Raw genomic sequence first — 57,671 nt, forward strand, 5'->3', positions numbered from 1 at the left:
TCGGTGTATGAGACGGATCCGGCCACCGGGAACGCCTGGTCGACCGCTGCCGTGAATGCGCTCGAAGTCGGCGTTGAAGTTGCGCAATAAAGCGTCGGTCCAATGACGACGATCTTTATCGCCGACAGCTTCAGCGAAGCGGCAGATACGGCGCTGGCGGCCCACACGGCGGAGACCGGCGGGGCTTGGGCAGCCTACGGCTCGCCCTACAGTGGGACGGCCTCGGTCATCGCCGCCGAGGGGCGCGTGGCGGGATCGTCGAGTTCGGCCTCGGCGCTCTATACCCAAACCGTTATGCCGCCGTCGGCCGATTATTTGATCGAAGCAGTAGTGCGCTTTACGAGTTCCACCGGCAAGCGGGTGGGGATTGCCGCCCGCTATTCGGCCAGCGACACCGAGAACGGCTATCTCGTCTTCTTCGACGGGAATTACTGGGTGCTGCGCAGGGTGGTGGCGGGCGTATCCACCGATCTGGGCAGTTACTACGGCAGTTCGTCGCTCAACACCGACTATGTGCTCCGGTTCGAGGTCTATGCGACGAAGTTGACCGTGTCGATCGACGGTGTTCTGCGTTTCGCCGTCACGGACGACACGTTTACCGCGCCTGGTCGTGTCGGCGTGCTGCTGCGCTCCGGTGGTCGCCTCGACAGCCTGACGGTCATAACGCTCGATGCGCAACCGGCGCGACTGGCGCAGATAGCCTTCGAGGCGGCGATCTCTCCCGGGCCCCCGGCGCGCCTGACGCAGTCGCTGGCCGAGGTGTTGAGTCAGGCGCTTGTGCCGAGCCGTCTGGCTCAGGTCGCGGTGGAAACACTGGTGCTGCCGTTCGCCCCGGCGCGGCTCGATCAGGTTGCTACGGAAGTATTGTGGCGTGATCCGCGGCTGGCCGCCGACATGGCGCCGCGCCTGTCTGGCATCGCCCAACTCGATCTCGGGCTCGCACTGTGCAGCGAGATCAGCGGAGAAATGCACGGCACCGCGCGGCTGGAATTGGGCTTGGAGTTGGGATCGGCGTCGGCACCTGCGCCCGGACCGGTGACGGCCTGCCTTGCCGCCCATCTCAAAACGGACGCTCGGCTACGCGCCGACGTTGCCATTTTGCTGACCGGTCGCGCCGATTTGCGGCTGGGCGAGGAATTGCGCGCGTCGGGGCGGCTCGTTCTGATCGCGCGTGGGCGTCTGGCCGGCGATACGCCAACTTCGTCGGCGTTCTGGCTACTCTTCTAAAGGAATCCTGTGATGAGTCTATCGAATCTGCTCGAGGAAGCCGTGGGCGCCCATCTGCTGCGCAGTGCCGCCTGGGCGAAACCGGTCGCGCTCTATTTGGCGCTCCTCAAAACCGATCCCGGCGAGAACGGCGTAATGGATGAGGTCAACGGCGGCGGTTATGTGCGATTGGCCGCTGGGCCGGACGATGCGCTGTGGTCGTCGCCAGTGGGTGGCAACAAGCAGTTCGCCAATGCCGTCGATTTGACGTTTGCCGCGCCGACTGCGGATTGGGGGCGCGTCTCGCATTTCGCGCTGATGGACGCGGCGGCCGGCGGAGCGATGCTGGCCTACGCGCCGCTGACCGTCCCGCGCGAAATCTACGGTAACGATCCGGCTCCACTCTTTGCCGCCGGGGACCTGAAACTCACCTTCGCCGGGCACCTGTCGGATTTACTCGCCGAGTGCATCGGCACGCACCTCCTGCGTTCCGGGTCTTGGGAAAAACCTACAGCGCTGACTGTCGGGCTGGAAACCGACGCCGGTGCCGAGGTGGCGGGCGGCGGCTATAGCCGGCTTGTGGCCGGGCCGTCGGATGCCGCCTGGACCGGACCGACAGAAGGAAACGGACAGCACACCAATGCCACGACGCTGGCCTGGCCCAGCCCGACCGCTGATTGGGGAACGGTTGCCACCGTGGTGCTGTGGGATGCGGCGGCGGGTGGCAACGCGCTCGTCGCCATTCCGCTGACGACACCCCGCCCGATCGCGGCGGGCGCGCTGGCGCCGAATTTCCAGGCCGGGGGCATCAGTCTCGCCTTTGACTAAACCTCTCAACCAATTCAACCCGAGGCCGTCCCTCCGACGGCCTTTTTTATATCTGGAGATCCGCCATGACCGATCCGGAAAAACCTGCCGCCCTGACCGAAAACATGATGCTGTTGCGCAAGGAAGATTTCGAGGAACTGCTCAACCATGCCGCCGAACGCGGCGCCGAGCGCGTCCTCTCGCACCTCGGTCTGGAAAATGGCCATGCCGCGCGCGACATCCGCGATCTGCGCGACCTGATCGAAGCGTGGCGCGAGGCGCGCCATACGGCGTGGCAGACCTTCATCCGGGTGCTGACGACTGGCCTTCTGGCCGCACTGCTGGTCGGTGCTGCCATCAAGTTGAAACTGATGGGAGGTACGCAATGATCGAGACCTTGCTGGGTGGTCTCCTCGGAGGGGCCTTCCGTCTCGCGCCCGAAATCCTCAAGTGGCTCGACCGCAAGGGCGAGCGTGGCCACGAACTGGCGATGCAGGACAAAGCGCTGGAGTTCGAGAAGATTCGCGGTGCGCAACGAATGTCGGAAATCGGCGCGGGAGCCGACGCCGCGTGGAACGTCGGAGCCATCGAAACCCTGCGCGAAGCCGTTCGCAGTCAGGGCGAGAAAACCGGCGTGCGCTGGGCCGATGCCTTGTCTTGCAGCGTGCGCCCCGTCATCACCTACTGGTTCATGGCGCTGTACTGCGCTGCCAAGACCGCCGCATTCGCGGCTGCTGTCACTGCTGGCGCGGGCTGGGGAACGGCCATCCTGCACGCTTGGACGGAAGCCGATCAGGCGCTATGGGCCGGGGTGCTGAACTTCTGGTTCCTCGGGCGCGTGTTTGACCGGGTGCGGCCGTGATCGAGGTGCCGAGTGCGGCCATCGAGCTAGCCAAGCGCTTCGAGGGGTTCGAGCGCAAGGTGAAGCGCGGAATCGAGATCGCCGCCGTCCCCTACATCTGCCCCGCAGGTTTCTGGACGATTGGTTACGGCCACCTCTGTGATCCCAAGCACCCGCCGATCACCGAGGCCGAAGCCGAGGTCTATCTGGCCCGCGACCTCCAATCGGCACTCGCCGCCACGCTGCGCTACTGCCCGGTGCTGGCCACTGAACCCGAGAGCAGGCTCGCGGCCATCGTGGATTTCACGTTCAACCTTGGCGCAGGGCGATTGCAGACATCGACGCTACGACGACGCATCAACCAGCGGGACTGGGCTGCCGCAGCAACGGAGCTGCGACGGTGGGTCTATGGCGGCGGGAAAGTGTTACCGGGACTCGTTACGCGACGAGAGGCTGAGGCCGCTTGGCTGCTACGCAACGGGTGATTTCGAACCGCGCAGAAGAGCTTGGCTTCGCCGCCGAACAGCGCGTTCATGTCATCCATGCCAACACGGAGTATCAACCATGAGTAACCGATTCAAGCACGCCGTCATTGACGACGTGACCTCGCGCAACATCGACGCCAGCCTGCAAGACAACCTGCTCGATCTGTTCGAGTCGGCCATGAAGTCGGTGGCCACGACGCTGGCGCGTGAGGCCAAATTCAACACCGCCGACTTCGCCACAGCCAAGGGGCGCGGCTGCGAGGGGTTCACTCTGCTGGTGAGCCGCACGCGCGCTGACTCGCGCGACGGCTGGTTCGGTGCGTTTCAACGTGGCGATGAACGCCTCGACGTGATCGGCCATCTCGAATAGGCATCAGTCTTCTGTCTTTGGTACGTCCCAATCTGCGGGCCGTGCCTCGCCGGTCTGATAGAACTGCTTGACCAGCTTCACGTACTCCAAAAAGTCCTTGTTCTCCGTCGCCAGCCGGTTGGCGGTATCCCAATCGATTTCCCCGCGCTCCCTGGCGGGAATCAGAACCTGACTCTCAGATGGATTCTCAACATCCAGTTTGATCAGGCCAATGCCGTGAGCCGCAAACAGCATGCGCAGCTCTTTCAATGTGTCCTGGCCCTCGATCTCGGCAGCCACCAGGTAACCGAAGTTGGACCACGAGGAATTCGAAACAGACTGGAAGAAGCACTCACGGACATTCGACCGGTTGATCAGCAGCTTCACTTCGAATGACCACAGCTTGGTGCGCTTGTCCGAATACTGATTGACGCAATCCTTGACCTCTTGGTGCCAGTCGGCCCCCAGGTCCTCCATGCCGACCAGATCCGGATAGAGCCAGCGGTTGCCGTTGGGCCCACGCTTGTTCGACGAGCGCTTCTCATCGATGCGTTTCGAGTACACGCCGAACTCGGCCCAGAGATAGTTGCTCAGCAAAGGGTACAGGCCGTGCTCCCCGAGCTTTGCGTCGTCCTTGCCAACCGGAGCCGCGACGCCAACGCTCTCCACCGCCGCAACTTCAGCGCTGTCCGATTTCTCGGAGAAGTAGTATTTACGAGGACGGCCTTCCGTCGTCTTCAGGTTGGGGTGCTTCTTCTGCAGACGTGGGCGCTGCGAGCCGATCTCCGCCACCAACTGCTGTAACAGGTCTGCGTCGGTTTCCAACGCCTGACTGCTGGCCTTCTTGGCGTTGCACTCGTGCGGGAAGGTCGCGAAGACCCACTCGGCGATCTGCCGCGCGGAGAATTTCTCATCCGGGTGGGCGGTTAGGTAGTCAACGACTGCTTTGCCAAGGTTAAGCGCCATGTTCTTCTTCCTTTTGTGTCACTCGGCCATGGCCTTCAACAACGCATCTCGGGCGTCGGAGTAGAACTGGATGTCGATCTTGGTCGCCATGTCGTCGGACAAGTCGACCAACTGGCGCCGACAAGCTACCGGCATCAGCAGCGATGTCGCACCTTTCTCAACCGCGATCTCGGCAATCGTGACCGCGTTGTGGACAGGTTCGATCGATCCTCCGAGGTTTATCTCGCCAACGATGATCAAGCCGCCCCGCACGCTTCGCTTCAAGAGCGACGTGCACAAGGCAACCAGAGATGCCACGCCCAGCTTCGCCCCGGACTTTGCTGCATCAAAAGCCCGCAGCTGGACTGTGAACTCGTGCTGTCTTGGATCTTTGTCGCCGACCAACTGCATGGATCTGGCGTACAGGTTCTGCTCGGCAAAACCAATGCTCTCGCGGAACGCAGGTGGGATGGGCTTGTTGAGCACCTTCACACCGGACCCAGGACCTTCGTTGACCTCGATGCGGTAGAGGCCGGAGCCTTCCTCACCGCCGCCCGGGCTGATGGTCCAGACCTGACCTGGCTCCAGCGGATCGCCGCCGATGCTGTTTTCGCTTTGCAGCTCCGGCGTAGAGACGAACTTTTCGACCCCGTCTGCGCCCATGATGTAGCTGAAGTGGGTATTGCGAAACTCGGCAGCGCCCACACGCTTTTGCTGCTCTTTTACGCGGCGCCGAACCTCCATCGCGATGCGAACGGCCCACTCCAGATCTTCCTCGGGTACCGGGACATCTGCGCTCGGGTACAGCAGTTTGAGCAAACCGCTGACAGTCTTGTTGATCGCATTCGTATCGCGGCCAGACAAGGCACCGCCAAAGAATACGCGGTTTTGCAATTCGCTCACGCGGCTCTGATTGCGAAGCTGGCTCCAGCACTCGGACAGAAAGTCGCTGACCAAGCCGAAGTGGTTGGTCACCAAGTCCTTGTTGATCTTGGGCACGTCCCAACCCGGTAGGAATGCGTGGATGCGGTCCATGAAGGCGGTGTCGTCCCGCATTTCTGGCGGCATCGGCCCAAAGAGGTGGCCGATGCGCTGCTGGTGCTCTACATCGACGTCGAAATTGCCTACCATCACGATGCTGCCATCGGCGCGAATGCTCTCTTTGCCTCGACTGAACTCACCGGACTCCATGTAGCCCTTCATGATGTTCACGCCATCCTTCTGGTCGAAGGAGATGCCCGACACCTCATCGAAGCAGACCACGTCGTATTGGCAAACCAAGCCCCTACGACCTCTGGCCGTGTTCTCCACGAACATCTTGGCAACGGTAGCTTTGCCGCCTGATACAAGGTGAGCGTAGGGCGAGACCTGCTGGAACAGATGGCTCTTACCGGTGCCGCGAGGCCCGAGTTCAACCAGGTTGTAGTTGCGCTCGACGAACGGCACCATGCGCAGCAGCAGCGCATTCTTCTGCCGCTCGTTCAAACCAGCGGGTTCAATCCCAATGGACCGGAGCAGCAACGACTTCCACTCCTCGCTCGTGAATTCGGCGCGTGCCTTGGACAGTGTCTCCAGCACGTCGCGTTTCGATAGCTGAATCTCCCGCAGGGAGGTGATCCCAAACGGACGCCCCTTGGCTTCCTGCGCGATTGCCACATCAAACGTCACGCCCAGCTCGGCATAGAAGCCCCCCGTCAGCATGCGTTCGTGTTGGTTCACCAGCTCGCTGCTGATCCTCACATCCGTCAGCCGCAGGCTCGGCAAACTTGCAACGTACTCGCCCTTGTTGTCGACGCGCGCCGTCACGAGGTCAATGATCTTTACCTCGCCAGTCTCCAGAGCCTTGGCCTTGAACAGTTCCTCCTCGCCGGCCCGCACCGTGCGGGACTTGAGCTGGCGTTGAACAATCTCTAGCCCTTCGTCAATCTCTTCCTGATCCGTACTGGCGCAATACCTCCCGAGCATGAACTCGACCACGTATGTGGGTACCGGAAATTGCCGACTAAAGGTGCGGACCAAGTCTTTCCGGACCAGATACCCGTCGAGTAGCGAGGCGGCTTTCTTGTCTATCTGATCCAATTCAATCATTCATCATCCTCCGCCAATCACGGTGTTTGCCTCGGCCACCAGCTCGCCCGATGCGCTGAGCAGGACCAAAAACGCCGCGCGGCCTTGCAGTTCTTCGTTCTCAACAACCACCGATGCGGTGCCGTTGTCCTTGAGCGACTTCACGCTCACGACCACGCTGGACGCCGGGTCGCCAGCCTGGGTGCGAATATCCAGGGACAAATTCGCGTACTGGCCATCCACAGCTACCGTGCAGCGCAAACCCTTCCAGGCGATGTCGGTGACCTCGACTACCTGTTTGCCTGAAGCGCTCCCGCTTCGGGTCACCATCAACTCCAGCGTCAGACACTCCTGCAAACTCAATCCGCCGTGGTTGTAATCCACCGATTTGCCATAGCAGCTCACACCGTCCGCCAGGGCGAACTGCTGATTGGGGTTCCAAAACCAAGGGTACAAACGCTCACTGGTGGAAGCGCCAGGTTTGATTGAGGCGCAGCGTCCCCATTTGTTGTCAGTGAGGTCCTTGGACATTTGGATCGTGGGTAACTTGCCCGGCATAAGTAGCCAGCCGTGGTCAGTCACCACCCTAACGCTGTTCCAGCCTGCAGCCAACAAGGTGGCGATGCGTTCTGCAATCTCTGCGAGAAGCGCGTCTATGTGCTTGGCAAGTTTCCAGCCCCGCGCATGTCCCTCGTTGTCGATGTCGCCAAATTCGCACCACGCGTTACCCTGGCCGTCACCATTCTCAGTGCGGTCCAGCACTTTCCAGTGGTTATCGTTCAGCAGCTTCTTCAAGTGGTAGCCGCCCTTGAGCGACTGGCCAGTGGCGGCGACGCATGGCTCAAAGTCGTCGCAGTCGTCGGTGCCGCTGATCTTGGTCCTTACTGGTGAAGCAGCCGCTTTGCCTGTCGCGGTCACGCTGGGCAATGCCGTCCAGCCGATGTTCTCTGCCACCAGGCAGCCGCGCGCCTCCAGGGTCGCCGAGAGACGGCGGGCCGCGTCAAATCGCAGGCCATCCACGAAAAGCACGCATTCACCCTTGGCGGCGGCGAAGACCTTGGCACTTGCGATCGTTCCTCCGGGGTAGCTCGATCCATCGACCTGTTTCTGCAGGTAGCGTGCGGACTCCTCCAGCCAGGGCAGATAGATCGCCCGCACTGCAGCCGTCACCGCATCAACGTCCGCCACTTTGTCTACGCACGCCAGCGCCAACAGAATCGCATCGTCGGCGCGCCAGCCCTGCGTGGCATAACCGGCCTGCAAGTCCGCAACTGAGCCGGCCGCCAACGCCGTCTTGGTCACTTCCGCAACCAATGCTAGGTGCTTGGCGGCCAGCGCCAGCGGCGATTCACCCAACTCAGCCCACACCAGCTCACGGCGCGGCGAATGGGTCTTCTCCAATTCCAGCACCCGCTTCCTCGCATCGTGCGCCGGCATATGGCTGAAGGCGAGCAAGTCACGCTGGAGCGCTTGTTCCTGTTCCTCGTTCCATTGTGGCCAGCCACCAGCAGACTCAGTCGTGACGAAGAGATCAAAAATCGGAGGCTTGCACTGGCGGATTCGACTCGGGATGTTGGGGTAACGCTTTGGCGCTTCGCTGTAGCGTTCCCACACCGAATGCCAAGGCCCCTCGCGTGTCGCCAGCTTGCTGGCACCCGCCAGAACGCCGTCGGCCTGGGGGTTGAACGCCAGCTGTGACTTGCAGACCTCGACAAAGGCCTTCCACTCGTTGGCGCCGCGCGTGGTCTGGAACGCGTCGCCCAGGTCCAGCCACTGCAGCAGGTCGCGCACCGGGTCGCCGCCAGTCAGCAGGGTGTTGAAGTAGTCTTTGTCCAGCCGCTTGCCCTTCAACAGCTCCAGTTCTTCATCCAGAAGCCGGTACAGAGCCAGTTGCATGGCGTTCTTGGCGTCGTTGTCCTGGGCCACGTCCAGACCCATGCCGCCTTGGTCGGACTTCAGGAAGGCCATGATGGTCCAGTCCTTGGCGTTCGCCTGCGACCAGATCACGCCCCGATACTGCAGCTCGGCCAAGGGCTTCAAGAGGTCCGGGCAATCTTCGATCGCCCGCAGATCCTGGCGGCTCACGCCAGGAAGGTAGAACACCGGCACGCGGTCGGCTGGCAAAGTGACATCGGGCGCCTTGCCCGCAATCACGCAGCGCAGCCAGATGGCCGGTCCCGTACGGCTCTCGGGCGCGTAGTCGCCCAGCACCAACAGTTCCGCCAGCTCGCTCTGCAGGCGAGGGATCACTGCCTCCCACTGGCGGTCCTTGTCGGGCCACAAGATGCACGATGGCGCAACTTGGACTTCAGGGTTGAAGATCGCCGAGTCGCGCAGGGTCTTGACCAGATGTTCGATCACGCGCATTGCTGGCCCTCCGTCATGGCGAAGAGCCCCATCACCTGATCCACCAGCGTCGTGGTCCGCACATCGATCTGCTCGATGCTCCATGCCTCGGCCGTCGCCAATTCGGCGTTCAGCTTGAGCCCGTTCTTGTAGCCGACCTCACGGCCCTTGCTGTCGGTGCGGTCGCGCTTATCCTTGAAGCTCTTGTTGCCCAGCGCGCTGTTGAAGCCGGAAATCGTCAGGTTGCCCAGCTTGTGGACATGCGTTTCCTGAATGGCTTTCGCCTTCTTCTCGTCTCCGCCCGCGATCATCTTCACCCACGACGCGGGGATGTTGTCGCCCTGTGGGAAGATGTGTTCGATGGTCCACACGAACAGCTTGCCTTCGTACTTCCACAGATCGACCCAGGTCTCCTTGGTCATGCTCTGCTCGGCCAAGGCGCACAGCACGAACCGCGTAACCCCGGCGTTCTCCTCGTAGATGGCGCCTTCCAGCTTGCTGCGGAAAGTCTCGTCGCTGGCCGATACCGCCAGTAGCTCGTCGCGGATATTGGTTACCACGGCATCGCCTGACAGTGCAGCCACCTTGTCGATGATGGCCATGAACAGGCGCGTCAGATCGCGGGTGGGCGGTGTGTCGGTGAGATTGCGTCGAACGAAGAAGCAGACCAGCAGCCGCGCAATCTCTTCCAGTTGCGCTACGTCGATGCCCAGTGCTTCACGACGCACCAGCAGGTACAGCATCAACAGATACGACGGAGCGCCCTGAATTCGGTCCAAGTCCTTCAGCGGCTTATCCAGCGGAGCCCAGGCTTCGTCAGTGTTACGCGCCAGCATCAGCGCATACAGCTGGCCTGCGGAGCGAATGGCCTGCAGATGGTGCTTGGCGTCCTGGTTGATCAGCTTCTCGTAGATCTGGATCAGGTTGGACCTTGTGGCCACTGGGCCCAGGGGGTCCTTCTTCTTGTCCTCGTCCTTGCGGAACGGAACGTTCAGTGGGTCCTTGAACGCGTTGTAATAGTGCCGGAAGAAGCGCTCCTGGACGCTATAGTCGTCGCCCAGATACCCCAGCAGCTTGTTCCAAACGTCGAAGTAGTGGTCCACCTTGCCGGGCTCGGTGGTCTCCAGCCGCGCCAGCAGCTTGTTCTTGATCAGGTCGATGGCCGTGAGCGGCATGCCCCGGTTATTGAGCGACTCGAACAGCGTGTAGGCATCGGCGTGGCTGGCGACCTCGATCTTCACCAGGCATGCCTGGCTCACCTTGTCGAGGAAGGCCATGATCGACGCCAGGCGATCGTTCTCGCCGTCCACCATCTCTTCGATACGCCCCTGGAAGTAGCGAAAGGCGCGGAACATCTTGCGGTTGCCCGCATAGGCTGGCGTATCGAAGGGGCTGATCACGCCCACGTCGGACAAGACGGCACGGTAGTCGTTCTGGTTGTTGTTCTGAATTTGCGGGATGACGCGCAACTGGTCGTCTCCCTTCTTCAGCACGAGCTTGCGCTTGAGGTTGATCAGCTCCACGCGCTGGTCGTCATCCAAGTCTTTTTCGTGCAGTTTCAGCGACTGGTATAACGCAGCGAAGAGCAGCGACAGCGTCGTCAGCCGCTGCTGGCCGTCTACCACTTCCAGCCGCTGCACCGCCAAGGTGTCAGTAGTCTGGTTGATGCAGATGATCGAGCCCAGGAAGTACCCGGGGTCGTTCTCTTCGACGTCATCAAACAGCGACTCCCACTGAGCCTTGCTCCAGGTGTACTCACGCTGGTAGCGCGGAATCGCATAAACCACGCCTGCTTCGATGTCGAAGAGCTGCGAAACTGGATAGTTATTGACCGACTTGATCACTTGGCCTTCTCCCGCGCCTTCTGTTTTTCCTCAAGGCTCAAGTGGTGGTCATTGATGCGGTCACCAACCTTGCCGCCGTATTGCAGGCCGAGCTCATACCAAGGCGCAGAGGGCACGTCGCTGCCACGGTCCTTTTCCCAATGCAGACTCTTTGGCTTGTCTCGCAGAACACCGGCACCTTTTTTTCCGACATCCGGAACAGAGAGGAAGGGGCGGATGTTGAGGCGCACACCATCGTTGAGATCGGGGTCCCAGCCAATGGGCTGCTGCTCGATGGGCTTCCAGCGCACAAAGATGTCGTAGGGCGCCTCACCGGCCAGGATTAACTCCAGGCGCTTCTTCAGTGCCTCAGCCGCCGCCAACTTTTCCTGAGCTCCGTCGACGCCGCTCCCAGCATCGCGCTTCTGGCGGCTGATCCAATCACCCAGGTAGGTGTAGATCAGGGCTTCAAGCGTCTTATAGTCAAGCTTGTGGTAGTTGACCAAGGCGGCAAAGCCATCGCGCAGGCCGTCCCAGATGTGCCACACAAACGGGCGATTGCCAAACAGTGCGCAGTGCTGGGTGAAGAACTTGTCGCGCAGCCAGGTTTCGAGCGACTTGCCGGCGTGGTCGGCGGCAGTCAGCAGCTGTGCCAGCACGTCGTTGCTCCAGTCAGTGCCGTAGGCATCGGCCAGCAGATTCAGTAGTCGATCACTTGCTGATGCTTCGTGACCTACTGGCGGAATGCAGACGATGCCGTCCTTATCTGCATGACTCGTAAGTGATTTGCTGCCAGCAATCCACGTACGCGCCTCATCTGACAACTCCATCTTTGCATCAATTTCAGATGGCCATTGATAACCGAGCAATCGGGCAACAGCCACTTGCAGTGGATCGGTTGCTGACTTCGGGTGACCGTGAAAAATCCACTGCGTCGGATTGTTCGAATAAGGCTTTGGCGCCCCGCTCCTAAATTGATCTCTCGCAATGGATTGCCAATGCTTCAGGTCAAATGGGATCTTCTCAAAAGAGCCATTAGTTGGCTTTAAGGATGCATCGATCTTGCGAACTTCCTTGGAGAGTTCGCCAGAAAGTCCGTATGCAAGCAGAGGAAGAAAATGATCCTCATTGATCGGCACGATTGCGGTCATATTGCTATCAAACTTCTCGCCTAAGTAGATGGCACTCGGCAGAGATGCCATCTGACTTACAGCCAGCCCTTTGATGCCCCAGGCTCTATTGCCTTGCCGCCTAGCGAGACCTTGACCGTCGTCACCCCAGAAGATCACACCTTCAAGGCCACCGAATTGTTCAGAATTTGGCACAGTGCTCTGATAGTAGGTCCAGTCCGGCTTTAGCTTAGCCATTTCCCAGAAGAGCCTGCTTACGCGCCCGTCATCCCCAGATTTAATTCCTTGTACAGATTTGGCGAACTTGCCTAGCAATGTTCCAGCCGCCAGCGTCTGAAGTGACACGCGAGTATCTGGATTCTTTAATTGCTCAGTCTGCGATACGCGCTGAACTTCCTGGGTTTGCACTCGCAGAGACTTTTCTTCTGAACTCCTAAATGAGCTAACGTCAATGCCGCATATTTGATTTGATGCGATATTCGCCGCGCCCCCATCCTTGGAAGGGTTGCTTACGATCAGCATCTGGACATTGAAGTCCCACATTGGCGTCTGGAAAGCTTTTGGCCCCAGGAGAGCAATGAATCCCCAAACCTTTTCAGTGAGCAACCCCTTTCGCATTTCCTCATAGGAGGTCTTGAATAGCCAATCTTGTGGCAGGACGAGACAGGATGTTCCCCCATCGGTGCACAGCTCCAGGCATCTGAGCAGAAATACGGTCTCAATCGCGGTTCGTGCTTCTGGGTAATTCTTGATGAAATACTCGTTGATTGCCGGGTCGAGATCATTGCTACTTCTGTAGGGAACGTTTGTAGCTACGAGGTGATATTTGGCGCTCAATAACCGAGCTGATTCCAGAAGGCCTTGTGCGCCAAGAGCCAACTCCCAACGTTCGTGAAGGTCACTGGTCGAGCCGGTCGGTCGTTCGGTCGCCAACGCTCTATCCAACAGCGAAGTGAGAGTCTCATGGCTTGAGGTCGCCAAGTCGTTCTTCAGACTGCGCGAGGGATCAAGCAAACTACCCAGCAGTGGCGCCCGGGCGAAGCTCGCGTGGAGCTGTCGCAACTCCTGCCTGACGTACTCCGCATTGGGTGCTTCATCTGGCACCAGCGCCTCCCAGTCCTGCGCCTTTGCCGCGACCTTAAGGCCGCAACAAGCGATCTTGGGCGGCGGAATCTCCCGCACTCCAAGCGGCTTGCCGGATGCATCCGGATAGCGCCAGGCTTCCAGTGCCACCGCGAACACGGCGATCTCCACACAGCGCGGGTCCAGTTCCAAGCCATGGATGTTCTCGGCCAGCACGCGATTGACCGCCTCCTTGGCGCTAAGGTCCTCCGCCGCCATGCGCATCGGCACCAGCATCAGGAAGGCGGCCACGAGGAAGTGACCCGAACCACAGCACGGGTCGAGCAGCTTGAAGTCGGCCAGCGAGTCGGGCCAGCCCTCGAACTTGCCTGCGGCCGGGGTGCCGTCTTCCAGGGTGCGGAAGTAGTCGAGGTTCACCGGACATGGCTTGCCAGGGTGGCGGGTGGCCCACCAAGCGCCGAGCGAGTTGTGCAGCAAGAAGGACACCATGTATGGCTCGGTGAAGAGCTGGGTGACGGCGGGTAACTCGTCGGCGCCGATCTTCACTTCCGACTTGTTGATGCGCTCCTTATTGTCGGCCTGCCAGAACTGGTACACCCAGCCCAGGCTGTCGCTGGCCTTGAATAAAGCATCGGGCAGGTCCTTGAGCAAACGCTCCAGCTCGCTTTGGTGCTCGGGCGCAAAGGTCAACTCGAACACCGGCGAGCCGGGCTTGAACACCTGCGGCAGCATGCGGGCGGCCAGCTTGCCGGCCAGCTCCCAGCCGCTCTTGGCGCCTTCGTCCGGAGCCAGCTCATCGCACTCTTCGATGGTGACGGCCACGCCGTCGTACATCAGCAGGTTGTTGTCTGCGAGGAAGCGCGCAAACAGCATGCGGTGCCAGTGCTGGTAGGCTACTTCTTGTACCAGGTGCCGCAGCTCTTGCTTGCCATAAGTCGGGTTGGTGCTCTTCGAGTCGCGGGCGTCACCAAGCTGCTTACCGTGGGTGCGCAGGCGGTTGCGCAACGCCTTCTCGTCATCGCTTAGAAACGTTTCCGGCTTGTCGTGGCCGACGCCCAGTTGGTCCACCGCCGCGTGCGCAGCAGCTTCAGCGACCGTGCGGGCTGCTTTAACCGTTTTTTCCAGCGCGCTGCGCAGGTCTTTATCCAGAGCTTGCATCATGCGTATTCAGACCTCAATGAAGAACGACCGGGCCGTTTTTCAGGGCCTGCGCTATGGTTTGTCGGGCATCGTTCAGCCAGGCGTCGATCTCCGCCTCTGACTTGATGGTGCGGCTGGGCAGCTTGACGAACTGCGCCTTGGGCTCCATCAGCTCGGCGGCTGCCACTAGCACGGCGTCGAAGCGCGAATCGATGGCGGCGACACGGTCGGCGAACGACGACAGCGACAGTCGATCCACCGTGGCCAGCACTTCGTCGGTGTTGGCCACCTGCACCTTGGGGGCGTCGGTGAGAGTGAGCTTCTGGGCTGCCAACAGGCTGTTGCGCTGCTCAGGCTCCAGCTGCTTCCAGTTGGTGTCGGCGTCCAGGCGCGCCATGCCGTTCTTGTGGCGAGTCTGGTATTCGCCGTGCAGGCGATTCAACTCATTGCGCAGTAGCTGGGTGAGGCTGGCCACCAGCGGCGTGACGGGATCGGGTTCTTCCAGCAACTGACGTTGCTGCTCGATGTGCGTGACTTGCGCCACCAATACGTCTGCGCCCGACAACCCATTAGCGTGGGCGAGCAGGCGCTTGAGGGTATTCCAGGCGGGCAGGCGTTTCTCGATGCGCTCGGCCAGATCCGTCCAAGCATCAATCGCGTCGCTGAGTTCGTCGCGCTGGTTGTAGAGGGCCAACAGCTGCTCGTTGCCGGCGGTGAGGCGGATTTCTTCCAGCGCCTTCGTTTCAGGGCGTACCGGACGCGGGGCCTCGCCCCCGGCGCGGTTGGCCAGTTCTTGTGCGCTGACCAAAAACTGCGGCACGTAGGCCAGCTCTTCGCCTTGCTTAGCGCTGAGACCAACCTTCTGTAGCACCTTACGAATCTGGATGCGCTGAGCTGCCGAAACGGTGGCCGATTCGACCTTAAACATGGTCTTGCCGATGATCTTGCGTTCCAGGTCTTTCGGGTCGATGGTCTGACCCTTTTCGTCCTGGGCGCGGATCAGACCGGCCACCAGCAGCACCTGCAAGCCACCGTCGACGGCGTCGCCCGGCCAGCCGTAGGTGGCACCTTCGAAGTTCTTGCGAATATCGATGCCTTTCTTGCCGCCGGCAATGAAAGCCAGGATGGCTTTGCACACCGGGTTCTTGGCGGGCTCACCGTCATCGCCCACGCTCTTTAGGGCGTCTGGCGCGCCGTTTTGGGCTTTCTTCAAAACGTTTTCCCAACCAGCATGGTCGGCAATATGGAATTGCGGGTAGAGGCGTTGCAGCGCGTTGGTAGCGGCTTCCAGCGTCATGTTCTGCAGGTCGGTACCCAGGATTTCGTTGCCGCCGCCTTGGAACACACGGGCGCCGGAGAAAGCCTCTTGCAGCAGTTCGCGAATCTTGCCTTCAGCGGTTTGCTTCGTGGTCTCCATCGCCGAGCGGGCCTCGGTGCCCTCGGCGGTGTTAGGCACGCCGCGTTTGTCCAGCGTGGCGCTGGCGGCCTTGAAGTCGATCAGGTAGTGGCGTAGGTCATCGGCCGAGCGCTTGGGGATGAACACGAACACGGTGGGCGACTGGTTGCCCGCCTGACGTGCGTCGGCACGCACCGAATTCTCGTCAATGCTCCAGCCGTCACGCACCCAAACGCAAACCTTCTCGTTGGCGTCGGCAGGCAACTGCGCATCGAACACTGGGAAGATGTCGCGCGTGACTTTGGACGTGCCCTGGGTCAGCGAGAGTTTGCGTACCATCTCGCCGAACTTCTTGCGGATGCGATCGTCGCGCTCTGCATCCACCCGGTGGGCTTCGTTGGCCAGGCTGTTGCGCTGGCTAAGGAATTCGTCGTTCCAGGCGGCGCTTTCCTCGGTCTGGATGCGGTACTCGTCACCCACCTTCATCAGCAGCTCGCACTTGTCGAGCAGCCCGGGGAGCTTGCTGCGCAGCGCGCTGGAGCCTTGGGTGAGATCTTCCACTAGCAGATCGGCCAGCGTGTCGACCGTGGCGCGGATACCGATCTCGTTGTTACTACTGGCCAGCTTGTTGATGAGGAAGACCAGGCCGCAGGACCGTGCCATCAGGCGCTGGTCATCGGTTCCCTTGGACCAGACCATGGTCTTCTCATGAACCTTGCGCGGCAGGATGCGGGACTGCAGCAGCTTGTCGGCTGCGTCGAAGTAGAGGTAGTCCGCTGGCACAACGCTTCCGACCGGCGCCTCCACATTGGTCTGAATGACCTTGTGAATCATCGAGAGCTGATTACGCAGCTGGCTGTCGGTGCCGGTTTGGTCCAGCACGCGCAAGGTGTTTTCCCAGAAACGACGGCGCACCGGCAGGATTGGGTAATCCTGCGGGAAGAACTGGATGTCGTCGGGGCGGTGGCCGATGGTGGTGCCGGCCAGGTGACGTGAAATCTCGCCCAGGTTGGTTTGCATGACCTTTTCGACCGGCGCCTTGGCCTCGGGCTTCTTGGCCAGAATGACCTGACGGATAACGGCATCGACGTCGGCGTCGGACAGCTCAACGCGCACGGTGAAACGGCCTTCGAGCTTCTTGAGGTTGGATGTGCCGGTGACTGCGGTTTGACCGGTGCCGATGAAGAGCATCTTGGCGCCGATGTTCTTGCAGCAAGCCTCGACCACCTCCTGCACGTCGATAGAGCGTTGGCTGTCCTCGCCGATGTACTGCTGTACCTCGTCGAGTACCACCAGGGTGAGGGGGAACTTGCCGTCGCGGGTTAGCGCCTGGCGAATAGCTTTGAGCATGTCACCGCTGGAGACGTCCTGCACATAGGGGTAAAGGTTGTTCAAGGTCTCGACGCAGGATGCTGGCGACGTGAACAGGTTAGGCTTTGCCTTGACCAGGGCTTCGTGCAGCCCCTCGGCCACGTAAAAGTTGTCGAGTTCTTCGTTCCAGTCGAAGCCGCTCTTTTCAACATGGCTGCGAACGGCTTCGTAGATGCCTTCATGCTGAAGCCACATGACAAAGCGCGCCACCGGGTACTGCTCGGGCAGGCCAACAGACTTGAAGAGGATGCCAAGTAGAGCCATGCGGACGGACTTGTCGCGCGAGCTGGAGCCCAAGGTGCCAGACGCCGCGTGCAGCCCACCGTGTCGCTTGGCCTGGGTGCTGAGTTCTTTCAGGTAGTCGCTGACGCCCTGAGGCAGGTTGGCAATACCGCGCGCGGTGGCACCATCGTCAAACTGGCTATCCACCCAAAGGGACCGCAGCATCTTGACCAAATGCGATTTACCTGAGCCATAGAAGCCGCTGACCCACACGGCTGGCTGCTCGGCCTGTTCGATGTTCTTCAGGTAGACGTCAAGGATGTGCTCCAGACCCTTTTCGTACTGGCCATCGCAGACGAAGGTCTCGAGCTCGTACCGCAGTACGGACAGCGCCTGGTTGGTCTTTTCGTCGTTGACGCTGGCAACGCCCTCGTTGACCAATTTGCGGGTCGACGGGTCCTTTTGGTAGATGTCGCGATTTAGCATGGCTGTTGTCATGAATTGGTCCCTTAATCAGAATTCTTTGTCGGCGGTAATCGGCACGGCGAGGTAGTTCCAGCCGTCGTACCCATCCAGCAAGCGGTAGTTGTTGTCTTCGTAGCTGCCGGGAAAAAACACCAGCAAGCGGCCCTTTACCTTGGGGGCGAGCTTGTCCACAACTTCCTTGACCTTCAGGAAACCGAACAGTGAACCGACACCCTGCAGCGCCACGACGAAGTCGTCGCTGACATTTTTGTCTTGTAAGAAGGCATCGAACTCGGCCTCGATGTAGCCGAGGTACTTGGGCAACAGCGTCGACAGAAGATTGGGCTTTTGGAAATAGCTCTTGGCGTAGCGCTGGGACGCAAGCCAGTTCGGGAAGGAGTCGGTCAGGTCGAACACAACCCAGTCATGGCCCGCCGCGCGAGTCGCGATCTCAAACTCATCGACCTTGGCACGCAAGCGCAGCTCTTCCGTTTCGTGGTACACGCAGAAAATCACCCGCTGGGCGGCGGCGGCGTCATCGCGCCATGGCACAGCCACATACTTGCTGTAAGACTGGGTCAATCGCTTAATTCTGCTCACGGAGCCACTCCATTTCCTGCGCAGTGATCAAGTTCGGGAAAAGCACTTCGACCACCTGGCCGACGCGCTTGAGTGAGATCCAGCCCCGGCGTGATGCGTCCTCGGCCAACTCGATCGTTTTTTCAAATGAACAGTCGAGCATTCGAGTGAAGTCACTCTTGAGCAGCGACTCGCCGCGCAGACCGCTGACGTAGCCTAGAAGCAGCGCCAACGAGACCGAGCCTGGCGTCGCCACAGCACGGGCCCGCACTTTGCGAACGCGGCCAGCCAGGTGACCCGCCTGAGTCCAGGACGAATTGATGTTCTGTGCTGTGGACTTGAGCGTGGCCTTGCTGAAGCGCCCCGGCTCTTGCGCATCGATGAACTCTTCCATCGCCTCACGGGTGACGGTGGCTCCTTCCTGGAAGCCCAAGACAAAGGAAGCCGTGGCCCGAAGCAGGGGGTCACGCGAGTAGGCGCACAGCGCTGCCAATAACGGCTGTCCATCCACATCGCGTTGCCAGAAGAAACGCAGGGCACGGAACACCAACAAGCTCGGATCGAGCGCGTAGAGGTCAGCCAGGTGCCGGAAGGTCAGCGTCCGCGTTTTGCCCGAGCGCTTGCCCAGGCAATTGGCAGTCTGGATGGCCTCCAGGTAGTCGGCCCTGGCCGCGTCGGCTACGTCCACAAAAGACAGCAGGGCGCGCAGCTCGGCGAGCATCATTGTCCGGGCGGTATGGACGCCGCCGCGCTCATAACTGAACCCGAGTCGCTCCAGCTTTTTGTTGTGTTTGTTCTCTTCGTTCACGTTGAAGTCAGTCCTGTTATTCAGTCGGCATCAGCTTCGATCCGTTGTTGATCAGGGGAGCGGTAACCCGGCGCCAAAACAGCATTGCGCACACCGTAAATGGCAAGGTGGTCTTTCAACCAAAGTCGGTACTCATGGCCGCGCAGACTGTGATCTGGGGAACAGTCCACACTCCACTTGCGCAAGATGTATCCAGCGGTGGCAGCGCGCAGCTTCATCCGTAGCACGCCGTCGCGCATGTCGTAATCCATTTCGGTGATCTCCGGCCGGGGCTGGTCTGGGTGCGGCACCAACTCCAGTTCGACGATCCGAGTCCACTGAATGTCTTGGTCGCTCATCTCATGGGCTGCAACTGGCAGCCCCTTTAGCACGACAGGGTTCTTGATCCGGGTGATGACGAAATCCCGGAACTCCTGGGACTTCCGGTCGAAGGCGCGGACATGCCAGCGCAGGCCGTTGTCGATCAATGCGAACGGAACAATCTCTCTCTCGGACTTGCCACTTGAGATCGAGTAATAGTCGACAGCGAGAGCGCATTCCTGGTGGATCGCTCGAGTCACACTCGCCAACACATCCATATCTGGGTGCGTAAGTCGTGAGGGGCTTTCGCTGGCCACCCACGCCTTGAGTCGCACCGGCTCGCCGTCACCAAAGCCTTGTGTCAGCCACGACATCACCCGCTCGGGGGGATAGTCGAACACGGGCCGGAAGTCTGGCCCCAAGACGTAGGCCTTGCCTTTGGGGTCATAGTCGATATTGCCCGGAGACAACTCCTTATAGAGCGCCAAATCCCGGGTTGCCGCTGCGGACTGGATGCCAAACCGCGCAACCAAGTCCTGCCGACGGATATCCCCCACGAAGCGCACACGCAGCTCAATGAACGCGAGCCGGTCGCGCTGAGGCTGGGTTAGTTCTGCAAGTTGGTCTTTGGGCATTCCTGAGTGCTCTATCGGGTTAACGAATGCTTGTGCGGGTTATTGCGTGAAGTATATAAGCTGCTCTAGAATGTGGCAATGCAATGTTTTTGATTCTTGTATGCGTTGCATTGTGATGACCACATGACGGGCGATGCCCGCACTTTGGAGCATGGGAGTGAAAGCAGACAAAGCCATCGCGACCTACCGGCGCATGCGGGCGCAGCCGCTATGGCGTCTGCTTGCCTCGACTACCGGGCCTACCGTCATTGGCCTGCTTCAGTCCCATCTGTATGAGGGCGAGCGAAGCCTCCCTGCCTCCATTTTTCACGAACGCATCGCAAGGGATCTGGAAGAGCTGCGCGCCCAAGGCGAAGACTTTCCCCAAACGGCACAGGCGTATGTCGCCAGCTGGCTCGCCGACGGGTACCTGGAGCGACGCTTCCCGGCTGGCGCTTCCGAAGAGGAATATGAACTCTCCACGGCAGCCGTCGAAGCCATTCGGTTTGTCTCTGGCCTGGCGCAACCGCATTCCGCCGCGACCGAAAGTCGTCTGACGCTCGTCATCGAGGCCTTGGCCCGACTTGCCGAGGACACCGACACCGACAAGTTCCGCCGCATCGACCAGCTGATGGCCGAGCAAGCCCGTATAGATAAAGAGATTGACGCCATCCAGAAGGGGCAGATGCGCGTGCTGCCCCATACAACGGCGCTCGAGCGAACGCGGGAGATCATCACGCTGGCCGACGATCTGGCCGGTGATTTCCGCCGTGTCCGCGATCAGTTCGACCAGCTCAATCGAGATCTCCGTGAACGCATCATGGACAACGATGGCAATCGTGGAGATGTGCTGGATTCGCTGTTCGCCGGAATCGACCTGATTTCAGAGAGCGACGCCGGAAGGACTTTCTCCGCTTTCTGGCGATTGCTTACGGACCCGGAGCAGGCGGCCACGCTTGATCAGGCGCTTGATAGCGTGATGTCGCGGGAATTCGTGGGGCAGCTCGAAGCCAAGGAGCGACGATTCCTTCTGCGGCTGACGCGCACCCTTCTTGAGCAGGGCGGCATGGTTCACGAGGTGCTCCAGACCTTCGCGCGCAGTCTGAAGCACTTCGTCCAGAGTCGTGAATACCTCGAGCAACGCCGACTCAATCACCTGCTGAAAGACGCTCAGCGCGCAGCACTGAGCCTGAAGGATGAAGTCAGGGCCACTGACGCCCTCCAGTACACGCTGGAACTCACGAGCAGTCGGTTGCGCTCCTTGTCTCAATGGGTGCTGCACGACCCATCCCTGCAAGCATTGCCTGGGCAGATGGCAGAAGGAGACGCGCCGCCCATCGATCTTGAGTCTGTGAGCGAACTGGTCGCACAGTCGGAAATCGACTTCCGAACCCTGAAGGCCAACGTGCTGGTAGTCCTGGATCAACGCTCCCAGGCATCGATTGCCGACGTGCTGGAGCAGTTCCCTGCTGCACAGGGGCTGGGCAGCGTCGTCGGCCTGCTGGCGTTGGGCAGTCGGCATGGGTTCAAGGCCGACCACAGTGAAACCGTAGGCTGGGTTGGAGGCGACGACGAGCGTCGTAGCGCCCGAATTCCAAAGATCTTCTTTTTGAGGGAGCGGGCCAATGAACTGGTCTGAGAACGACGAAGCGGCAATGCCAGCCGAGGCACAAGCACCCGATGCTGCTCCAGCACCCGCCAACACCCTGTTCCTGGGCGACAGCGGCGAGTTGCCACTGGATACCCGGCGCGCCCTGGTGCAGCTGCTGGCAGGGCCATCGCTCGACGGACGTCGGCATCCAAAACTCTGGCCGATCTTGGTACGAGACGAAGCGGTGATCCGTCGGCGTCTTGCCGAGCTGTTTCTCGAACTGGTTATCGACCGAGACGTACAAGTGGCGTTCACGCGCCAGGCAGATACCGGCGATCTTGAGGTGCCTCTCCTGTTGCGCCGCGCCCAGCTGACGTTCATTGACTCCATTCTGCTGCTACACCTTCGCCAGCGATTGACCCAGGCGGACTCGCAGGGCGACCGTGCCGTGGTGTCGACAGACGAGATCACGGAGTTTCTCTCCCTCTATGAGCGCGCCGCCAACACCGACCGTGCAGGGTTCGTGAAACGGGTTCACGCCTCCATTGAGAAGATCAAGAAGCACAGCATCCTGCAGAAAATTCGCTCGAGCGAGGATCGCTTCGAGATTTCGCCGACGCTGAAACTCCTGTTCTCGGCAGAGGAAATACAAGCACTGACGCAGCTGTATCAGCGCATGGCGGCCGGAGAGGCGCCAGCGCAGCTGGTTCAGACTGATGCTGATGAGGAGGCCGACCAATGATCTCGGAACCCCAAACCGCCTCCTTGTTTGCCCGCGAGCAGTTCCGAATGACTCGCCTGCAGGTTTACAACTGGGGTACTTTCTCCGGCCTGCACGACGTGCCGATCAGCGAACGAGGCTTTCTGTTTGTGGGTCGATCCGGCGCTGGGAAGTCGACGCTGCTCGATGCATTTTCGGCGTTGCTGACACCACCTCGATGGATCGATTTCAACGCGGCTGCGCGCGAGGCGGACCGCAGTGGCCGTGACCGCAACCTCGTCACCTACATACGTGGCGCGTGGGCTGAACAGAAGGATGGGGAGTCGGGAGAGATCGCAACCCGCTACCTGCGCGCGGGGACGACCTGGTCTGCCTTGGCGCTGACCTACCAAAATGCGTTGGGTCAGTCTGTGGTGCTGGTTCAGGTGTTCTGGCTGCGGGGCAATGCGAACGGCAGCGCCGACGTCAAACGCCACTACCTTGTCATGGAACGGGCCTTTGACCTGCGCGAACTGGAGGACTTCGGCCAATCCAACTTCGACATCCGAAAGCTCAAACAGTCTTTCCCCGAGGCGTTTGCCCGCGACGAATTTCGTCCCTATTGCGAACGGTTTTGTCGTCTGCTCGGCATCGAGAGCGAAATGGCGCTGCGTTTGCTGCACAAAACCCAGTCGGCCAAAAACCTCGGCGACCTCAATACCTTCCTGCGCGACTTCATGCTCGACAAGCCCGAGACCTTCGAGGTGGCGGATCGCTTGGTCAGTGAATTTGGCGAACTCAATGCGGCCCACCAGGCGGTCGTCACGGCTCGCGAGCAGGTTCAAACGCTCGCGCCAGCGCGGGAGCAATATCAGCGCAGGGATTCGTTGATGCTGCAGCGCAATGGCTTGGATGAGCTTCGGCTTGGCGTTGATGGCTATCGGGAAACCCGACGCATTGAGCTCCTCAAGGAGCACGTGGCATCCCTAGAGGTGCAAGCCAATGGCTCAGAGGGTGAAGTGGGGCGGCGTCAAAGCACCCTGGATAACCACGCCGCAATCTTGCGCGATCTGGAGCGTCAGCACCGTGAGGCAGGCGGTGATCAGATCGAGCAATGGGAGGCCGAGAAATCAGGGCTGGAAGGCCAGCGCACAGATCGTCTGCGCAAACGCGGTCAGGCCGAAGATGCATGCAAGAAGCTGGAGTGGAGTCTCCCGGATTCGCCTCAAGCCTTCGCAGAACTTTTGGGCAACGCGCGGCAGGAAGTCGAAAACTGGGAGCAGCGCAGCAACGCGAACCGCGAAGAACAGTTCCGCCTGGCCGGTGAAAAAAGGGACGCTGAGGCAGCATTTTCGCAAGCACTGAAGGAGGTACAGGCACTTCAGCGCCAGCCATCGAACATTCCAGCCGACATGCTGGAAATGCGCCGAAACATTGCCGCTGCCATCGGGATCTCTGAGTCCGCGCTGCCATTCGTTGGGGAACTCATCGAGGTGAAGCCCGACGAGGCTGAATGGCAGGGGGCCATAGAGCGCGTATTGCACGGGTTTGCGCTCTCGCTCCTGGTAGACGAACGCCAGTATTCGGCATTGGCCAATCACATCAACACCACCCATCTTGGGCAGCGCTTGGTGTATTACCGGACTGGCCGCCCGGAGACCTGGCAGGCCAAGCCCATCGGGGCCAATTCGCTCGTCCTCAAGCTGAACGTCAAGGAGGGGACGTATGCCGATTGGCTCCAGGCCGAGCTGCGGCAACGCTTTGATTACGCGTGCGTCGATTCCATTCAGTCGTTCAGGAGTGCTGATCGCGCCATTACCCGTGAGGGTCAGGTCAAGCACAGCAAAACCCGGCATGAGAAAGACGACCGCAGAAGTGTCGGCGACCGACGAAACTGGGTGCTCGGATTCGATAACCGCGAGAAGCTCGGACTCTTTCAAGCTCAGGCGCAGGAGCTGGGTGCCACCATTTCGCGCCTCGGCGGGGAGATCGACAAGCTCTCCGACCAGGACAAGAATCGTGCGGCCCGAGCGATGCAGTGCCAGACTCTGGTGAATCTCCAGTGGCAGGAAATAGATGTGATCCCATTGCTGGATCGCATCTCCACCATCGAGCGGCAGATCCGCGAAGCGCGCGAGGGGAACACCACCCTGCTGCAAATCAGTGAGCAGATCGAGAAGCAGAAGAAGCTCGTCGACGATGCTGACAAGGATCTTCGCCAGGCAACGCGTGCGCACGACTCGATTGTTGACCAGATCAAGACCAGCACCCATAAACTGGAATCCCTCTTGCAGGACGCGTCTATCGTTCCATTGACGCCCCATCAGGTTTCGGGTCTCGACGAGCGCTTCGCCAAGCAGTCAGATGCAGTCCGACTCGACAACCTCGACAAGGTGACAACGTCTGTAGAACGCGCACTCAATGCGGAGGTCGAAGAGGTCAACCGTGGGATTGGTGCATGCGAGAAGGAAGTAGAAGCGCGCTTTGCCGACTTCAAACGGCAATGGCCGATGGACGCGGGCGACATGGACACGAGCCTTGCCAGCGCTCCAGACTTCTTCGCCAAACTGGTTCGACTGGAGACGGATGGGCTGCCCGCCTATGAGCAGCGATTCTTTGAATTGCTGCAGAACCAAAGCCACCAGAATCTGGCGGCGCTTTCCACCTACCTGAACGATGCGCGTAAGGCGATCCTGGAACGGATGGATCTGGTCAACGACAGTCTTGGTCAGGTGCCCTTCAACCAGAGCGCCAATCAACGTACCTATCTCCACATCGACGCCAGTGACCGGCAGCTTGTCGACGTCAAGGAATTCAAGCAGGAGATCCAGCAGGCACTGAGCCATGCATGGACGGAGGATCGCGAGTTTGCCGAGGCGCGGTTCCTGGCCTTGCGACGACTTGTTGATCGACTCGCCAGTCAGGACCCCGAGCAAAAGCGCTGGCGTGAGACTGTGCTCGATGTTCGACAGCATGTTGAGTTCATCGGACGGGAAATCGATGAAAGCGGTGTCGAAATCGAGATCTATCGCAGCGGAGCAGGCAAGTCCGGCGGCCAACGGCAGAAGCTGGCCACCACGTGCTTGGCCGCAGCCCTGCGATATCAACTGGGCGGGAACGACCACGGCGTGCCGATGTATGCGCCTGTCGTGCTGGATGAAGCTTTCGACAAGGCAGATAACGAGTTCACCGCTTTGGCGATGAATATCTTTACCAATTTCGGATTCCAGATGGTGGTCGCTACACCGCTGAAGTCGGTCATGACCCTTGAGCCATTCATCGGTGGCGCCTGCTTCGTGGATATCAGCGATCGGCGCGTGTCAGGCGTCCTGCTGATTGAGTACGACGGTGATCGTCAGCGGCTGAAACTGCCAGAGCATGCACGAGAGGAGGCTAGCGTTGAAGCTTCCTGAAGATGTTCGGCAGTTTCTTGCCCGTCGCTTTCAAAGCAAGCACCGCGAGTGGTTGATTGGTGATGCGGGCGAGGATCAATGGCCGCTGGAAGTTCCGCTCGGCATACCGACGGAACAGGCTGCGCTAAGGCAGGTCGACGGCGTTCGTGCTTGGGTGAGCGCATGGCAAGGTTGGCAAGGAGTCGGCTCCTTGTCCTGGTGTGAGCGCAGGTGGAAAGCGCTTGGCGTTCAGCGACTACCGGAGAAGCTAGCGTTGGGCGGCCCAGAGGATGTTGCCATGTGGATTGGTGATTCCGCGCGATGGGAGCGTGCTCAATCTCGCTACCGGACACTCACCGCTCGCTGGCCGGTACTGGCGCAGCCGTTGCCAAGGTACTTTGATGTCCTGGCGGACTACGGCGATGCCGATTTTCGTCGGCTTGCAGAGATGCTGGACTGGATAGCGAACCATCCACAATCCGACCTCTACCCCCGCCAGCTGCCGGTGTCCGGGCTGGATAGCAAATGGCTCGATGGGCGCAAAGGACTGCTGACGGATCTGGTGGCCGCAATACAAGAGGATTCATCCAGCGACCTGGATTTCTACCAGCGCTGCGGACTGAAAGCACCTCCACTCCTTGTGCGAATGCGGGTACTGGATCAGGCGTTGCGAGCCAGGGTCGGTGGCGTGGGTGACATCACTGCACCAGTGGAAGACCTGGCGGGTCTCAATTTACCGGTCTCACATGTGTTTATTGTCGAGAACCTTCAAACGGGACTGGCAATGTCCGACATGCCGGGCGCTGTCGTGTTCATGCGTCTTGGCTATAACGTCGACGTGTTGGCCCGTTTCCCTTGGCTTGCCCGCGCAAAGTGCATCTATTGGGGTGATTTGGACACCCATGGATTTGCCATCCTGCATCGCGCCCGTACATACATTCCAGCGTTGCAGTCCGTGCTCATGGACGAAGACACCTTGCTGCAACACAAGACGCTGTGGGTGGATGAATCGGCGCAGCATCCGGCAACGGAACTGACACTCCTGACAGAGCAAGAGCAGCAACTCTATCGGGATCTCAAGCAGCAGCGCTGGGGGCAAAACGTTCGTTTGGAGCAGGAGCGGATCGACTGGGCTACCGCATGGAGCGTGTTGCAGCGGGCATTGGCCTAAAGCCACTGGCCCGCAATGGTTGTATGCCGATGGCAAACCTGATCAACGCAGCGCGTTCAGTACTTTTTCGGCTTCCGGCCAGGGCAGCCGTCGCTTGCCAGACTTCATTCGGTCAAGTGCCTTGAAGGCGTCGTCGACTGACAGCAGCTGGTTCTCGATCATGGCGCACAGCAGCCCGATGGTGCCCATGACATTGACCTGCTCCTTGTTGGCAACAATCCGCAAATTGGCGTCGCCGGTCAGCAAGGTACAGGTCTCCTGCTTCGCAAGCGCCAGTGCCAAGTAGTCGTTGTGACTGGGCTTGGGACCGTTTTTCGCGGGAAGCAGATGGTTGTGCTGGCCTGGCAACTGCTCGGCATACGCCACGAAATCGCCGTTGACCTCCATGACCTGCAAGCCCAGGTCTTCAAGGCCAGGGCTGCCCGGTTCAATTTCTTCGTAGTACAGCAGATCAGGGATGCCGAACTGCATCGGAAGCTGGAAGAGCGTCTCCATCAACGCTCCCGCTTCCATATCGATCAAGATGTTCGCATCACTGATGAGCAACCGCATCCGATGACTCCAGCTGGCGTTCTTTGTGGAAGCGCATCATCGGGATGCCCAGCATTTCCGCCGCCTTGCCTTCGGAAATGTATTGCTCGGCCAAGGCGCGGTACACCAATTGATCAAACAGTCGGGGATGCTCTTGCGGCAGTGGCTGGCCAGGCTCGGTCTTGCGCCAGCCCTTGGCCGAAAACCGCTTGAACATGGAGAGATGAGCCGCCTCGGTGATCACGCCACACTGTTTGGCGCGCTGCAGCCATCCGGTCATCGACAGACCGAACTCGTGCTTGAGCACATACAGCTCTTGCCATTCCAGCGCATGGCGTTGTGCCCCAAGCAACTGCAACACCGCGACACGCGGAGCCAGGAAGGCACCGGCGAACCGGTCGCAGGCTTTCTCCTCGTTGATGCCGTCAGCCAGTCGCCCTTCGAGCAGCAGGTGCCCCAGCTCATGCGCCAGCGTGAACCGCTGCCGATCACCAGGCCAGCGTTTGGAAACAGCCACGACCGGATACTCCCGGTCATCTTCGGTTCGTGCCTTGGCCGTCAAGCCAGAGAAGCCTGGGTTCTCTTCATCGACCACGATGACCAGCAAGCCAAGGCCTTCGAGGGTGTCGGTGAGGTCAGCAATCGGATTCAGCCCCAACTGCCAAGCGTTGCGGACCGAATCCGAGAACGCATCGATCTCATCCAGCGAGGTGATGTGCTCGGGCAGATTCGCGGGCGGTGCAAAAGCCGGGAACGGCAGTTCGGGAAATGCGCCGAGCAACTCCACGCGCTTCTCCACCAACTCGACGACCTTGATCTTCAGCGCATCCTGCGCCGTCTTGCCAAAGGTCGAGAGCTTGCGGAACTCGGGCTGTAGCAGTTCAACCGTATGCGTGCGAAAGAAGTATTCGGTCCGAATGCCGCAGGCGCGGGCCAGCTTGAGCAGCTGAGTCGACGACGGCGTCAGCAGACCCTTCTCGTACTTCTGGATGGCGGTGTGAGAAACACCCACCTGTTCGCCCAACGCACCAAGGGTCAGACCTGCCGCCAATCGTGCTTGACGAATGCGATCTGCAATCATGACGCCTCCTTGGGTTGGGTTTAAAACAACCTTAATCCTACCAAATTTTTAAACCAAAGAGAAGCCCGCCCGTCTCGGCGGCCGTGGCGTCAATCGTGGGCGACTGCTTCCATGTAGGGGCGCATCACGGTGGCGACGCGGCAATCCTGAGCGTAGCGCCACAGGTCGTCTGCGGACGCCTTACGCGTCCTCCATGCGTCTTTCAAGGCCTCCAGCGCCACATCCAGACCGATCTTGTTGCGATGCTTGAAGCAATCGACCACGGTCTTGGCCGGGCTGTAGATCCGCACCTTCACCCCGTTGCATAAGTGTTCTTCGACGCCTGCCAGATGAGCGCTACCGGCCATCTGAACCATCCGGATCGGCGGATAGTCGATCCGGGGTGAGTGGCTGCCGCGTGGCATGGCGATCCATATTTGACGCGGTAGTTGGGTGGTCAGCCCGTGAAACTGGAGTGCGGTGAGCAGGCAGAACACGGCTTGTGGCACCCTGGTGGCGACAAGGGCAAGACTCTCAAATTCCGTCACCCGTGCGCCTGGCAGACGGTAAAGACCACGCCCGACCCGTTCCAGCAGTCCTGCTGCAGTCATGCGCGTCAGGATGACCCGGGGCGAGCTGATGGCGTCCAGATCGCTGGCACGTAGCAGCCCTCTCCGGCTGGCCAGATCAAGGATGCGCTGGGTGTGGGTCTCGGAGAGCATTGATGGAGTGTGTTCCATTTGTTCTCCAATTTCAATTAATCAACGAAATATCGGAACGCATGACAACACACTTCGCCACGGCCCACCCCAACTACGGGGCATCAGCATTCCCTTTCATCGGGTACCGGCATGGGCGCAGGTGATGCATCTCCCAGAGGAAGAGTTCCTCGATGCTGAAGCGGATGACGTCACCGTTTGCGATCCGGTAGAACGGAATGCCGAGCCGCAGGCGTTCCTGATTCTGGTGAATCCAGTAACCGGGCAAGCCAGTGATGTCGACCACATCTTTGGCGGAGTAAAAAACCCGATCACGGCGTTCAGGCCGCTTCAGCATCATCTGCTCGATGGCATCTTCACGTGCTGTGGGAGATGATTCGGACAACGGGCGTCCGGCAGGGGATTTCCAAGTGACCCGAGCCTTGCGCTCGAAGGCTTCAACCTCCATCAGAAGGTAACGGACAGATCTGTTGAGGTGCCAGGCGGGCGGGCCGATTCCTTCCGAGCGCCACTTTTGCAGCGTCTTGGGTGAGAGATTCCACCTCGAGGACAACTGGTTTTCATCGAGGACCGGATACGTGATGACTGGCTCATCCGGGCTGGGCGCAACGCCCTGCTTGTTGGCATCAACCTTGGGCTTCATCGCGCGCCTCCGTCAGCGCGGCCTCGGCCGCTTCAAGACTGCCGTACTGCGCGATGAGTGCGAAGGCCTCGCTCAAGTAGTACCGCTTTGGTTCGGGGGCGGCGGGCGCGGGAGATTCGACAACGAGCTGCGCGTCGTTCAAGGATGGCAGCGGCACTTCGTTGGACATGCCCTGGCGGATCGCCTGCTCATAGGTGACGATCTCATCGACTGGATAGCGGATGGCCTTTGACAGCTTGATGTACGGCGGGCCGCGTTCTTCGCTACGCCAGCGCTGCAGGGTCTTGATGCTGACGTTCCACCGACGTGCGAGCTCCGTTTCGGTGAAGGCGGGTTCGGTTTGCATGGCATTTCCTTTCGTCGTTCGTGCCGGGCATTACGGCGACAAACGAGAGGAAAGCCAAGTTGCGGCCCCGAGATTCCCCGGCAGTCGTGGCAACTGCGAGTGCCAATCGGCCTCTCTGAACTTACAATCATGGGCATGTGCGGTTGCGCGAAATCCTTCCCCGGAATCGCGCGAGGGTCTCAAGGCTTCCGACCGGGGCTGAGAGACTGCTGATATGTGGGTTTGGTTTTCTGTTAAACTACACCACCAGGTTCTAAAAGGGTTTAGTCTTCGGACTAAACCCTTTTTGTTTTCTGGTTAACTCATATTAGCTGGTTTACCAAGGCACCGCTTTTCCATCGTAAGCGAAGAAGCTGCCTGAGTCGTCAGCATGCAAGTTGGCGATGATGCCGCGCATGCCGGTGACACTTTGCTCGGGCGTGATCAGTGCGTTCGGGCCACCCATGTCGGTCAGCACCCAGCCCGGGTGCAGTAGCACCGCTTTGATGCCGTCGTTTGCCAGGTCCAGCGCCAGGCTTTTCACCACCATGTTCACTGCTGTCTTGCTGGAGCGGTACAGATAATTGCCGCCGCTACCGTTATCCGCGATGCTGCCCATTTTGCTGGTGATGGTGGCGATGGTTCTGGCCTTGCCACGCAGCAGATGGTGGTGGAACGCCTCGGCCATTTTCAGAGGTGCCATGCTGTTGATGCGGAATGCATCTGCCCAAGCTGCATAATCGGTGTGGCCGAAGCGGCGGTCATGGGTGTCGGCATAGATGCCAGCGTTGTTGATCAGCACATCCACAGCCTGTGTGGAAAGTGTGCTGGCAAGCCGGTCTATCTGTGCATGATCGGCCACATCGACTGCGTGCAGTTTAATGAGGTCAGGATGCTGGCCGACCAGTTCGCTCAGCGCGTGGGCCTGCGCTGGCTGCCGGCAACAGGCGTGGACCAGCCAGCCATCTGCTGTGTATTGCCGTACGAATTCCAGTCCCAGGCCGCGATTCGCGCCGGTGATCAATACTGTTTGCATGTGTACACTCCTGTTCCAGTCCAAGCCGGTCAGCGCAGCATGTGGGGCTTGGGGTTATAATCAAGCGATTAAAATACGATAAAAACCTTACTCATGTATGAGCCGTCGATCCGGTGCAGGTTCCGATCGACGCGCCTAGTCTAGAGTATCAAATGAAGGTAGCAAGTTAATGAGTGCTTATCAGGAAATCGAAGCCGAGCAGTTGCATCAATTGCTCGCCGTGCAAAAGATCCAGCTGGTGGATGTACGTAATGACGACGAAGTCGCGCGTGGCATCATCCCCGGCGCGCAGCACATCACGCTCGCCAACATCCCCATGAAACATGAAGCGCTGCTGTCAGAGCATGTGCCGCTGGTGTTCTATTGTCATAGTGGTATCCGCTCCGCACATGCGGCCAGCTTTCTGGCCAGCAAGGGCCGTGAACAGGTATATAACCTGCGCGGTGGCGTGCTGGCCTGGGGTAAAGCCGGTTATGCGTTTGGCAGCAAGTAGGAAACGGTATGGAGTTTGATAAGGAACTGGATGCGCGTGGGCTCAACTGCCCGCTGCCCATCCTGCGCTGCAAGAAGGGGCTGGCCGAGATCACGGCGGGTCAGGTACTCAAAGTGCTGGCTACCGACCCTGGCTCGGTGAAAGATTTTCAGGCTTTCTGCAAGCAGACCGGCCACGAGATGCTGTCCATGCAAGAGAATGAAGCGGTGCCCAAGAAGGAATTCATCTTCCATATCCGCAAGCGTGTTGCGTGAGCCATCCGCCCGCCTGTTTGTAAGGTGGTGCTGCGAGTCGGTGGTCAGGCCGACCATGCTGGCGTGCCATCGAATCCGGTTTGACTGGTTTATCTAGAAGGGTGTGATGCCATGAGCAAAGGCCTGCGCTTGTCAGAAAAGTGGTTCAACCGTGGCCTGTGGACCATCGCCATCGTGTTCGCCAGCTTCCTGATCGGCCTGGGTGGCACCATCATCGGTGATTTGCCGCACGTCACGCGTGATTATCGTCTGGACGATTTCATCCAACAGCCTGCTGCCGGGGAGCTGCGTGATGCACTCAAGCAGGCGCAGCAATCACGCACTGATCTCAACGAACAAGCCCATCAGGCGCAGATCCGTCTGGATACTGCCAATAATGACTACAACACCGCCTATGCCAGTTTCAATAACTGGTTGGCGACACGCAGTGCCACCGAACAAGCTTCCCAGGATGAGGCGCTGATCCAGCGCACCCAGGCACTGGATAGCCTCAAGCAGCAGCAACGTCAGCGTCTGGCCGAGGTGGATGCGCTGAGCCAGCAGCAGGATCAAGCTGAACAAGCGCAGCAGGCCTTGCAGGACAAGTTGGCGGTGCTGGAGCAGGCTGCACAGAAAAAGCTGGACCAGCAGTGGCGCCATCAGGAGATCCAGGTATTCCTGTACCGGCTGATGCTGACCTTGCCTTTGCTGATGATCGCCGCCTGGTTGTTCGCCAAAAAGCGCAAAACGGCCTATTGGCCGTTTGTCTGGGGCTTCATCCTGTTCGCGCTGTTCGCCTTTTTCGTCGAGCTGGTGCCTTATCTGCCCAGTTACGGCGGCTACGTGCGCTATCTGGTGGGGATCGTGTTGACCGTGGTGATCGGGCGTCAGGCCATCATCGCCTTGAATGCGTATCTGGAGAAGCAGAAGCTGGCCGAGCAATTGCCGGATGCGCAGCGCCGCGTGGAGCTGAGTTACGACATCGCCCTGGCACGGCTGGCCAAACAGCTGTGTCCTGGTTGTGAGCGTCAGGTGGATCTGAAAGACGCCAGCATCGACTTTTGTCCGCATTGCGGCATTGGCCTGCATGATCATTGCACACAGTGCCAGGCGCGTAAAAGCGCCTTTGCCAAGTTCTGCCACCGCTGCGGCTGTGCGGCGCCTCAAGCCAGCGCGTCATAAGCACTGACGCCGCTTGACGTTGAACGCAAAATTAACCCGCAGAGTTCATAGTGTGAACGCGCAGAGTTACTCATAGCAAAACGGGGTGCCGCATTGCAGCCCCCCGTTTTTGTCAGCAGCGTCCGTTTATTTCAGTTTGGCCAGCTGCGCCTGCAACTTTTCCAGCGTGGTGCTGAACTCGGCCAGGCGCGCCTTCTCCTGTTCCACCACTGCTGCTGGAGCACGTGCGACAAAGCCTTCGTTGCCCAGTTTGGCCTGCGCTTTTGCGATCTCGCCTTGCAGCCGCACCACTTCCTTGCCCAGGCGTTCCTTCTCTGCGGCCACGTCGATCTCGATCTTGAGCATGAGCTTGAAATCGCCCGCCAGCGCTACCGGCGCATCGGCTTCCGGCAGGTCAGCCAGGATCTCTACCTCGGCCAGCTTGGCCAGTGCCTTGATGTAAGGCGCATAGTGGCTAAGCTGTGCTGCATCGCCAGCGGCGATCAGCGGCACGCGTTGTGCGGGGGAAACGCCCATCTCGCCACGCAGGCTGCGGCAGGCATCGACCGCGGCTTTGAGCGTGGCCACCCAGGCTTCGGCCTGCGTGTCGATCTTGCCGGGCTGGCTGACCGGGTAGGCTTGCAGCATGATGCTGGGGCCTGGGCTATGGAGGTCGCGGCCACTCAGCGGGCCTACGGTCTGCCAGATCTCTTCGGTGATGAACGGCATGATGGGATGCGCCAGACGCAGCATGGTCTCCAGCACGCGCAGCAGGGTGCGGCGTGTGGCACGTTGCTGTGCTGCGCTGCCCTGTTGCAGCTGCACTTTGGCCAGCTCCAGATACCAGTCGCAATACTGGTCCCACACGAATTCGTAGATGGCTTTGGCGGCCAGGTCGAAGCGGTACTCGCTGAACGCACGTTCCACCTCGGCTTCAGTGCGCTGCAGCTGGCTGACGATCCAGCGGTCGGCCTGCGAGAACTCCAGATAGCCATCACGGCATTCTTCCAGACCGTTGTCTTGCGGCGAGCCGTCTTCATTCACACAGTTCATCAGCACGAAGCGCGTGGCGTTCCACAGCTTGTTGCAGAAATTGCGGTAGCCTTCGCAGCGCTGCAGGTCGAACTTGATGTCGCGGCCGGGGCTGGCCAGCGAGGCGAAGGTGAAGCGCAGCGCGTCGGTGCCGAACGCCGGGATGCCTTCCGGGAATTCCTTGCGCGTGCGCTTTTCGATCTGCTCCGCCTGCTTGGGGTTCATGAGGCCGGTGGTGCGCTTCTTGATCAGCGCATCCAGCGCGATGCCGTCGATCAGATCGATCGGGTCCAGCACATTGCCCTTGGATTTGCTCATCTTCTGGCCTTCCGCATCGCGGATAAGGCCGTGCACATACACATGCTTGAACGGGATCTTGCCGGTCAGGTGCTTGGTCATCATGACCATGCGCGCCACCCAGAAGAAGATGATGTCGAAGCCGGTGACCAGCACGGAGGAAGGCAGATACTGTTGCAGCATCTGGTTATGGGCATCCGTGGCCGCGTCGCCGGTCCAGTCCAGCGTGGAGAACGGCCATAACGCCGAGGAGAACCATGTGTCCAGTACATCGTTGTCGCGTGTAAGGGCACCGGTATAGCCATCCTTGGCAGCCAACGCCTTCGCTTCAGCCTCGTCGTGCGCCACGTACACCTTGCCATCCTCGCTATACCAGGCCGGGATCTGGTGACCCCACCACAGTTGACGCGAGATACACCAATCCTGGATGTTATTGAGCCACTGGTTGTAGGTATTGACCCAGTTTTCCGGCACGAACTGGATCTCGCCATTAGCAACCACCTCCAGCGCTTTTTCGGTGATGCTCTTGCCATCCGCGCCTGGCTTGCTCATGGCCACGAACCACTGGTCGGTGAGCATGGGTTCGATGACCACACCGGTACGGTCGCCACGTGGCACCTTGAGTTTGTGTTTCTCGGTCTTTTCCAGCGCGTCAATCGCTTCTAGGTCAGCCACCACCTGCTTGCGTGCCGCGAAACGTTCTATACCCTGATATGGGGCTGGTGCGGCTTCGTTGATGTGTCCGTCCAGCGTCAGGATGCTGATCATGGACAGGCCATGGCGATGCCCAACGGCATAGTCGTTGAAATCATGCGCAGGCGTGACCTTGACCACGCCGGTACCGAATTCGCGGTCTACATAATCATCCGCGATGACCGGGATGCTACGACTGCACAATGGCAGCTGCACGGATTTGCCTATCAGGTGCTGATAACGCTCATCTTCAGGATGCACCATCACGGCCACATCGCCCAGCATGGTTTCCGGGCGGGTAGTGGCCACGGTCAGGTGCGTCAGGCCCTTGACCGTGTCGGCCTCGACCAGCGGGTAATTGATGTGCCACAGATGGCCGTCTTCTTCCTCCTGCAACACTTCCAGGTCAGAGACCGCCGTGCCCAGCTTCACGTCCCAGTTCACCAGGCGTTTGCCAGGGTAGATCAGGCCTTCGTTGTACAGGCGCACGAAACTGTCGGTGACCACCTTGTTGAGGCCGGCGTCCATGGTGAAGCGCTCGCGGCTCCAGTCCGGCGAGGTGCCCAGACGGCGCATCTGCTGGGTGATGGTGCCGCCGGAGTATTCCTTCCATTCCCAGACTTTCTCCAGGAATTTCTCGCGTCCCAGTTCATGGCGGCTGATGCCCTGCGCATCAAGCTGGCGTTCCACCACGATCTGCGTGGCGATACCCGCATGGTCGGTACCCGGTTGCCACAAGGTGTTGGCACCGCGCATGCGGTGATAGCGCGTCAGCGTGTCCATCAGGGTCTGGTTGAAGCCGTGGCCCATGTGCAGCGTGCCAGTCACATTAGGTGGTGGTAGCAGGATGCAGAAGTTGTCCTGCTTGCTACTGTCAGCGCCTGCGGCGTAGTAGCCGCGGCTTTCCCAGAACTGGTACCAGCGGCTTTCTATCTCTTTGGGTTCAAAGGATTTTGCCAGTGACTGCGCGGCAGGATGAGTGGGGGTGTTTGGTGTCGTCATAAGGACGCGATTTTAGCACAGCCACCCGGCCTGTCGGCAGCCTGGGCAGCCAGCGCATCGCGGGTCAGGGCTTGCGATAGTGGCTGTCGCCAAGCAGTTGCGGGCCGACTTTTTGCCAGTAACGCGAGAAGCGTTTCAAGTCGCTGGCACGTAGTTGCACCTCCGCGATCGGCTCTTCTGCCACCCAGTGCACTGCGAATTTCGCCAGCAAGCGCTGCAGATCGCGGTTCGGTGAGGCTTGCGTGACGATGCCACCTATATCCAGTGCGCTCAACACGGCGCGTGTATCGCCCACCCACACGCTCACCTGTTCCATCTCGCTCAGACAATCCGCCATGAATTGCAGCCGGTGCAGCGCCCAGTGTCCATGCAATGCCGGGTCGAAGATGAACACGGCGTGTTCCGCCTCGGCCAGCAGCGGATGCAAGGGGGACAGCATCTCGTCGTGCACCAGCACCGTGGTCTTGCTGCCAGCAGGTGCGCTCATGCCAGGCAGCGCCTTCACGGCATACTGGCGTGCTGGTGCGTGTGACGGGCCGAACAGACGCTGGTTGAGCGCCTCGTAACTGGCATCGAACGGGCATTGGGCGGTGCAATCCTGGCAATAGCGGCCAGCGCTATATTTTTCCAGGTTCTCTTTGTTGAAGTAGTAGGGTTTGGCGCCGAAGGTGGAGGCCACCCATTGCCAGGACAGGCTGTTGGAGGCGATGTCGCCGTCCAGCAGCTGCGCTTCGTACCAGTCCGCTGCCGCCCGCCAGTCCACCTTGCGCCAGTGCAGCAGGTAGGCCGCGAACCACATGCGGGCATGGTTATGCACATAGCCGTCGTTGACGAGGTCGCTGATGAAAGCGTCCATGCATGGCAAGCCGGTCTCGCCCGCCAGCACATCCGCGGGGATTGGCGCGCGGCCCACCGCCACTTTGGGTGACTCCATATCGGAGCGTATGGTGTCGCCCTGCATGGTCCACACCTGCCGCCAGTAGTCACGCCAGGCGAATTCGAACAACAGTTTCTCGGCGCGTGTGCCGTGCTTGAGTTTGACCGCCTTGATGGCCTCGTTCAGGGTGATGCAGCCATGGCGCAGGTAAGGGGACAGGCGTGTCACCGCGCCATCCAGGAAATTGCGGCTACGCCCGTAGGCGATACCATCCACGGTGGCCAGCGTGCTGAGCGCAGCAAGCCGCCCCCCACGCCAGTGGTCTGCCAGGTCCGGGCCGGTGGCGTCCGGAAAGGTCTGGCGTATCAAGGTCAGTCGTTCCTGGTGGTCATGAGGGAGTGTGAGTGGTGTGGCCATGATTCAGAACAGGTCCAGTTGATGATGGTTGGTTTTGCGTCCACGGCGTGCGGCGACCTCTTTGCCTTGCGCGTCCCGTGCGCTGCCCGGCATGCCTTTGCGCGAGGCATGCTTGTGTACCACCTCGCGCGCTTGCTGGCGTGCTTCCAGTTGCTGGCGTACCGCCAAAATGCGTGCGCGGGCCTCGCGGGTGGCGGTTTCCACATCCAGCAGCGGGGCCGGGTAGTCGCGGCCGATCACGCAGCCCGTGCGTAATTGCAGCGCCGCTGGCATATGCCAGGGTTCAAAGATCCAGCTATCCGGCACCTGGCGCAGCGCAGGCAGCCAGTGGCGCACGAACGCGCCGCTGGGGTCCTGGTCATGGGCCTGCTTGATGGGGTTGTAGATGCGCAAGGCGTTGATGCCCGTGGTACCGGACTGCATCTGTACCTGTGGCCAATGGATGCCCGGTTCGTAGTCGGTGAATTCGCGTGCCAGATGCAGGCCTGGGATGCGCCAGTGCAGCCAGTACAGGTAAGACGCGCTGCTCATCAGCATGGCGCGCATGCGGAAGTTGATCCAGCCGGTCTGGCGCAGCATGGCCATGCAGGCATCCACCAGTGGCCAGCCGGTCTCGCCGCGCGTCCAGGCGCGCAGGCGTTGCTGCTGCTCCATGCTGCTGGGTTCGGCTGCGCGCAGGGTGTCATGAGCACGGTGCAGATTGTGGAATTCCAGCGCTGGTTCCGATTCCAGCTTCTGCATGAAATGACAATGCCAGTGCAGACGGCTTTCGAATGCGGTCAGCCCGGCAGACAGGCCTCTGGGTGCGGCCGAGTCCTGCAGTTTCAGGGCGATGCGGCGCTGGCGTGTAGCTTGTACCAGTTCGCGCATGCTCAGCGTGCCCCAGGCCAGATAAGGGGATAAGCGTGAACAGGCGCTGCTTGCGGTCAGCGGGCTGGACATGCAAGGCCGGTAACGCGCAGCGCGGCCGTCGAGAAAATCCTCCAGCAGTGCGATGGCAGGCTGACGGCCTCCGGTCTGGCGGCGCGGTTTATCGGTGCCTGCAGCCTGTGGTCGTGGTACGGTGTTGTGCAGCAGGCTGGCCGGGATCACAGCAGCGCATACCTGCGTGGGCAGCTGGTATTGTGCGGCACGCATGCGCTGCTCCCACAGGCCGTTCCAGCGGTTGCGGTCAGCCAGGCGGCGCACCACGCCATGCTGAGGGTATTCATTCCAGTGCGTGCCATGCGTGCGACACCAGGTAGCCACCGCTTTGTCCACGCTAAATGTGGCATCGTTGCCGGTCTCCTCATGGCTCCACAGTCCAGCGATCTGCACATGACGGCGCAACTGCTGCAAGGCATCCACCATGCCGCGCGGCCACACCAGCAGGGGCAGCCCGAGCTGGGCGAGATCACCGCGCAGTGCATTCAGGCATTCCTCGGCGAACTGCGCATGTTGTTGTGCATAATCCGCGCCAGCCAGCACACTGGGTTCCCAGGCGAACAGGGCGAGTACCGGACCGGCACGGCAGGCTTCGGCAAGTGGCGCGTGGTCGTGGATGCGCAGATCACGCTTGAACCAGACGATGTGGATGGGGGAGGACATACCCCGCTTTGAGCATGCGTCCATGCGGCGGTTCCATTTCGAAAAAATCTGCTAGCATGACAGCAGTGAACCGCTTGTTTTGAATCTGGACCTGAAACGTATTGCAAGCCTGGGAGACTGAATTGGAACCGATCTGGAGCTGGGGGGTGCTGGGCCTGGTGTTGTTGGCGCTTGAAATGGCCACCGGCACCTTGTACATCCTGTGGTTTGGTATTGCCGCCCTGTGCCTGAGTGGGGCGATGTGGGCCTTGCCCGGTCTGCCTTTGTCTGCCCAGCTGTTCATGTTTGCGGCACTGTCCATAGGCTCGCTGGCGATCTGGAAGCTCAATTACAAGAAGTCTGCCGCAGGGGATCTGCGTGTGGGGCAATCGCGTGGGGACGAGGTAGGCCGTACCGGCATCATCATCGAGGCGGTCAGCCCGCGTCAGGCTGGAAGTATCCAGTTCGCTCAGGGCGTGATGGGGAGCCGTGTATGGGCCGCCATCGCGGACCAGCCGCTCGCGGTGGGGACGGAAGCCGAGATCGTCGCGGTAGAAGGTAACACCTTGCGCGTGCGCGCGACTGGCCATTGAACATGCCTGCCACAGGCAGCGCTCATTAAGGAACCATCATGACCGAATTCATGTTTGTACTGCTGATCCCCGTGTTCATCCTGATCTGGAAGGGCATACGCATCGTGCCGCAGGGTGAGGAGTGGGTGGTGGAACGGCTGGGCAAATTCAGCGCCGTGATCACGCCCGGCCTGCACGTGATCAATCCGGTGTTCAGCAAGGTGAGCTACAAAGTCACCACCAAGGACATCATCCTGGAGATCCCGCAGCAGGAAGTCATCACCAAGGACAACGCGGTGATCCTGGCCAATGCCGTGGCCTTCATCAAGGTGACCAATATCGAGCGCGCAGTGTATGGCATCGATAATTTCGCGGAAGCCATGCGCAACATGGTGCAGACCAGCCTGCGTTCCATCATCGGTGGCATGGACCTGAATCAGGCGCTGACCTCGCGTGACCGTATCAAGGCCGAGCTGAAAGCCTCCATTGCGGACGAGGCCGCGGACTGGGGCCTGACGGTGAAATCGGTCGAGATCCAGGACATCAAACCCTCACCCAATATGCAGCAGGCCATGGAGATGCAGGCCTCGGCAGAGCGTGAGCGCGTGGCGCTGGTGACGCGTTCCGAAGGCGAGAAGCAGGCCATCATCCTGAATGCAGAAGCGCGTCTGGAAGCGGCGCGTAAAGACGCTGAAGCACAGAAAGTAGCCGCTGAAGCTTCGGCGGAATCCATACGCCTCATCTCCAGCATGGTGCATGAGCATGCCAACTCGGCCACCTTCCTGCTCGGTGACCGCTATATCCAGGCCATGCAAAAGATTTCCGTTTCGGAAAACAGCAAGATCGTCGTGATGCCAGGCGATATCATCAACGCCGTCAAAGCCTTGACTGGCGGCAAATAACAGGAGAACTGCATGTCCTCATTGCTCGGTTTACTGATTCTGATCGCCGATATCTACGCGATCATCAAAATCGCTCAAAGCTCGGCGGAAACCTTACCCAAGATCCTGTGGATCCTGGGCGTGATCTTCTTCCCTGTGCTTGGCCTCATCGTCTGGTATCTGGCTGGCCCTGGCGGCAAGAACTAAGGGTGCGCTCTTAATTCAGAACGCGCTCATTTATCCAGAAAGCGGTTCAGGTCCTGCATCGTCTGCATGATGATGGGCCTGGACCGTTGCGTTAATGCACGTTGTTGTTGCATGCTGAGTGCGTGGTCATCACTGCCCGTGGCGTAGTTGCCCGTGGTGCCAGTGACGTTCATCACCATTTTCGCGTTGGCATCCACATAGGCGATGCGATTCCAGTCGGAAACATAGGTGTACTGACGATCCGCTTTCAGCAGGTTCTGCCCCAGCGCGTAATCCGCAACCGGGTTGTTGACACCCAGCAAAGGCATCAGGGTCGGCACGATGTCCATATGACTGGTCATGTGCTCATGCGTCTGGCCTTTTTTGCCGGGCAGATACACCAGCAGCGGTGTGCGTATCTGTTCATCGACAAACGTGGAGTTGTGGCCCCAGAAGCCATGTTCCATGAATTCTTCTCCATGATCGCCAACCACCACGACGATGGTGGTTTCCAGTAAGCCCTTCTGCTCAAGATGCTCGAATACCCGTGCAAACTGGCTATCCAGGTGGTGCACTGCATTGACATAACGGTTCTTGATCAGGCCCATGTCCGCACGCAGCTCTTTGCGGCTCAGCGTCGCATAATTGATGTCATCGCGGTAGGGTTTGCGGATGGCGCTTTCAGGCGGGAAGTAATAGCGCGCGTGCGGTGATTCAAAAAACATGAACGAGAAGAACGGACGCTGCGGGTCACGCTGGTCAATGAACTCCAGCATGTCGGTCACATTTTGTCTGTCATTCTGCCAGCCCGCCAAACCCGAGTAGCCATTCGCTTTTAGCTGCGAGGCCGGTACCTTGCTGAACAATGCGCGATCAAACTCGGGGTAGCTGAAGTCGGCGCTGGTGAAAAGCCGCATCTGATAGTGTTGCTGTTGCAGCACATCCAGCAGCGCGGCACTGCGCTGATCTTCCTTGAACGGGAACCAGTAATTGCCGGGCAGGCCTGTAAACATGGAAAACACCCCCATGCGTGTACCGTTGCCACCGCTGAAGTGGTGGTTGAAGCGCTGTGCTTTGCTGGCAAATGTGGAAGTGGCAGGCATGACCTGCGGATTCAGCATGTCAGCGCGCCAGGACTCCGAGGTCAGCCAGACGATGTTGTAAGCTTGGGCGGACATAGTCAGGCTCAGTGGCTGCTTGGGGTAATGCAGGCGGGAGCCCAGCTTGAGGTTGGGACTGCTGCTCAGCTCGTAGCCCATCTTTCTAAAGAAACTGCGTGCCGTTACCGGCTGAAAGAACGGCACACTTTCCATCAGCATATTCTGCTGTACACGGTTAAAGGCTTCCTGAGTCGCGTAAGCGCCATGCACCGTCAGGCTGGCTACGGCAAGGGCCAACAGCACAAACCGCTTTGATGGACGCCAAGTCAGCAGGCGTTTATGGGCTAGGGTATGGCGACATGCACTAAGGAATGGAGCGAGTTGAGTTGTCCCATTCAGCCTGTATATAGCCCACCACAACAGCGTATGCATGAGCACAAAGCCTACAGCGATCAGCGCGAACCCGATGTTGGAGGCTTCGCTTCCTCCTAGAGAACCAAGGCCGCCCGGGGTTATCAACAGGTTGACGATGAATCCGTTGATGAACATCCCATACAGCGCATGGATCTTGGCCTTAGCATGCAGCAGCAGGCTGGTCAGCGTGGTAGCGAGTATTGCGACTGCTGCTGTCAGCGAGGCGCAGGAACGCCTTGAGCAATATCGTCCCAGCATTGCTGCCAGGCTGATGATCAATGCTGCTGGCAGCATGAAATAGGCGCCATAGCAAAGCCAGGTCATCAGCAACAGGATCAAGCTGCTCATGCCCTGCGTGGCGGCGGCGGAAAACTGGATTGAATCCCCGATAATGAAAAGGACAAGCAGATAGCTGATAAAGCAGTACTGCTGCAACACCGATGAACGCTGTGTTGTTGTGTGGATAGACTGCATGCCATGCCCCATGATGAAAACACTCATCATGCGCAATGGCTATGCCAGCCCCGTCCATGGGCGGGGCAAGTTGGTTTTGTAGCGCTTTAATTAAAAAATAGTGTTTAAATTCAGATTCTTGATGATTTTTTACGGCCTGGTTCGATGCGGCAGGATGCGCCGTGGCATTAGCGCAAGAATTGCAGGATCCGGCCTGCTGTTTGCGTCGGCCATACCAAAAATGCGTGTTTCAGCCCAATGCGTAAGACCGTAGTGACCTGGTTTTGGACGTGATTATGTTGTTTCGCGGCAGGCACACACCGGGCAATCCGCATCCCGATGCAGGCGTATCGTGCGCCAATCCATCTGTAACACATCCAGCAGCAACAAGCGGCCTTGCAGGCTATCTCCCACGCCCAGCAGCAGTTTCATGGCCTCAGCCGCCTGGGTCGTCCCTATCATGCCCACCAGCGGGGCAAAGACGCCGTTCTCCGCACAGCGCATGCCTTCTTCGTTGCCCATGTCCGGAAACAGGCAGTGGTAGCAGGGGCTTTCGGCGTTGCGCATGTCGAATACGCTGACCTGGCCTTCAAAATTGATGGCGGCGCCGGAGACCAGCGGTTTGCGCGCCGTGACGCAGGCGCGGTTCAGGGCATAGCGTGTCTTGAAATTATCGCTGCAGTCGATCACCACATCCGCGGCTGCCACCAGTGTGGCGAGCGCCGCTTCTGGCGAGCGCTCACGGATCACGTTCACTTGTACTTCCGGGTTGATCGCCTGCAAGGTGCCGCGTGCCGATTCGGCCTTGTTGATGCCCACACTGGCGCTACTGTGCACGATCTGCCGTTGCAGATTGGTGAGGTCCACCACGTCGTCATCACAGATGGTCAGTGTGCCCACCCCCCCAGCCGCCAGATACAGTGCGACAGGCGAGCCCAGGCCGCCTGCACCCAGGATGAGTGCATGGCTGTTGACCAGTTGCTGCTGGCCTTCATAGCCGATCTGCGGCAGCAGGATGTGGCGGCTGTAACGCAGTAATTGTTGATCGTTCATGGTTCAAGGCAACTGACCAGCGGCCAGCACACGACTCAGGTAAAGATGAGGGGATAACCATACCAGCAGATCGTCAAACTCACCACCAGGCTGGTCCGGATTATCACTGGCTACACGGTATATATAGACCCTGCCGTCACCATCGCTGTTGACTGCTTCGTCGCTATTGCTGGTGCTGCTGTCGGCGACCTTGCTGCCATCGGCGTTCCAGGCGCCGCCCGCCCGTGCACCATGTGAAACCACCACCGCCGGGATGTTGTTGCTGTTGCTGAGGTTGACCAGAGTGCCCGACGGGTTGCGGGTGCGCAGGGTGATGTCGCGGTTGGCCAGGCTGCCGATATGGATGCGGTTGGCCGCATCGGCATAAGCGGCGGTGACACTGTAGCCCAGGCGATGCTGCCAGCTGTCCAGTCCGGATATGCCTAATGCAGACCAGGGCAGCAGGCCTATCCGCTTGTTGCAGCCTAGCGTGCCCGGATCACGATCCTCGCTGCCATCCAGGGCGGAAATCGCGGGACAGGGCAGGTGGCCGTGACTGATGGCATAACCGATCAGGGCGTCGTGAGCCTCGCTGAGTTGCTGCCGTGTTTGCCGCTGGTGGGCCTGGTCCCGCATCGCGCTAAGCGGTGTGCTCATACTGCCTAACAACAAACCGACCATGGCCAGCACCATGGCCATTTCCACCAGCGAGAAGCCTTCTTGTACTGCGTGCTGCGGTTTGTGTGTACAAGTGCTCATCAGGGCAGGCTGCTGACCAGGTCATTGAAGTCACTAGCCGACAAACGTCGGCGCTCGAAGTGCTGATCTGGCAGGGCATTCTCACCTTCCAGATAAGCATCCAGAGACAGCATGGAAGTACGTGACTGGTTGAGCAGTGCAGGCCCTGCTGCGATCACCACCGCCATCTTGTTGTCTTGCGGCAGCCGCGACGCATTGCTTAAGTTGAGCAGGCCACCGCTGCCGCTACAGTCGGGACTGGTGGCGCCACAGGCTGGCGCACGTGCGTAATAGATCTGGTTGCGCCAGCCATTCTGCTGGAACCAGTTGTTGACGCTGCTACCACGCAGCAGTGAGTTGCTATCCCAGGCCGGTGATAGCCCGTGGGCGGCGATGCGCCCCTGGTCCGTGACAGCCAGACACAGACCGGCAGCCAGGCTGCCGGTACCTGTGCAACTGCTGTCATTGAAGGCCGCAGCATCGGGCAGGTAGCGCACACCGCCAGTACCCAGGCAGCTTGAAGCCACATGATCGCTATTGCCCATGCCGCAGAAGTAATCCAGCAAGGCGCGGGAGACCTCCATGGCGACGCGTTGTTGCATGCGCTGCTGGATCTGCGGCTGGGTGATGAGCGCCAGCGCATCGTTGAAATGAGAGGACGGTTCGGCCATCACGAAGCCGTCATTGCTGCCGTCCACGAAGCTGGCATTGTCATCGTGGCGATTGCTGTCCAGGTAGTGGCTGGGGTCGTTGCTGTGCAGGCTGTCACGTTGTTGCTGCAAGCCATCCATACGTTGCAGTGCTGCGCCTGGTGCCAGGATCACTGCCACCAGCCCTTGAGCAAGGTTCGCGTCATACAAACGGTAACCGTGCTGCTGGTACAGCGTGATGGTGCCTGCCGTATCCGCGTTGAGCGGAAAGGCGCGTGTGCTGTTCTTGTAGCGATTGGAAACCGCATACCATAGCCGCTCACCGCTGCCATCGCGCAGGTCGTCCAGGCCCAGTGTGCGCCAGGGCAGGCGCCCCAGCCGTCTGGACTGCTGACTACCAGCCGCATTGCCACAACTGAGTTCGGCGATTCCGTCATCGTCCAGGTCCGGGCAGGGCAGGTCGCCCGGCCGCGGACAATTGCCGGTACAACTGCCGGGGCTGAGGTCAACCGCATAGCTGAGCAAAGCCTGCTGTGCCGCTGCGAGCGCGCTGCGTGTCTTGTGCTGCTGGTATAGCCGCGCCTGCTGTACGCTTTGCGCCAGCAGGCTGCTGCCTGCCAGCAGCGAGGTCAGCATGAGCAGCGCCATCAATACCGCGCCGTTTTGCCGCATGGGGCTGCTGCAAGCCCACATCACATGATTTGATGTGCTGGTCATGGCGACGCAGGGGGTACGAGGGCAGCGGGCAGGGGAACGGCGGGGCCACCCACGCTGAGGCGCAGGCTGTGGGCATGGCCGGGTGGTCGTAGTTCCACGATGGCTTGAAAGCCGGGCTCCGGTTTTTTTGCTGGCTGCCTGTCCACATGCTTGTCCGGACGCTGCCAGGAAGCCGGATTATGGGCTTGAACGAACCGCATAGCCCAGCCCTTGCCTGGCTCGACCGGCGTCATGGTCTGGTTGATCCAGAGGGTGGCAGCGCCTGTGTTTGCCCAGCCTGTGTTTGAACCGTCTAGCTTTGAAGAGTCTAGCTTTGAAGAGTCTAGCTTTGAAGAGTCCAGGCTTGAAAAGCCAGGCTTTGAAGAGCTTGCGCCGTCAGAGCCTGAACTGATCGCCTGCACATAACCTTGTAAGGTCCAAAGCGGGCTAGACGGTGCCATGTCTACCAGTGAGGGCACAGCCAGCGCGCGGTCTATCTCCAGAGCACTCGTTTGCGCTGCCTCGCTTGCTGCAGGCTTGCTGCGCTGCAGGTCCAGGCGGACACGCTGCGCACTATCGGTGAAGAGTCGACCCAGATCGTCACTGCAGGCAGGCGATATCCAGCTCAACATCGTCATGCCAGTGATGCGGACTATCGCGTGCACCAGCATGCCCCAAGGCGGCGAGGTAGGCTTGTTCATGTCGTGGACTTCATTTTCAACAAGGCCCGCCATTCCAGCTCGCAGCTCACCTGCAGGCCTGGTGCGGATGAAGCAGGTGTCATGCTGCAACTCAAGATGCGCAACCGTGCGCCATGCTGCGACTGCAAAGCCTGCAGCACATTGACCAGATCACCCTCATGCCAAATCTGCATGTGCAGTGAAAGCAAGCTGGTTTGCAGATGCAACACGTGTTGATCACCACCGTGCTGACTGCCCAAAGGCAGCGCGTGCGGCGTGGGCTTGATGCTGAGGCGGAGTTGTTCGAGTTGCAGCGCTTGCGCCTGCGCTGCCAGCTGCTGGCTAAGCGCTGAGCTCAGCTGGGTAAGGTCGCTATTGAACCAGCCCTCAGATTGCAATCGCTGCAGTGCCGCCTGGTCCAGTTGCTGTTGCAGCTGTTGTTGATGTTCGCGCGCTTGTTGAACTGCCAGTGCCTGTTGCTGCTGTTGTTGCGTCTGCAGGGTATGCACTGCCAGCGCATGCGCGTGACTGGCATAAGCGGCCAGCGCCAGGGCGCTGCATAGCGAGGCTGCACTGATGCTGAGGGATAGCCACAGTGCCTGCAGGTATTGCCGCATGGTCTGAAAGTCCAGGCTGGTGTTCATGGCGGAGCGCTAATAAAAGACAGCTTATGCAGGTGAGCTCATGTAGGTGAGCCCCCGGCAAACAGTCTTACACGTAGCTCGAACGAGGACGGCTTGGCGGCCTGCCGGGGCTGGATCAGTATTTCCTTGCCATTGCCGCCTGTGCTGAGCAGTTCGATCTGTGTGAACGCCGGGTCAGCGTTGAACCTGTTTAGCAGCGTCTCCAGCTCACTGCTTTGCAGCTGCAAGTGCAAGCGCAATTCGGTCAGCGCTGCCTGCTCGCCAGCGCCAGTCCCTGAACCTGGCCTTGAAGCAGCCTGTGTATCATGCAATTCGATCAGCTGTGTGCTCCGATCGGGCTGCAGGCTATGCCAATGCAGTTGCATCAAGCTGACTTGCGGCAAGGCTTCCAGCACCAGGCCCACATGCTGAAGGATCTGAGCTGCGCCAGGCTGCGGCTGATGCAGTGCTTGTTCCAGTTGCGTCATGGGCGTGGTGTTAGCGGGCGCTGGGCTGGCGTTGGTCGTGCGGCTGTCCAGTGCAGCCAAGCGCGCTGCTGGTCGCTCACTCAGCCGCTTTGCTTCCAGCAAGGTGGGCGTTGCATAGAGGGTGGCTGTCAACAGGCTGCAGGCCGAGAGCATGCCCAGGCTGCAGCGCCAGCGGTATAAATGCAGTGCCAGCTGGCGACGGGCCGGGATCAGGTTGGGCAAGCGGCCAAGCTTGCCTGAGCTGCACAGCAGCAAGGGGTAAGCCGCCCATGCGTTTTCCAGAATGTGCTGGTGCGGGATCAGTTGCGCGGGATCAGCACGTCGCCAGGTCTCCGGGTCGTGATCTGTGGCAGGCAGCGCTGGCCAGTGCAGATACACACTGTCCACCAGCACCACCGTCAACGGCTTGTCGCTCTGTATCCAGCCCTGCTGTTGCAGATGCTTGCGCAGGCGCTGGGTTTCCTCCACACAACTGGCGAGGCAGGCGGCTGGGTCTTGCTGACTGGGCAATAGCCGGCAGGCGATGACCTCCCCATGACGGATAAAGGTCTGGCGCAGTTGTTGCGGCAACACTTCGTAACATACGGTCTGTACGATCGGCAGGCTCAGTCTGGTGAGTAACCGGGTTAGCAGACTGGGGGCCGCGATCAGGTGGGCGAGGCGGTACTGCAGTCGATCTAGCAGATCCAGACAGGACTGCAGACGGCTGGAGGGGGTCAATGCCATCAGCAGGCCGTTGTGTTCAGCGTTGTTCCCGGTTGGGTCGCCTGCCACCGCCGTATGCTTTGAATGCAGGCCCAACTGACTCAACCGTTGTGCGCAACGTAGTTCGGCGTCCGGGTAGGCCAGCGCCAGCCGCCTTTGCAGCAGCTGGGTCAGGGCGCGTCCGCGGCAAGGGGGTATGGATTCCAGACGCAATTCCAGCGAGCCATCCATGGCGATCAGTGTGAGACGGTCACGGCGATAGCGCTGCAGATAAGCCTGCAGCCCGGCTGCATCGTCTGCTGCAAACTGCTGGTAATCGCTTGCACGGCCAAATCGGTAGCGGGCCAGGCTGATATGGTGCTGAGCGATGCATAAGCCAATGTGGCTGACGTTGAGCCCGCTGAAGCTGATCTGGCTGAAGCTGATCTTATTGAACATGGTGGCTGCTCAGAGTGGCAGATGCCCGAGGCTGTCATACACCGGGCTCAGCACGGCGAACATGATGCCTGCCAGCAATAGCCCCAGTATCACCGTGAGTAGCGGTTCCACCAGCCTTAGCAGAGTGTCCACCGCATCATTCACTTCGCGTTCATAGAAGCGGCTGACGTTCAGCAAGGCGCGGTCCAGTGCCCCGGTCTGTTCGCCCACACGCACCATGCGCACCACCAGCGCGGGCATGCTGCCCGTGCGCTGGAAACTCTCTGCCAGGCCAGTGCCTGCATGGATATGCTGTTCAATGTGATGTAGTGCCAAAGCAAGTGAGCGGTTACTGACCAGCGCCCTGCACAGCGCCAGTATCTGCAGCACCGGGATGCCAGCCTGATACATCAGGCTGAAGTTGCGCGCATAGCGTGCCATCTGCATCTTCTTTAACAGCTCGCCGCATACTGGCAAGCGTAAGGTCAGGCGGTCCCAGTACAGCGCCGCACCGGGGTGGCGGCGCAACATCACAGGGGTCACGAAGGTCAGCCCGGCCAGCACGCTCAATATCCAGGGCCAATAGGCACGCATCAGGTCGGCACTGGCGATCAGTATGCGGGTCTGCAATGGCAGCTCCTGTCCCAGGCTGCTGAGGAAGCTGGCCATCTGCGGCACCATATAATTCAGCAGGAATATCACCACCGCCAGCACCACAACAAGCACGAAGGCTGGGTAGGCAAGCAAGTGCTTGCCCTGCGAACGCAGCGCCTGTTCCCAGCTCAGGCTGCTAGCCAGCTGTTGCAGGATCAGCGTCAGCTGGCCGCTATGCTCACCGGCTGCGACCAGGTTGATGAACACCGGTCCAAAGATGCCCGGATAGGCGTGCATGGCTTGCGATAGCGACTGACCGGACTCGATCTGCTGGATCAGTGCCGCCAGCAACAGCTGCAGGCCGCCAGGCTCACAAGCAGCACGGATGTCGTCCAGCGCTTGCAGCATGGGCACGCCAGCGCTGAGCAGTTGTTCGAGCTGGATGCAGAAGGTGAGCAGCTCACGCTGGTTCACGCGTATTGTGCTGGAAGCCCGCTTGCGGCTGACGCGAAAGCTCACCAGCTCCAGGCCTTGCTGGTGCAAGCGCAGTGTCAGTTCCCGGTCGTGACTGGCGTGCAACTGCCCGCGGCAGAGTCGCCCCTCACGGTCGATGGCGCGGTAGTGAAAACTCAGCATCATCATGCCCTTGTGCTTTGGCGGCTAGTCATCAGCTCTCGGGCTCCAGGTCGACCACGCGCATCACTTCCTGCAGGCTGCTGACGCCTTGCAGCACCTGTTGTCGGGCTGCACTGGCCAGGGTTTGCAGCCCATCGGTGCGGGCCTGTTGCTGCAAGGCATGCAAGCTGGCTTGTTGTTCGATCAGGCGGTCCAGTGCAGCGCTGACTTTCAGCACTTCCATGATGGCCAGCCTGCCGCGATAGCCAGTGTGCTGGCATTGCGTACAACCTACAGCACGGTACAGCAGCACGGGCTCATGCGGCGCGCTTCCCTGAAGTGTCTGTGGCGGCAAGGCCAGCAGGCGACAAGAGACGGTATCCGCTACATAGGCGCCACGGCAATGCAGACACAACTTCCTGATCAGGCGCTGTGCCACGATGCCGATGAGGTTGCCAGCCAACAAGGCAGGCCGTAGCCCCAGGTCTTGCAGGCGCGCGAATGCGCCCAGCGCAGAGTTGCTATGCAGCGTGGAATAGACTTGATGGCCGGTCATGGCGGCACGCAGCGCCATCTGGGCGGTTTCGGCATCGCGCATCTCGCCCACCAGGATCACGTCTGGATCCTGTCGTAACAAAGAGCGTATGCCACTGGAGAAATCCAGTTTGGCGGCTTCGCTAAGCGAGGTCTGACGTAGCAGACTGACCGGGTATTCGACCGGATCTTCCAGCGTCATGATGTTGACCGAGATGCTGTTCTTGAGCGCTAACAGTGAATACAGCGTGCTGGTTTTGCCGCTGCCGGTAGGGCCGGTGAAGATCAGCATGCCTTCGGGTTTTTGCAGCATGGCTTGCAGTTGTTTCAAGGTGGCTTCGGGCAGGCCCATCGCGGCCAGAGACAGGATGGATTTTTCACGATCCAGCACCCGCAGCACCAGGTTTTCGCCATGGATGGTGGGGTGGCTGGCCACACGGAAATCGATGTTGCGCCCGCACAGCGTAAGGTGCAAATGACCATCCTGCGCAGCGCGGGTTTCAGCGATATCGAGGCCACTGATGACTTTGAGGCGGATCAGCAAGGCTGACCAGTAACGTTTGTGCAGACTGCGCACCTGCTGCAACACGCCGTCGATGCGGTAGCGCAGGCGCAGGTAGGCGGCTTCCGGTTCAAAGTGGATATCGGAAGCGCCTCGTTTTACCGCATCCAGCAGCAGTGCTTCGACCAGCTGGGCTACTGCTGGCACGGCCTGATCTTGGGAGTTCCCTTGTTCCATGGCGGCTAACAAAGGTTCCAGGCTCAGCGCGTAGCCGTAATGCTGATCCAGATATCGGCTGATCTGGCTGTGCGCGGCGAACCGGAGTTCCAGCTGACCGCCAGCAGGTAATTGCGCCTGCAGGCGGTCCAGCGTTGCCAGAGGCGGCATATCGCTGATGGCCAGGCTTAGCCGCGCCTGCGTGGCCTCATAGCGGATGCCCAGCACATGGTGCTGGCGCGACAAGGCAGGCGTGATCATCGCCAGCGCCTGGGGCTCCGGGCTGGTTTGGTCCAGGTCCACATATTCCACATGAAACTGTGCCGCCAGTTGCTGCGTCAGCAGGGCTTCACTGATGAAGCCAAGGCGCAGTAACTGCTCACCGAGGCGCAGGCGGCTGAGCGTCTGCTCCTGCAGGGCGATCTGCAACTGGTCGGGGCTGAGGTGCCCGGCTTGCAGTAGCTGTTGCCCCAGTGTCAAGGCGGCATCAAAAGGTCGCATGGAGCAGATCGTCCTCGTCAGTATCGGGGAAGGATGCGGGCTGCTGAGCAGTCAAAGCGGCTGGTGCGGGCTCACTCACCACCACGGGGCGCAGAAAGATCACCAGTTCCGATTTTTTCTGCAATTCGGCTTTGCCGGTGAACAGTTTTCCCAGCAAGGGCAGGCGGTGCAGGCCCGGCACCTGGTCACGGTTATCACGTTGTTCGTCCTGCATCAGCCCGCCCAGGATCGCCGTTTCACCGCTGCTCACATGCAACAGCGATTCCATCTCGCGTACCTGAATGATGGGGATGCTGGAGGCGATGCGGTTGCCGTTCACCACCAGGCTGGGGTTCGGGTCCTGCACATCCCGCACAAAGCGCGAGATGGTGGGGCGTACATTCAGCATCACCTGTTGCGTGCTGCTGATGTGGGGCGTCACGCTCATCACCACGCCGACCGGCACGGTATGCGGTGTGGTGGTGAACACGGTGTTGAGGTTGGTCTGGGTCTGGCTGGTTTGCGCCTCAATAGTGAAATACACCAGGTTATCCACCACCTTGAGCACCGCCGTCTGGTTGTTGAGTACCCGTAGCCTGGGGCTGGACAGCACGCGCGTGGTGCCGAACTGTTGCAACAGGGTGATGGCAGCGCTAAGGTTGGCCAGGATGCCGCTGCCGGTATAGGTGTAGCCAGCGCGGAATTGCGAATTGGGGCTGGGCGCGGAAGGGTCGGTGATGCCGGGACGCAAGGACTGGCGGATAAACAGGCCGTTATCCTCGCCGCCCTGTGCGATGCGGCTCCAGTCTATGCCGGCCTGAAAGGCATCGCGCAGCTCGACCTCCACGATGGATGCCTCGATCATCACCTGGCGTCTGGCGCTTTGCATGATGCGGTCCAGCAGGGCCGCCACTTTTTTGTGCTGCTTCTCAGTGGCAAGCACACTGAGGATGCCGGTTTCGGTGTTGGCGATCACATTCGTCCTGAGGGTTTTGCTGCCAGTGCTGTCTGCGACAGTTGGGCGCTGTTCCGCCGGGTTGCTGATGGTTGCTGCGCTTGGTGGCATGCCGGGGATGGCCGGTGCCGGTGCGCTAACAGGCGCTGATATACTGCGTTCAGCGACAAGTTCGCCCAGCAGCGACTGGACGTTGCGCAGCAGCGATTCCCAGAAATGATGTCTGGAACTGCTGGCCACCTGAGTACGTGAGCCATTGGCATTGCTGCTGGCAGGCAGGGTGCTGGTTCTGCCCGTGGCGCTGCCTGTGGTCGCGATCTCCGATGCGGCGCCAACTGACAGGCTGGTGTCGCGGCTGAGGTTGAGGTAGTCCACGGCGTAATGCCGCACCACTGGCCGGTCAGGGCGTATGCTCAGCACGTCCTCATCCAGGCGGTAGCTGATGTCGGATTGATTGGCTAGCCGCTGCAGGATACGGTGCAGCGGCTGATCCAGTGCATGCAGCGTGGCTTTGCCATCGATAGCCGGATCGATGTCCATATTGAGTTGATTGTCGCGTGCCAGTGCGAACAGGATCTCTTTGACCGGCACCTCGTGCACCACCACGCTGAAGTGCTGCTGCATGAAGGCGGGCATAGGCTTGACCGTGTCATGCAGGGTGGTTTCAGCGGCCGGGCTACTGGCTGTCTCAAGTGCAACCAGCGGTGCCGGGTTGGTGATGGGCTGAGGTGCAGCTGGAGACAGGCAGCTACATAAGCACAAGGCGCTTGTGACGATGCCAGCTTTGACCAGAACGCGCATGGAGGACGGCGCAATTTATGGCTGGTTTAGCAGGCAAACCAGCAGGCAGAGCGCGAGTAGACAAGCAGCGAGCAGGCCAGTCTGGGCAGGCTCTGCCGGGCGCCTGACGCGATGGCATTTTTACTGTGAGTCATGGTGCTCTCCTTGGCGGTCTTAAGCGCCCGCAACGTCATCACGGGTTAGAATGGATGCAGGCAGCGCTTCTGTCATGTCGTGCCAGTCTACGTGCATGCTCAAGCAAGCAATATTGCCTGCTCTGGTGCAGCAGCTCGCCGTGTGGCGGCGCACTGAGCGGTGCCTGGAATAAAGTGATTAACACCTTTCTACTGTAAGTGAGCCCTGATTGCGTATACCCGATATCCTTCCTTTGAATCAGACCGGTGAGCTTGCTCAAGCATTAGCGGCCAGTATCGACCACAAAACAAAACCTTTGGGGGCGCTGGGCCAGCTGGAAAAACTGGCCTTGCAGATCGGCCTGGTGCAGCAAAGCTGCACGCCCGGATTGCAGCGTCCAGTGATGCTGGTGTTCGCGGCAGACCATGGCATCGCCGAAACCGGGGTGAGCCCGTTCCCGCAGGCGGTGACGCAGCAGATGGTGCTGAACTTCCTGGCTGGCGGTGCCGCCATCAATGTGTTCGCGCGCCAGGCGGGCATGCAGTTGCGTGTGGTGGATGCGGGGGTGAACCACGTGTTTGAACCTTGTCCGGCCTTGATCGATGCCAAGGTGGCGATGGGTACCGCCAATTTTCTGCACAGCCCGGCCATGACGGCTGCGCAATGCGCAACGGCTGTGCAGCGCGGCATGGCATTGGCCAGTGCCGAGATCGAAGCGGGCACTAACATCCTCGCATTTGGCGAGATGGGCATCGCCAATACCAGCTCGGCGGCCGCGTTGATGAGCGTGCTGTGCGAGCTGCCGGTGCACCAGTGCGCCGGGCGTGGTACTGGTCTGGATGATGTGGGCCTGCAACACAAGATCAGCATCATCGAGCAAGCGCTCGCACACCATGCGTTGCCGCGCGATGACGTGAAGCAGGTACTGGCTACGCTGGGCGGTTTTGAGATCGCCATGATGGCGGGCGCCATGCTGGCCAGTGCGGAGCGACGCGCGTTGATCATTGTGGATGGGTTTATCGCAAGCTCCGCCTTGCTGGTGGCCGCGCGCCTGCAGCCTGCCGTGCTGGATTATTGCGTGTTCGCACATTGTTCGGGCGAGGCAGGCCACCGCTTGTTGCTCTCGCAGCTGGGTACACGTCCTTTGCTGGATCTGGGCTTGCGCCTGGGCGAAGGTACCGGCGCGGCATTGGCTTACCCTCTGGTGCAGGCAGCGGTGAATTTCCTCAACGAGATGGCCTCGTTCGCGTCCGCCCAAGTGTCGGGGCCAGCCTGATGTGGCGCGATGAGTGGCGTTATTTTCTGACCGCGCTGATGTTCTTCACGCGGGTGCCGGTGCAGCTTCGCGATTATCGTGAAACTGATCTCAACCGGTCCACGCGCTATTTCCCCTTGATCGGTGTGCTGGTAGGCGTTGTCGCGGCCGCCGTGTTCTGGCTGGCGGGGAAGCTGGTGCCCTATGATATCGCCATCCTGCTCAGCATGATTGCCACCATCCTGCTGACCGGTGCCTTCCACGAAGATGGTCTGGCCGACGCCGCTGACGGGCTGGGCGGCGGCGTGGACAAGGAGCAGGCGCTCACCATCATGCAGGATTCGCGCATCGGCAGTTATGCTGCCATCGTGCTGGTGATGGCCTTGCTGTTGAAGTTTCACCTGCTGGCGCTGATCCGCCCCGATGTGTTGATGCTGGCCCTGATCGCAGGGCACAGTCTGAGTCGCTACATGGCGGTGCTGGTGATCGTGACACAGTCCTATGTGCGCTCCTCGGGGAAATCCAAGCCATTGGCGACGCGCCTGCAGAGTGGCGATGTCTTGCTGGCTTCCTTGTTCGGCCTATTGCCCGTGATCTGGATGGGGCTGCACTTTGGCGAGGGTTTGCTGGCTTATGTGCTGCTGCCGGTGCTGGTGATGTGGGCCTGGTTCAGCTACAAACTGCACCGCCGTCTGGGCGGCTACACCGGCGACTGTCTGGGCGCGACGCAGCAACTCACGGAACTGGCGTTCTATCTGGGTGTGCTGGCCTGGAGCGTGGCGTGAACCTTTACTTGCTGCGACACACCCAGCCCGATGTGGCGCCCGGCATCTGTTACGGACAGACCGATCTGGGCTTGGCTGCCAGCTTTGATGCCGAGTTGCAGCGTATCCGCGCTGGTCTCGCAGAGGTCCATGTAGACCACGTGCACAGCAGTCCCTTGCAGCGTTGCCAGCGTCTGGCAGCGGCGCTGGCTGCGGGCAAGGTGCATCAGGACCCGCGTCTGATGGAGCTGGATTTCGGTGAATGGGAATTACAGCTCTGGGAAACCATTCCACGCGGTCTGGTGGAGGTGTGGACGGAGGATTATGTGCAGCATGCGCCACCCGGTGGAGAATCCTTCTTTGATTTGCAGCAGCGTGCGATAAGCTTCTTTGACGAAGTGAGCGCTAACAACGAGGATCTGTTGGTGGTCACCCACGCTGGCGTGATACGCGCCTTGCTGGCGCATGCCCTCAACATGCAGTTGCTGGATGCCTTCCGTCTGCGTGTGGATTACGGCAGTCTGTCGCAGCTGGAGCTGCAGGATGGTCGAGTGACCGTGTCCGCGGTCAACCGGCGCTTTTAAGCGTGAGCGGCAAGCCTGCCGCCATGAACAACACCTGCTCGCAGCGGGCGGCAACGGCCTGATTCAAGCGGCCTTGCAGGTCCTGGAACTGGCGGTTGATCGCCCCCAGCGGCACGATGCCCATGCCCACTTCGTTGCTCACCAGGATCAGCTGCCCCGGCAGTGCCTGCAGTGCGGCCAACAAGGCCGCTTGCTCGGCTTCCCAACTGGAACTGGCAGGCGGCTGGCAATCTGCGCAGATCCACTGCGCCAGCCACACCGTCAGGCAATCGACGATGATGCAGGCATCGGGGCTGGCATGCTGACGCAGTGTTTCAGCCAGAAAATGCGGCGCTTCCACCAATCGCCACTCGGCCGGCCGGCGTTGCTGATGCTGCTGGATGCGCGCTGCGAATTCCGCATCGTAGACTTGCGCCGTGGCGATGTAGGTGACGGGCAGGCCGCTGGCATGGGCCAGCGCTTCGGCATGCGCGCTTTTGCCGGAACGGGCGCCGCCCAGGATCAGGGTGGTGGTCATGATGGTTAATCCCAGTGTTTGCTGAACAGTTGCCGTGCCGCCCACTGGCGCACGATGGATTGTAGCTGCGGCAGCCCATGGGTGATCACGGACGGGCCGGGCTGCAGGATATCTGCTGATTTGATCTCGTGGATGGCGCCGTTACGCACCGCCGGGATGGCCTGCCAGCCTGGCCGCTGCATCAGCTGTTCGGGCTGGAATTTCTTGCCGCACCAGGAGGCGATGATGATGTCGGGCTGACGACGGATGACCTCATCCGCGTCGGCGATGATGCGGTGTTTGGCCTGCGCTTGTGCTGACAAGTCGGCGAAACAGTCATGGCCACCGGCCAGCGCTATCAGCTCTGCCACCCAGCCCACGCCGCTGATCATGGGGCTGTCCCATTCTTCGAAATAAATGCTGGGACGTGCCGCCAACTCGCTGGCACTGTCGTGTGCTTCGGCCATGGTCTGGTTCAGCTGCGCGATCAGCGCCTGTGCCTGGGCACTGGCATCAACCAGAGCGCCCAGCGTGGCGATCATGCGCAAGATGCCGTCCAGTGTGCGCTGGTTGAAGGCATGCACTTCAATGCCTGCCTTGATCAGCGTGGCGGCGATGTCAGCCTGCAGGTCGGTGCAGGTCAGCACCAGGTCAGGCTGCAGTGCCAGCACCTTGGCGATGTTGGCACTGGTGTATGCACTGACGCGTGGTTTCTCGCGTCTGGCGATGGTCGGGCGCGTGGTGTAACCGGAGATACCCGCGATGCGATGCTGCTGACCGAGCAGATACAGCACCTCGGTGGTTTCGGTGGTCAGGCAGACGATGCGTTGAGGGCTCAGCATGGACTCAGTCCTGTGACAGGGCTAAAAAGCAAAAAGGCCGCACCAGTTGTACCGGTCGGCCTTCAGCGGCGGGCTCGATCAGTGCGCGCTGGACTTGTTGGCAGCAATCACGCGGGTGGCGATCATGGGGCTGGCGATCACACCTGCACTGCGCAAGCTGCGCACGACCACCCACTGGGCTGCCAGATACATCATGGTGTAGCCCAGATAAGCAGGCAGGTATTCCCAGCCATGACGCAGCGCTTCGATCACCCCTTCGTCGGGGAAGCGGCCGGAGTACAGATAATAGCTCTGCGTGGAGATGATGAAAGCAACGGCGGTGGTGACCATGCCAGTCACGGCATACGGCAGCAGCGCGTAGGCATCGG

The 57,671-nt window shown here is 60.1% G+C and carries 52 protein-coding genes (2 of these 52 cut by a window edge); 20 read left to right on the forward strand and 32 right to left on the reverse strand.

Annotated elements, in window-relative coordinates:
- From ED236_RS08345 to ED236_RS08375, 7 genes are all read left to right on the forward strand, one after another.
- Positions 1–90, forward strand: the 3' end of a protein-coding gene (locus ED236_RS08345; RefSeq protein WP_123237519.1) for a hypothetical protein. Its footprint begins 933 nt before the window's first position; the window shows 90 of its 1,023 coding nt (coding positions 934–1,023); its start codon lies beyond the left edge, outside the window; the stop codon is at positions 88–90.
- A gap of 12 nt (positions 91–102) precedes the next feature.
- A complete protein-coding gene (locus tag ED236_RS08350; protein WP_123237520.1) occupies positions 103–1,227 on the forward strand; it encodes a hypothetical protein in 1,125 nt (374 codons plus the stop codon).
- A 12-nt stretch (positions 1,228–1,239) separates the two neighbouring features.
- On the forward strand, positions 1,240–2,034 hold the full coding sequence (locus ED236_RS08355) for a phage tail fiber protein (RefSeq protein WP_123237521.1): 795 nt from the start codon (positions 1,240–1,242) through the stop codon (positions 2,032–2,034).
- 65 nt (positions 2,035–2,099) lie between these two features.
- Entirely contained in the window at positions 2,100–2,402 is a 303-nt protein-coding gene (locus tag ED236_RS08360; RefSeq protein WP_123237522.1) for a DUF6127 family protein, read from the forward strand.
- Entirely contained in the window at positions 2,399–2,875 is a 477-nt protein-coding gene (locus ED236_RS08365) for a hypothetical protein (protein WP_123237523.1), read from the forward strand. Before ED236_RS08360 ends, ED236_RS08365 begins: the two co-directional genes overlap by 4 nt.
- Entirely contained in the window at positions 2,872–3,339 is a 468-nt protein-coding gene (locus tag ED236_RS08370; protein WP_123237524.1) for a lysozyme, read from the forward strand. The genes ED236_RS08365 and ED236_RS08370 overlap by 4 nt, the downstream gene beginning before the upstream one ends.
- Before the next feature lie 79 nt (positions 3,340–3,418).
- The gene (locus ED236_RS08375) at positions 3,419–3,709 is read left to right on the forward strand and encodes a hypothetical protein (protein ID WP_123237525.1); all 291 of its coding nucleotides are present in this window, start codon (positions 3,419–3,421) and stop codon (positions 3,707–3,709) included.
- A 3-nt stretch (positions 3,710–3,712) separates the two neighbouring features.
- On the opposite strand, the gene ED236_RS12655 is transcribed toward ED236_RS08375, so the two are convergent.
- The 9 genes from ED236_RS12655 to ED236_RS08420 are packed head-to-tail and all read right to left on the reverse strand — an operon-like array spanning position 3,713 to position 19,998.
- Positions 3,713–4,654, reverse strand: coding sequence for a COG2958 family protein (locus tag ED236_RS12655; protein ID WP_123237526.1), 942 nt, complete (start codon positions 4,652–4,654; stop codon positions 3,713–3,715).
- 18 nt (positions 4,655–4,672) lie between these two features.
- Positions 4,673–6,721, reverse strand: coding sequence for a BREX system Lon protease-like protein BrxL (gene brxL / locus ED236_RS08385; protein WP_123237527.1), 2,049 nt, complete (start codon positions 6,719–6,721; stop codon positions 4,673–4,675).
- A 3-nt stretch (positions 6,722–6,724) separates the two neighbouring features.
- Positions 6,725–9,067, reverse strand: coding sequence for a BREX-1 system phosphatase PglZ type B (gene pglZ, locus ED236_RS08390; protein WP_123237528.1), 2,343 nt, complete (start codon positions 9,065–9,067; stop codon positions 6,725–6,727).
- The gene (locus ED236_RS08395; protein ID WP_123237529.1) at positions 9,058–10,890 is read right to left on the reverse strand and encodes a DUF262 domain-containing protein; all 1,833 of its coding nucleotides are present in this window, start codon (positions 10,888–10,890) and stop codon (positions 9,058–9,060) included. Before ED236_RS08395 ends, pglZ begins: the two co-directional genes overlap by 10 nt.
- Positions 10,887–14,243 (reverse strand): N-6 DNA methylase, encoded by a 3,357-nt coding sequence (locus ED236_RS08400; protein ID WP_123237530.1) that lies wholly within the window; start codon positions 14,241–14,243, stop codon positions 10,887–10,889. Before ED236_RS08400 ends, ED236_RS08395 begins: the two co-directional genes overlap by 4 nt.
- Before the next feature lie 13 nt (positions 14,244–14,256).
- Positions 14,257–17,709 carry a BREX system P-loop protein BrxC gene (brxC, locus tag ED236_RS08405; RefSeq protein WP_205125664.1) on the reverse strand — a complete coding sequence of 1,151 codons (3,453 nt, stop codon included), beginning with the start codon at positions 17,707–17,709 and terminating at the stop codon, positions 14,257–14,259.
- Positions 17,710–17,724: 15 nt separating this feature from the next.
- Positions 17,725–18,276: a BREX protein BrxB domain-containing protein gene (locus tag ED236_RS08410; RefSeq protein WP_123237532.1), complete on the reverse strand. Its 552-nt coding sequence runs from the start codon at positions 18,274–18,276 to the stop codon at positions 17,725–17,727.
- Complete coding sequence (locus tag ED236_RS08415; protein WP_123237533.1) at positions 18,263–19,063, reverse strand: hypothetical protein; 801 nt, start codon at positions 19,061–19,063, stop codon at positions 18,263–18,265. The genes ED236_RS08410 and ED236_RS08415 overlap by 14 nt, the downstream gene beginning before the upstream one ends.
- A gap of 20 nt (positions 19,064–19,083) precedes the next feature.
- The gene (locus ED236_RS08420) at positions 19,084–19,998 is read right to left on the reverse strand and encodes a WYL domain-containing transcriptional regulator (protein WP_123237534.1); all 915 of its coding nucleotides are present in this window, start codon (positions 19,996–19,998) and stop codon (positions 19,084–19,086) included.
- Positions 19,999–20,149: 151 nt separating this feature from the next.
- Here ED236_RS08420 and ED236_RS08425 point away from each other — a divergent pair, with 151 nt between their 5' ends.
- From ED236_RS08425 to ED236_RS08440, 4 genes are read left to right on the forward strand one after another with little or no spacing between them, the layout of a single operon-like run.
- On the forward strand, positions 20,150–21,616 hold the full coding sequence (locus ED236_RS08425; protein ID WP_240032098.1) for a DUF3375 domain-containing protein: 1,467 nt from the start codon (positions 20,150–20,152) through the stop codon (positions 21,614–21,616).
- A complete protein-coding gene (locus tag ED236_RS08430) occupies positions 21,603–22,310 on the forward strand; it encodes a DUF4194 domain-containing protein (RefSeq protein WP_123237535.1) in 708 nt (235 codons plus the stop codon). The genes ED236_RS08425 and ED236_RS08430 overlap by 14 nt, the downstream gene beginning before the upstream one ends.
- Entirely contained in the window at positions 22,307–25,681 is a 3,375-nt protein-coding gene (locus ED236_RS08435) for an ATP-binding protein (protein ID WP_123237536.1), read from the forward strand. The genes ED236_RS08430 and ED236_RS08435 overlap by 4 nt, the downstream gene beginning before the upstream one ends.
- On the forward strand, positions 25,668–26,831 hold the full coding sequence (locus ED236_RS08440) for a Wadjet anti-phage system protein JetD domain-containing protein (protein WP_193726083.1): 1,164 nt from the start codon (positions 25,668–25,670) through the stop codon (positions 26,829–26,831). The genes ED236_RS08435 and ED236_RS08440 overlap by 14 nt, the downstream gene beginning before the upstream one ends.
- A gap of 42 nt (positions 26,832–26,873) precedes the next feature.
- Here ED236_RS08440 and ED236_RS08445 read toward each other — a convergent pair whose 3' ends face one another.
- The 6 genes from ED236_RS08445 to ED236_RS08470 form a co-directional block, all read right to left on the reverse strand.
- The gene (locus tag ED236_RS08445) at positions 26,874–27,383 is read right to left on the reverse strand and encodes a PIN domain-containing protein (protein WP_123237538.1); all 510 of its coding nucleotides are present in this window, start codon (positions 27,381–27,383) and stop codon (positions 26,874–26,876) included.
- Positions 27,364–28,443, reverse strand: coding sequence for an XRE family transcriptional regulator (locus tag ED236_RS08450; protein ID WP_123237539.1), 1,080 nt, complete (start codon positions 28,441–28,443; stop codon positions 27,364–27,366). Before ED236_RS08450 ends, ED236_RS08445 begins: the two co-directional genes overlap by 20 nt.
- 89 nt (positions 28,444–28,532) lie before the next feature.
- Positions 28,533–29,162, reverse strand: coding sequence for a type IV toxin-antitoxin system AbiEi family antitoxin domain-containing protein (locus ED236_RS08455; RefSeq protein ID WP_240032085.1), 630 nt, complete (start codon positions 29,160–29,162; stop codon positions 28,533–28,535).
- A gap of 73 nt (positions 29,163–29,235) precedes the next feature.
- Entirely contained in the window at positions 29,236–29,784 is a 549-nt protein-coding gene (locus ED236_RS12570; protein WP_205125665.1) for a MerR family transcriptional regulator, read from the reverse strand.
- Positions 29,768–30,130, reverse strand: coding sequence for a helix-turn-helix transcriptional regulator (locus ED236_RS08465; protein ID WP_123237541.1), 363 nt, complete (start codon positions 30,128–30,130; stop codon positions 29,768–29,770). Before ED236_RS08465 ends, ED236_RS12570 begins: the two co-directional genes overlap by 17 nt.
- A gap of 316 nt (positions 30,131–30,446) precedes the next feature.
- Positions 30,447–31,145: an SDR family oxidoreductase gene (locus tag ED236_RS08470; RefSeq protein ID WP_123237542.1), complete on the reverse strand. Its 699-nt coding sequence runs from the start codon at positions 31,143–31,145 to the stop codon at positions 30,447–30,449.
- Positions 31,146–31,314: 169 nt separating this feature from the next.
- Between ED236_RS08470 and ED236_RS08475 the strand changes: the two genes are divergently transcribed.
- The 3 genes from ED236_RS08475 to ED236_RS08485 all read left to right on the forward strand — a co-directional run bounded on the left by ED236_RS08475 (position 31,315) and on the right by ED236_RS08485 (position 33,053).
- The gene (locus tag ED236_RS08475) at positions 31,315–31,638 is read left to right on the forward strand and encodes a rhodanese-like domain-containing protein (protein WP_123237543.1); all 324 of its coding nucleotides are present in this window, start codon (positions 31,315–31,317) and stop codon (positions 31,636–31,638) included.
- 8 nt (positions 31,639–31,646) lie between these two features.
- Entirely contained in the window at positions 31,647–31,892 is a 246-nt protein-coding gene (locus ED236_RS08480; protein ID WP_123237544.1) for a sulfurtransferase TusA family protein, read from the forward strand.
- A 111-nt stretch (positions 31,893–32,003) separates the two neighbouring features.
- Complete coding sequence (locus tag ED236_RS08485; RefSeq protein ID WP_123237545.1) at positions 32,004–33,053, forward strand: zinc ribbon domain-containing protein; 1,050 nt, start codon at positions 32,004–32,006, stop codon at positions 33,051–33,053.
- 126 nt (positions 33,054–33,179) lie between these two features.
- Here ED236_RS08485 and ED236_RS08490 read toward each other — a convergent pair whose 3' ends face one another.
- The 3 genes from ED236_RS08490 to ED236_RS08500 all read right to left on the reverse strand — a co-directional run bounded on the left by ED236_RS08490 (position 33,180) and on the right by ED236_RS08500 (position 38,937).
- Positions 33,180–36,056: a valine--tRNA ligase gene (locus ED236_RS08490; protein WP_123237546.1), complete on the reverse strand. Its 2,877-nt coding sequence runs from the start codon at positions 36,054–36,056 to the stop codon at positions 33,180–33,182.
- 64 nt (positions 36,057–36,120) lie between these two features.
- Positions 36,121–37,350 (reverse strand): FAD-binding domain-containing protein, encoded by a 1,230-nt coding sequence (locus tag ED236_RS08495; RefSeq protein WP_123237547.1) that lies wholly within the window; start codon positions 37,348–37,350, stop codon positions 36,121–36,123.
- A 3-nt stretch (positions 37,351–37,353) separates the two neighbouring features.
- The gene (locus ED236_RS08500; protein WP_162299597.1) at positions 37,354–38,937 is read right to left on the reverse strand and encodes a cryptochrome/deoxyribodipyrimidine photo-lyase family protein; all 1,584 of its coding nucleotides are present in this window, start codon (positions 38,935–38,937) and stop codon (positions 37,354–37,356) included.
- A gap of 122 nt (positions 38,938–39,059) precedes the next feature.
- Here ED236_RS08500 and ED236_RS08505 point away from each other — a divergent pair, with 122 nt between their 5' ends.
- Genes ED236_RS08505 through ED236_RS08515 form a run of 3 tightly spaced genes read left to right on the forward strand, consistent with a single transcriptional unit; the run spans position 39,060 to position 40,576 of the window.
- Positions 39,060–39,509: an NfeD family protein gene (locus ED236_RS08505; RefSeq protein ID WP_123237693.1), complete on the forward strand. Its 450-nt coding sequence runs from the start codon at positions 39,060–39,062 to the stop codon at positions 39,507–39,509.
- Between the two features lie 38 nt (positions 39,510–39,547).
- Complete coding sequence (locus ED236_RS08510; RefSeq protein WP_123237549.1) at positions 39,548–40,390, forward strand: SPFH domain-containing protein; 843 nt, start codon at positions 39,548–39,550, stop codon at positions 40,388–40,390.
- 12 nt (positions 40,391–40,402) lie between these two features.
- Positions 40,403–40,576, forward strand: coding sequence for a PLD nuclease N-terminal domain-containing protein (locus ED236_RS08515; protein ID WP_123237550.1), 174 nt, complete (start codon positions 40,403–40,405; stop codon positions 40,574–40,576).
- A 26-nt stretch (positions 40,577–40,602) separates the two neighbouring features.
- Here the strand turns inward: ED236_RS08515 and ED236_RS08520 are convergent, their stop codons facing one another.
- The 11 genes from ED236_RS08520 to mshL all read right to left on the reverse strand — a co-directional run bounded on the left by ED236_RS08520 (position 40,603) and on the right by mshL (position 53,248).
- On the reverse strand, positions 40,603–41,952 hold the full coding sequence (locus ED236_RS08520; RefSeq protein WP_240032086.1) for a sulfatase-like hydrolase/transferase: 1,350 nt from the start codon (positions 41,950–41,952) through the stop codon (positions 40,603–40,605).
- A gap of 277 nt (positions 41,953–42,229) precedes the next feature.
- A complete protein-coding gene (locus ED236_RS12660) occupies positions 42,230–42,601 on the reverse strand; it encodes a hypothetical protein (protein ID WP_240032087.1) in 372 nt (123 codons plus the stop codon).
- A gap of 215 nt (positions 42,602–42,816) precedes the next feature.
- A complete protein-coding gene (locus ED236_RS08525; RefSeq protein WP_123237551.1) occupies positions 42,817–43,575 on the reverse strand; it encodes a HesA/MoeB/ThiF family protein in 759 nt (252 codons plus the stop codon).
- A gap of 3 nt (positions 43,576–43,578) precedes the next feature.
- On the reverse strand, positions 43,579–44,313 hold the full coding sequence (locus ED236_RS08530; protein ID WP_123237552.1) for a type II secretion system protein: 735 nt from the start codon (positions 44,311–44,313) through the stop codon (positions 43,579–43,581).
- A complete protein-coding gene (locus tag ED236_RS08535) occupies positions 44,313–45,614 on the reverse strand; it encodes a hypothetical protein (RefSeq protein WP_148042274.1) in 1,302 nt (433 codons plus the stop codon). The genes ED236_RS08530 and ED236_RS08535 overlap by 1 nt, the downstream gene beginning before the upstream one ends.
- Positions 45,615–45,655: 41 nt before the next feature.
- On the reverse strand, positions 45,656–46,339 hold the full coding sequence (locus ED236_RS08540; RefSeq protein ID WP_123237554.1) for a hypothetical protein: 684 nt from the start codon (positions 46,337–46,339) through the stop codon (positions 45,656–45,658).
- Positions 46,336–46,962 (reverse strand): hypothetical protein, encoded by a 627-nt coding sequence (locus tag ED236_RS08545; protein ID WP_123237555.1) that lies wholly within the window; start codon positions 46,960–46,962, stop codon positions 46,336–46,338. The genes ED236_RS08540 and ED236_RS08545 overlap by 4 nt, the downstream gene beginning before the upstream one ends.
- A 38-nt stretch (positions 46,963–47,000) precedes the next feature.
- The gene (locus ED236_RS08550) at positions 47,001–48,572 is read right to left on the reverse strand and encodes a hypothetical protein (protein ID WP_123237556.1); all 1,572 of its coding nucleotides are present in this window, start codon (positions 48,570–48,572) and stop codon (positions 47,001–47,003) included.
- A 9-nt stretch (positions 48,573–48,581) separates the two neighbouring features.
- The gene (locus ED236_RS08555; RefSeq protein ID WP_123237557.1) at positions 48,582–49,787 is read right to left on the reverse strand and encodes a type II secretion system F family protein; all 1,206 of its coding nucleotides are present in this window, start codon (positions 49,785–49,787) and stop codon (positions 48,582–48,584) included.
- A gap of 25 nt (positions 49,788–49,812) precedes the next feature.
- The gene (locus tag ED236_RS08560; protein ID WP_123237558.1) at positions 49,813–51,513 is read right to left on the reverse strand and encodes a GspE/PulE family protein; all 1,701 of its coding nucleotides are present in this window, start codon (positions 51,511–51,513) and stop codon (positions 49,813–49,815) included.
- Entirely contained in the window at positions 51,500–53,248 is a 1,749-nt protein-coding gene (mshL, locus tag ED236_RS08565; protein WP_240032088.1) for a pilus (MSHA type) biogenesis protein MshL, read from the reverse strand. The genes ED236_RS08560 and mshL overlap by 14 nt, the downstream gene beginning before the upstream one ends.
- 343 nt (positions 53,249–53,591) lie before the next feature.
- Here mshL and cobT point away from each other — a divergent pair, with 343 nt between their 5' ends.
- From cobT to cobC, 3 genes are read left to right on the forward strand one after another with little or no spacing between them, the layout of a single operon-like run.
- Entirely contained in the window at positions 53,592–54,638 is a 1,047-nt protein-coding gene (gene cobT / locus ED236_RS08570) for a nicotinate-nucleotide--dimethylbenzimidazole phosphoribosyltransferase (protein ID WP_123237559.1), read from the forward strand.
- Entirely contained in the window at positions 54,638–55,402 is a 765-nt protein-coding gene (locus ED236_RS08575) for an adenosylcobinamide-GDP ribazoletransferase (RefSeq protein ID WP_123237560.1), read from the forward strand. Before cobT ends, ED236_RS08575 begins: the two co-directional genes overlap by 1 nt.
- Entirely contained in the window at positions 55,399–55,965 is a 567-nt protein-coding gene (gene cobC / locus ED236_RS08580) for an alpha-ribazole phosphatase (RefSeq protein WP_123237561.1), read from the forward strand. Before ED236_RS08575 ends, cobC begins: the two co-directional genes overlap by 4 nt.
- Here the strand turns inward: cobC and cobU are convergent.
- From cobU to ED236_RS08595, 3 genes are all read right to left on the reverse strand, one after another.
- Positions 55,949–56,482 (reverse strand): bifunctional adenosylcobinamide kinase/adenosylcobinamide-phosphate guanylyltransferase, encoded by a 534-nt coding sequence (gene cobU / locus ED236_RS08585; RefSeq protein ID WP_123237562.1) that lies wholly within the window; start codon positions 56,480–56,482, stop codon positions 55,949–55,951. The genes cobC and cobU overlap by 17 nt on opposite strands.
- A 5-nt stretch (positions 56,483–56,487) precedes the next feature.
- Positions 56,488–57,303 carry a cobalamin-binding protein gene (locus ED236_RS08590; protein ID WP_123237563.1) on the reverse strand — a complete coding sequence of 272 codons (816 nt, stop codon included), beginning with the start codon at positions 57,301–57,303 and terminating at the stop codon, positions 56,488–56,490.
- A gap of 78 nt (positions 57,304–57,381) precedes the next feature.
- Positions 57,382–57,671, reverse strand: the end of a protein-coding gene (locus ED236_RS08595) for a hypothetical protein (protein WP_193726084.1). 316 nt of this gene lie beyond the right edge of the window; only the last 290 of its 606 coding nucleotides appear in the window; its start codon lies beyond the right edge, outside the window; the stop codon is at positions 57,382–57,384.

This window comes from Pseudomethylobacillus aquaticus (genome assembly GCF_003730115.1).
In the GTDB taxonomy this organism is placed as follows: domain Bacteria; phylum Pseudomonadota; class Gammaproteobacteria; order Burkholderiales; family Methylophilaceae; genus Pseudomethylobacillus; species Pseudomethylobacillus aquaticus.

Excerpts from the sequence above, each read along its gene's own strand:
- ED236_RS08485 (WP_123237545.1), top strand. The coding sequence starts at position 32,004 with ATGAGCAAAGGCCTGCGCTTGTCAGAAAAGTGGTTCAACCGTGGCCTG.
- ED236_RS08515 (WP_123237550.1), top strand. The coding sequence starts at position 40,403 with ATGTCCTCATTGCTCGGTTTACTGATTCTGATCGCCGATATCTACGCG.
- ED236_RS08470 (WP_123237542.1), bottom strand. The coding sequence starts at position 31,145 with ATGCAAACAGTATTGATCACCGGCGCGAATCGCGGCCTGGGACTGGAA.
- ED236_RS08575 (WP_123237560.1), top strand. The coding sequence starts at position 54,638 with ATGTGGCGCGATGAGTGGCGTTATTTTCTGACCGCGCTGATGTTCTTC.
- ED236_RS08510 (WP_123237549.1), top strand. The coding sequence starts at position 39,548 with ATGACCGAATTCATGTTTGTACTGCTGATCCCCGTGTTCATCCTGATC.
- ED236_RS08550 (WP_123237556.1), bottom strand. The coding sequence starts at position 48,572 with ATGTTCAATAAGATCAGCTTCAGCCAGATCAGCTTCAGCGGGCTCAAC.
- ED236_RS12570 (WP_205125665.1), bottom strand. The coding sequence starts at position 29,784 with ATGAAGCCCAAGGTTGATGCCAACAAGCAGGGCGTTGCGCCCAGCCCG.
- ED236_RS08540 (WP_123237554.1), bottom strand. The coding sequence starts at position 46,339 with ATGAACAAGCCTACCTCGCCGCCTTGGGGCATGCTGGTGCACGCGATA.
- ED236_RS08420 (WP_123237534.1), bottom strand. The coding sequence starts at position 19,998 with ATGCCCAAAGACCAACTTGCAGAACTAACCCAGCCTCAGCGCGACCGG.
- ED236_RS08525 (WP_123237551.1), bottom strand. The coding sequence starts at position 43,575 with ATGAACGATCAACAATTACTGCGTTACAGCCGCCACATCCTGCTGCCG.
- ED236_RS08495 (WP_123237547.1), bottom strand. The coding sequence starts at position 37,350 with ATGGCCACACCACTCACACTCCCTCATGACCACCAGGAACGACTGACC.
- ED236_RS08430 (WP_123237535.1), top strand. The coding sequence starts at position 21,603 with ATGAACTGGTCTGAGAACGACGAAGCGGCAATGCCAGCCGAGGCACAA.
- ED236_RS08560 (WP_123237558.1), bottom strand. The coding sequence starts at position 51,513 with ATGCGACCTTTTGATGCCGCCTTGACACTGGGGCAACAGCTACTGCAA.
- ED236_RS08435 (WP_123237536.1), top strand. The coding sequence starts at position 22,307 with ATGATCTCGGAACCCCAAACCGCCTCCTTGTTTGCCCGCGAGCAGTTC.
- ED236_RS12655 (WP_123237526.1), bottom strand. The coding sequence starts at position 4,654 with ATGGCGCTTAACCTTGGCAAAGCAGTCGTTGACTACCTAACCGCCCAC.
- ED236_RS08365 (WP_123237523.1), top strand. The coding sequence starts at position 2,399 with ATGATCGAGACCTTGCTGGGTGGTCTCCTCGGAGGGGCCTTCCGTCTC.
- brxL (WP_123237527.1), bottom strand. The coding sequence starts at position 6,721 with ATGATTGAATTGGATCAGATAGACAAGAAAGCCGCCTCGCTACTCGAC.
- ED236_RS08500 (WP_162299597.1), bottom strand. The coding sequence starts at position 38,937 with ATGTCCTCCCCCATCCACATCGTCTGGTTCAAGCGTGATCTGCGCATC.
- ED236_RS08360 (WP_123237522.1), top strand. The coding sequence starts at position 2,100 with ATGACCGATCCGGAAAAACCTGCCGCCCTGACCGAAAACATGATGCTG.
- ED236_RS08355 (WP_123237521.1), top strand. The coding sequence starts at position 1,240 with ATGAGTCTATCGAATCTGCTCGAGGAAGCCGTGGGCGCCCATCTGCTG.
- ED236_RS08465 (WP_123237541.1), bottom strand. The coding sequence starts at position 30,130 with ATGCAAACCGAACCCGCCTTCACCGAAACGGAGCTCGCACGTCGGTGG.
- ED236_RS08475 (WP_123237543.1), top strand. The coding sequence starts at position 31,315 with ATGAGTGCTTATCAGGAAATCGAAGCCGAGCAGTTGCATCAATTGCTC.
- ED236_RS08535 (WP_148042274.1), bottom strand. The coding sequence starts at position 45,614 with ATGCGGCAAAACGGCGCGGTATTGATGGCGCTGCTCATGCTGACCTCG.
- ED236_RS08455 (WP_240032085.1), bottom strand. The coding sequence starts at position 29,162 with ATGGAACACACTCCATCAATGCTCTCCGAGACCCACACCCAGCGCATC.
- ED236_RS08375 (WP_123237525.1), top strand. The coding sequence starts at position 3,419 with ATGAGTAACCGATTCAAGCACGCCGTCATTGACGACGTGACCTCGCGC.
- mshL (WP_240032088.1), bottom strand. The coding sequence starts at position 53,248 with ATGCGCGTTCTGGTCAAAGCTGGCATCGTCACAAGCGCCTTGTGCTTA.
- ED236_RS08530 (WP_123237552.1), bottom strand. The coding sequence starts at position 44,313 with ATGAGCACTTGTACACACAAACCGCAGCACGCAGTACAAGAAGGCTTC.
- ED236_RS08425 (WP_240032098.1), top strand. The coding sequence starts at position 20,150 with ATGGGAGTGAAAGCAGACAAAGCCATCGCGACCTACCGGCGCATGCGG.
- ED236_RS08445 (WP_123237538.1), bottom strand. The coding sequence starts at position 27,383 with ATGCGGTTGCTCATCAGTGATGCGAACATCTTGATCGATATGGAAGCG.
- pglZ (WP_123237528.1), bottom strand. The coding sequence starts at position 9,067 with ATGCGCGTGATCGAACATCTGGTCAAGACCCTGCGCGACTCGGCGATC.
- ED236_RS08490 (WP_123237546.1), bottom strand. The coding sequence starts at position 36,056 with ATGACGACACCAAACACCCCCACTCATCCTGCCGCGCAGTCACTGGCA.
- ED236_RS08400 (WP_123237530.1), bottom strand. The coding sequence starts at position 14,243 with ATGATGCAAGCTCTGGATAAAGACCTGCGCAGCGCGCTGGAAAAAACG.
- brxC (WP_205125664.1), bottom strand. The coding sequence starts at position 17,709 with ATGACAACAGCCATGCTAAATCGCGACATCTACCAAAAGGACCCGTCG.
- ED236_RS08590 (WP_123237563.1), bottom strand. The coding sequence starts at position 57,303 with ATGCTGAGCCCTCAACGCATCGTCTGCCTGACCACCGAAACCACCGAG.
- ED236_RS12660 (WP_240032087.1), bottom strand. The coding sequence starts at position 42,601 with ATGGACGGGGCTGGCATAGCCATTGCGCATGATGAGTGTTTTCATCAT.
- cobU (WP_123237562.1), bottom strand. The coding sequence starts at position 56,482 with ATGACCACCACCCTGATCCTGGGCGGCGCCCGTTCCGGCAAAAGCGCG.
- ED236_RS08545 (WP_123237555.1), bottom strand. The coding sequence starts at position 46,962 with ATGAACACCAGCCTGGACTTTCAGACCATGCGGCAATACCTGCAGGCA.
- ED236_RS08555 (WP_123237557.1), bottom strand. The coding sequence starts at position 49,787 with ATGATGATGCTGAGTTTTCACTACCGCGCCATCGACCGTGAGGGGCGA.
- ED236_RS08350 (WP_123237520.1), top strand. The coding sequence starts at position 103 with ATGACGACGATCTTTATCGCCGACAGCTTCAGCGAAGCGGCAGATACG.
- ED236_RS08450 (WP_123237539.1), bottom strand. The coding sequence starts at position 28,443 with ATGATTGCAGATCGCATTCGTCAAGCACGATTGGCGGCAGGTCTGACC.
- ED236_RS08480 (WP_123237544.1), top strand. The coding sequence starts at position 31,647 with ATGGAGTTTGATAAGGAACTGGATGCGCGTGGGCTCAACTGCCCGCTG.